Raw genomic sequence first — 41,861 nt, 5'->3', positions numbered from 1 at the left:
ACATATCAGATTCGCAGAGCCGCCGATGCCGAACAAGGGACCAACGGCCCTTACCGGAAGGTACGTCGCAGGTCAGCGGGGACTCCGCGAGGGCGATCGCGTCGAGGTTTTCCTCGATCCGGTCAGCGATCTTATTGAGGATGATGGCGCGCTCGGCAACCGAGGTCCTACCCCACGCGGGTGCGGCGGCGTGCGCGGCATCGAGGGCGAGTTCGATGTCCTCGGCGGTGCCGCGGGCGACCTCGCAGAACGTTTGACCCGTTATCGGAGTGGGGTTTTCGAAGTACTGCCCCTTGACGGGCGCGACCCATTCGCCGCCGATCCAGTTGTCGTAGCGGGCCTGGAACGACATGGCGGCGTCGGGTGTTCCCGGGCGGGCGAATACGGTCATCGAATCCTCCTCGATCTGCTGATTCAAGTGTGATCCGGAACACTATGAGTGTCCATGTTGCACCACGGTTGCAACAAACTGGTCAGATGCCCAATTTGCGATCGAGCAGTCGCAGCTGTGCCTCTACCTGGGCATACATCGAGGATCGGCGGTCGAGCGAGCAGAGATAGGCGGTCCACGCGGCAATGTCGTCGCGGCCGTCGACCGAACCGGTCCAGCGGGCGAGCAGGCGGCGATCGCCCGCCGTCAACAGGGCCGCGCGCAGCCGGCCGCGCAACTCGACACGCAGTTCATCGATGCCGGGTGCGAGTGAGCGGGGCAGGATCGGACCCGGATAGGCGCGCAATGCGGCCGAGGTGTCGCCGCGGGCGAGTGCGCGTCGAACCTCGGCGACATCGGTATCGAGATCCAGCAGCAGCCGATAGGGACGGGAGCCGAGACCGTTGGCGCCCAGCATCTTTCGCACCCGCGACATTTCCGCCCGCACCGTCACCGGATCCAGCTCCGATTCGTCGAGCAGCATGGCGAGGTGGTCGGCACTGAGGCCCTCGGGATACTCGGCCAGCAGCAATAGGATTTCGGCATGCCGCTGCGACAGGCGGATCGGCTCGCCACCGCGGGTCAGGGTCGGCCGGTTCGAGCCGAGCACCCGCAGCTGTGCTGCCGGGAGAGCGAGCGGTCGCGGCGAATCGAGCATGAGCAGCCGCAATTCGGATTCCGCGGCCAGCACCGTTGCCCGGATCAGCGACAACATCTCCGGCGCCGCGACTCGCGGGCCGCCGGTGATATCGATGGCGCCGATGATCTGGCCGCCGCGCGGATCGTGCACGGGCGCGGCCGAACAACTCCATTCGTGCACCACCCGGCTGAAATGTTCGGCCCCGAAAATCTGCACATGATGGTCGAGGGCGAGTGCGGTGCCCGGCGCATTGGTGCCGACCCGTTCCTCACTCCAGTCGGCGCCCTCCACGAAATTCATTGCCAGCGCCCGATCTTTGACCTTCGAATCGCCCTCGACCCAGAGCAATCGGCCCCCGGCATCGCTGATCGCGACCAGCAGTCCGGCCTCGGCGGCATCTTCGACCAGCAACTTCCGCACTATCGGCCGGATCAGCGCGGTGGGATGGATGGCCCGATAGCGCTGCAATTCCAGATCGTCGATGCCCACCACATCGCCGATGCCGTCCGGGTCCACGCCGCAATTGCGGCTGCGCCGCCAGGAATCCAGGACCACCGGACGCACCGAATCACCGTCGGGGCGCACGGTCGGCAGCCGGTCGACGCCGTCGAGGAAGGAGCGGTGCGCCGACGACATCCGCAGTGCCAACTGCGTGAGGTCGTCATCCGGTCGAACGGCCACCCAGGGGTTGCCGTGCGCTGCTGTGCTCAATCGGTTTCCTTCGTGTCTGCCCATAACCACTGTAATGCCGGTCACATATGGCATGGCCAGGGATGGTGACTGCGACGGGCGACGCAGTGGAGGTTCCACGTACGCTGACTGTTGCTCTGGGCGGGCCGCATCGATGCACGCCGCTCACCGTCTCTGCTCATCGACTGGAGTTACGTCACTTGACCACGCCAGATTCGGCAACGCACACCCGTTCCTACCCGGTCGCACACGGTTCACCGATCGATACCGACGATCCCCGAATCGCGCTGTACTCAGAGGAATTCGCCGCGGATCCGCATGCCGCGTACCGCGATATGCGCAGTAGATATGGATCTCTGGTGCCGGTGGAATTGTCGCCGGGCGTGCCGGCCACCCTGGTGATCGGTTACTACACGGCGCTACGCATCCTCAATGATCCCGATCATTTTCCGGCCGATTCCCGGACCTGGCAGAAGAGCGTGCCCGAAGACTGCCCGATTCGACCGATGCTCGAATGGCGTCCGGCCGCGATTCGCAGCGACGGTCTCGAGCACACCCGCTACCGTGAGGCCACCGTTGCCGCACTCGTCGAAATCGACCTGTTCGCTTTGCATTCCACGGTGGAGCAGATCGCCATCCCGCTGATCAACTCCTTCTGCGAGGTCGGCACGGCGGATCTGATCAGCCAGTACGCCTTCCCGCTATCCTTCGCGGTGATCAATGCGATGCTCGGCTGCCCACCGGAAATCGGCCAGCGTGCCGCCGCCGGTATGGCCGCGCTGATCGAGGGCGTCGATGCCGCAGCGGGCAATAAGATGGTCGGCGATGCCATGTTCGACCTGGTCTGTCTCAAACGTGCAGAGCCGGGCGACGATATCGTCTCGCGGCTGCTGGCCCATCCAGCGCAGCTCGATGACGCTGAGATGATCCACCAGGTGCTCAGCTTCTATGGCGCGGGCATCGAACCGACCCAGAATCTGATCATCAATACGCTGCGGTTGATGCTGACCGATACCCGATTCGCGGGCGGCATTCTCGGCGGGAGCCTGCCCACCCGCGATGCGTTGGACGAGGTGCTGTTCACCGACCCGCCCCTGTCGAACTACTGTGTCACCTTCCCGAGGCAGCCGATCCTGATCGATGGCGCCTGGCTGCCCGCACAGCAGCCGGTTGTCATCAGCATGACCGGCTGCAATAACGATCCCGCGATCAATACCGGGGTGTACACCGACAATCGCTCACATCTGGCATGGAGTGCCGGTCCGCATGCCTGTCCGGCCCGGTCGCTCGCATCACTGATCGTCCAGGACGCCATCGATCAACTACTCGACGCCCTCCCGGAAATGCGCCTCGCCGTCCCCGTCGAGGATCTGAGCTGGCGCCCAGGCCCATTCCAGCGCGCGTTGGTCGCCCTCCCCGTCAACTTCTCCAAATCCCCTCCGCTGCAAATCCTCTGAATCGGCAATCCGGCGCAGCGGCTTCGGCCGCTGCACCGGGCTAGTGCGCGGGCGACCACCGCTGACAGACTGCAAGCCTCGCTCGACCGGCTCGCCGAGCTCGCCGAGAACTAAGCCCTGGGGCGGACGATCATTCGCGAGCCGCGCGGGGTCGCAGCGTCAAATCAGCTCGGCCAAGGTGGCTCGGGATCCTTTGGTGTGCAGTGAACTCAGGGCCGCGGTATAGGCATCGACGAAGCGTGGCTCATCGATCAGATCGCCGAATATCGAGCGATCGGTGAGGAATGCGGTGGGATCGTCGCGCTGGCGACGGGCCAGCGGTACCAGGCGCTCGCGCAGCGCGTCGACCACCTCGATCGGTGCGCCGTCTTCGTCGATCCCCTCGGCATAACGCGCCCAGCCCGCGACTACCGTTGCGGCACAGGTGATCTCGCCGCCCGTGGCGAGTTGCCGACGGACCACCGGGAGCAGCCACTTGGGGATCCGGTCCGAGGATTCGGCGCACAGCCTGGCGATGGTATCGCCGATCGCGGGGTTGGCGAAGCGCTCGATCAGGGTGTGCTTGTATCGATCCAGGTCGACCCCGGGCACCGGGTGCAGGGTCGGGGTCGCTTCGCGGTCCATGTAGCGCATCAGGAATCGCCGGAAGACCGGATCCTGCGCTGCCTCATCGACCAGCCGGTAGCCGCTCAGATATCCGAGATAGCCGAGTGCCTGGTGGCTCGCGTTCAGCAGACGCAGTTTCATCAGCTCATAGGGCGCGACGTCGCTGACGAATTGCACGCCGACCTCGTCGAGTGCCGGTCGGCCCAGCGAGAACGAATCCTCGATGACCCATTGGGTGAACGGCTCGGTTACCACCGGCCAGCGATCGGTCACGCCGTAGCGCCGCGCGAGCTCCGCCGATGTCCCCGGTGGGGTGACCGGGGTGATGCGGTCCACCATCGAATTCGGGAATTGCACCGCGCGCTCGACCCAGTCGCCCAGTTCGGGATCGCGCAGCCGTGCGAAGGCGCCGAATGTGCGGCGCGCGACGTGGCCATTGCCCTCGATATTGTCACAGGACAGCACGGTGAACGGTGTGATGCCGCGCGCGCGACGCCGCCTCAGCCCCTCGGTGATCAGCCCGAATACCGTGGCGGGCAAGGCATTCGGGATGAGATCGGCGCGGATCTCCGGATTGTCGGCGATGAATTCGCCGGTGGTGGCGGCGAAGTTGTAGCCGCCCTCGGTAATGGTGAGCGAGACGATCCGGGTCGCCGGGGCGGCCAGTTTCTCGATGACGGCCTCGGGGTCGTCCGGGGCAAAGAGATATTCGATGATCGAGCCGACCACGCGGGTCGTCCGGGCGCCGTCGGGTGCGACGACCGACAGTGTGTACAAGCCGTCCTGTGCCGCGAGCACATCGCGCATGCGCCGATCTTCCTGGCGCACCCCGACCCCGCAGATTCCCCAGTCGCGCGCTCCACCACGCCGCAGCAACTCGTCGAGATAGCTCGCCTGATGCGCCCGATGGAACCCGCCGACGCCGAAATGCACTATGCCGCTGGTGATTCGGGAGCGGTCGTAGTTCGGTACCGGCAGGTCGGCAGGTAGGTCGCCGACGGTCGCGGCACGCAATGTGATGGATGTGGCCTCGCTCATGACACCCCTTCGACTGTTGTGTACGTCACATTCCAATGGTAACCTCTGTGAGCAATAGATCACATGCTGAGCAGATGATCAGAGTCGATGAGGAGCTCGCGTGGCCACCGAACCATCCCGGCCCGGCACGGCGGACGATGTCCGGCTGGCATTGCGGGCCGCGCAGCTCTACCACCTGGAGGGTGCGACGCAGGCCGAAATTGCGGCCAAGCTGGGTGTTTCGCGGCCGACCGCCGGGCGGCTCATCGCCCGTGCGCGAGCGCAGGGACTGGTGCGCATCGAAATCAGCGTCCCCGACGACCTGCGCTCGTCCGTGCACACGGATATCGAAAGCGAGATCGAGGCGGCATTCGGGCTCACCGAGGCGGTGGTGCTCGGAGATATTCCGGATGGCTCGCCATCGGGCCTGCAGCCCCTGGCCCGCGCTGCGGTCGGCGTGCTGACCCGGCGGCTGCAGCCGACGCATACGCTCGGATTCACTTGGGGCCCGGAGACGATCGCCGTCGCGCACGAACTGCGCACCAAATCCGCGCACTGCGCGCGCGTCGTCCAACTCGACGGGTCGATGACCTCATTCGACTACCAGACCGGCGTGGACTACACGCTGGGTCGATGTGCGATGCAACTGCAGGCGACGCCGGTTCGCCTGCACGCCCCGCTGTACGCCGATCCGGCGACGGTTATCGCGCTGGAACAGGATTCGGTGCTCGGGCGTGCGATTGCGTTCGGCCGCACCGCCGATGTGATGATGTTCGGCGTCGGTCCGGTCTCCACCGCCACCACCCTGTTCGAGGGCAGCTATCTGGACACGGCGATCCTCGACGAACTGCGCGGGCTCGGGGCGGTCGGCGAGATCGGCGGCCGGTTCTTCCACGCCGACGGCAGCGATATCGCGGGATCGCTTGCGCAGCGGACGGTTTCGGTCGGGCTCGATGCGATCCGGCGGTGCCCCGCCACGGTGCTGATCTCCGGCGGACCGGTGAAGCATGAAGCCGTTCTCGGTGCGTTGCGCGGGGGACTGGCCAAGATCCTCGTCACCGACATCGAGTGCGCGCGGTGGCTGTTGGAAAGGAAGGAGGGCCTGTCCGATGCCTAGACCGAGCCCGATGAGCAGGCGGACCCGATTCGCAAAACCCGCAGTGGCGCTGGCTGTTACGGCCCTACTCGGGGTGTCCGGTTGTGCGGGGGCCGGTTCGTTCACCGCCGGCGGCCGGGACACCGTCACCATCGCCATGGTCTCCAATTCACAGATGCGCGACGCCATCGCGCTCTCCGGTGAGTTCGAGCGCGAAAATCCGGGCACCAAGCTGAAATTCGTATCCCTGTCGGAGAACGAGGCCCGCGCCAAGATCACCGCATCGGTCGCGACGGGCGGCGGCGAATTCGACGTCGTCATGATCAGCAATTACGAGACGCCGCAATGGGCCGCGAACGGGTGGCTGGTCGATCTGTCGAGCTATGCGCGCCGGACCCCGGGCTATGACGAACAGGATTTCATTCCGTCGTTGCAAAAGTCGCTGTCCTACAACGGCGATATGTACTCGGTGCCGTTCTATGGCGAATCGTCGTTCCTGATGTACCGCAAGGATCTGTTCGAGCAGGCCGGGCTGACCATGCCCGCCGAACCGACCTGGGATCAGATCGCGCAGGCCGCGGCGAAGCTCGACGATCCGGCCAGCGGGCGCTCCGGCATCTGCCTGCGCGGCAAACCGGGCTGGGGTGAATCACTCGCCCCGCTGAATACGGTCATCAATACCTTCGGCGGCCGCTGGTTCGACGAGAACTGGCACGCCCAGCTCACCAGCCCGGAGGTGGTCGCGGCCGTCGAGTTCTATATCGGCCTGGTCCGCGCGCACGGCGAACCCGGTGCGGCCACCAGTGGATTCGGTGAATGCGCGACACAGCTGTCCCAGGGCAATACCGCGATGTGGTACGACGCGACCTCGGCCGTCGGTGTGCTCGAGGATCCGGCATCGAGCAAGGTGGTCGGCAAGATAGGCTATGTGCTCGCGCCGACGGTGCGCAAACCCAATTCCGGCTGGCTCTATACCTGGTCGCTCGGCATTCCGAAATCCAGCGACAAACCCGATGCCGCATGGAAATTCATCTCCTGGATGACCGGCAAGCCCTATATCCAGATGGTCGGTCAGCGGCTCGGCTGGTCACATGTGCCGCCCGGCAGCCGCCGGTCCACCTACGAGATCCCCGAGTACAAGGAGGCTTCGAGGGCCTATGGGCCGCTGACCCTGGCGGCGATGTCGGGTGTCGATCCGGAACATCCCACCGTGCAACCGGTTCCGTACACCGGTATCCAGTTCATCACTATTCCGGAGTTCCAGGATCTGGGAACCCGGGTGAGCCAGCAGATCAGCGCCGCGGTCGCGGGCCGGATCAGCGTGCGGGCCGCACTCGACCAAGCACAGCAGTATGCCGAGACCGTCGGCAGGTCGTATCGAGGGAACCAGTAGTCATGTCCGAAACAATCACTGCCCCTGCGGTATCGTCGTCCGCCGGATCTCCGCCCGTGGCCGAGCTATCGCATCGGATCTCACGCGCCGAGGCCTGGCGACGCCGCGGGCCGCTACTGCCCGCGCTGATCTTCATGATCGTCGTCACCCAGGTGCCGTTCGTCTTCACGCTGTACTACTCGACGCAGTCCTGGAATCTGGTCCGGCCCGGATCCCGGCACTTCACCGGATTGCAGAACTACGCGGATGTGTTCCGCGACAGTCAGTTCCGCCAGGTCGCGTTCAACACCGTGATCCTGATCGTCGGCACCGTCATCATCTCGGTGGTGCTGGGGTTGTTGCTGGCCTTGCTGCTGGATCGGGCCTTCTTCGGCCGCGGCGTGGTGCGCACCCTGCTGATCACCCCGTTCCTCGTGACACCCGTTGCGGCGGCGCTGATCTGGAAGACGACGATGCTCGATCCGGTCTTCGGGCTGGTCAATTTCGTATTGAAACCGTTCGGCGTCGGTCAGACCGACTGGGTGAGCAAATATCCGCTGCCCGCGGTGATGGCGGATCTGGTCTGGCAGTGGACGCCGTTCATGATGCTGCTGATCCTGGCGGGGCTGCAATCGATGCCCCGCGACATCGTGGAGGCCGCCAGGGTGGACGGCGCGAATGCCTTCGCGGTCTTCCGAGAACTCACGCTGCCGCATCTACGCCGGTTCATCGAACTCGGTGCGGTACTCGGTGCGATCTATCTGGTCAACACCTTCGACGCGGTGTACATGATGACCTCGGGCGGACCCGGCATCGCCAGTTCCAATCTGCCCTTCTACATCTACCAGCGCGCATTCCTCGGCTTCGATATCGGCCAGGCCGCCGCGATGGGTGTGGTCACCGTCATCGCCACCACCGTGGTCGCCACCTTCGCGCTGCGACTGCTGTTCAAGACATTCACCGGGAAGGAGGCGGCGGCATGAACGCGCGCAAACGGTCCGGCCTGATCTGGAGCGTCCTCGCCTGGGTAGTCGGTATCGGCATGTTCTTCCCGGTGCTGTGGATGGTGCTGACGGCGTTCAAACAGGAGGGCGACGCCTATACCGACCCGCCGAAGCTGTTGTTCACCCCGACGCTGGACCAGTTCTCCGCCGTACTCGACAGCGGCATCGGCACCAGCCTGTTGAACTCCACCTTCGCGACCGTGGTGTCGACGGCGCTGGTACTGGCGCTGGGCATTCCGGCCGCCTTCGCACTGTCGCTGCGACCGGTGCGCAAGACCCGCGACGCGCTGTTCTTCTTCATCGGCACCAAGATGCTGCCGGTGGTCGCGGCGATCGTGCCACTGTATGTGATCGTCGGCGATATCGGACTGCTCGACAATATCTGGGCGCTCGTCATCCTTTACACGGCCATGAATCTGCCGATCGCGGTGTGGATGATGCGCTCGTTCTTCCTGGAGGTGCCCGGCGAACTGCTCGAGGCCGCGAGCATGGACGGCGCCAGCCTGGTGACATCGGCGCGCGAGGTGATCTTGCCGCTGGTCTCACCCGGTATTGCGGCCACCGCGCTGATCTGCGTCATCTTCTCCTGGAACGAATTCTTCTTCGCCGTGAATCTCACCGCGGTGCAGGCCCAGACCATGCCGGTGTTCCTGGTCGGATTCATCACCGGTGAGGGCCTGTACTGGGCGCGGTTGTCCGCGGCCGCCGTACTCGCCGCGCTGCCGGTCGTACTCGCCGGTTGGCTCGCGCAGAACAAGCTGGTGCGCGGGCTGTCCTTCGGCGCCATCAAGTAAGGAAAAGTCAATGGCCACAATCCGTTACGACTCGGCATCCTGCGTCTACCCGGGCGCCGACACGCTCGCGGTCGATGCGCTGGATCTGGATATCGCCGACGGCGAATTCATTGTCCTGGTCGGACCTTCGGGCTCGGGCAAGTCGACCGCCCTGCGCATGCTCGCCGGGCTGGAGGAGATCGACGCCGGATCGATCCGGATCGACGGCGCCGATATGGTCGGTGTGCCGTCCAAGGACCGCGATATCGCCATGGTGTTCCAGAACTACGCGCTCTACCCGAACAAGACCGTCGGGGAGAATATGGGTTTCGCGCTGAAGATGATGAAGGTGCCGTTGGCCGAACGCAAGAAGCGCGTCGTCGATGCCGCCGAATTGCTGGGCCTGACACCATATCTCGATCGCAAGCCCGCCAAACTGTCCGGCGGACAGCGTCAGCGGGTCGCGATGGGCCGCGCCATCGTGCGCGAGCCACGCGTGTTCTGCATGGACGAGCCGCTGAGCAACCTCGACGCCAAGTTGCGCGTACAGACCCGCACCCAGATCGCCGCACTGCAGCGCCGCCTCGGCACCACCACCGTCTATGTCACCCACGACCAAGTCGAGGCGATGACCATGGGTGATCGCGTCGCCGTACTGCGCGATGGCAAGCTGCAGCAGTTCAGCACCCCGGCCGAACTCTACGATCGGCCCGCCAACGCCTTCGTCGCCGGATTCATCGGCTCGCCATCGATGAATCTGTGCACGGTGCCCGTCGTGGCAGACGGTGTCCGGGTCGCCGACACCACCGTCGAACTGCCGCGCACCCGACTGGCCCGCCTCGCCGAGGCCGGACTCGACACCGTGACCATCGGCATCCGGCCCGAGCAGCTCGAACTGCGCCGCGACGGAACCGGTTTCGGCGTCACCGTCGAGCTGATCGAGGAGTTGGGCAGCGAATCCTATGTCTACGCCCGCGTCCCCGACTCCCCGCTCACCGGTCTCGACGGTGAACAGCTCACCTTCGTGGCTCGCTCCGCCGACCGGGCGCCCGCCGCGCTGGGTGAATCGGTGACGATGCGCGTGCGTGACACCGCCTCGGTGCACCTGTTCCACCCCGTGCACGGAACCCGGATCCCGGGCTGAGAGGTTGCGGGAGTGCTCACCTGCCGGTCGGCTACCACCAGGAGTGTGCCGGATGGGCTCACTCCCAGAACTGATTAGGTTGCTCGCCGACGAATAGCCCCGATCGCCGCGGCCGAATGTTTCGGCGCAATGACATTCGGCGCTCCGGATCGCGTGCACCACAGGGAGTTGCATCACCATCTCGGGCGAGCTCGCGCACAATCGTGGCGACGGGAATATCCTCGAAGTAACTGGTTGATTGTTGTATCGAGGTCGTCGTGGCGCACATCGATCCGCTTTCCACGCAACGCGACCTGACCTCAGGGTTCGCGGCGGAATTGGACGCTGCCGGGTTCACCGACGCCGTCGAGATCGGACGCGGCGGTTTCGGGGTGGTGTATCGCTGCGCCCAGCCCGCACTCGATCGCACGGTGGCCATCAAGGTGCTCACCGCCGATCTGGAGTCGGAGAATCTCGAACGATTCGTCCGCGAACAACTCGCCATGGGCAAACTTTCCGGACATCCGAATATCGTCAGCGTCTTCGAAGTCGGCTCCACCGCGACCGGACGGCCTTACATCGTGATGCCCTATCACTCGCACGGTTCACTGGACGCCCGCATCCAGCAACACGGTCCGGTCGGCTGGCAGGAGGCGCTGCATATCGGGGTGAAGATCGCCGGTGCCCTGGAAACCGCGCACCGGCGCGGCATGCTGCACCGCGATGTGAAACCCGGCAATATCCTGCTGACCGAATACCGTGAGCCGCAGTTGGCCGATTTCGGCATTGCCCGGCTGGTCGGTGGCTTCGAGACAACAGCAGGCACCATCACCGGCTCACCCGCCTTCACCGCACCCGAGGTGCTGCAGGGACACGTCCCGGATGTGACCGCCGACATCTACAGCCTGGCCTCGACCCTGTTCTGCGCGAGCACCGGCCACGCGGTCTTCGAACGACGCAGCGGCGAACAATTGGTCGCACAGTTCCTCCGCATCACCAGGCATCCGATTCCGGACCTCGGCGACGCGGGTCTGCCCGCCGATGTGACCGCCGCGATCGAAGGCGCGATGTCCCGCGAGCGCGACGAACGGCCGTCCAGCGCAGCCGATTTCGGTGAACAGCTGCGCGAGATCCAGGAACGGCACGGTCTGCCGCCCGACGAGATGCGGATCCCGCTGCCCGCCGCCGAACCCGTCGGACAACGCCCGACACCCACACCGCCCGCGACCGGTCGCCGCCGCACTTCTGGAATGCGCTCGACCATCACTCCGCCCGTGCCGGCCACGCGATTGCGGCCGCCGGTGGCCAACCGCCCGCTGGTCGACCGGCAGCGGCTCATCGCACTGCTGCAACAGGGACGCAACCGCAGACTCGCGATCATCCACGGCCCCACCGGATTCGGCAAGACCACCCTCGCCGCGCAATGGTGCCAGGCGCTGAGCGCGGACGACGTGGCGGTGGCCTGGCTGACCGTCGACAATGACGACAACAACGTGGTCTGGTTCCTCTCCCACCTGATCGAAGCCATTCGCGCCGAACGGCCGTCGCTGGCGCGCGAACTCGGCGAACTGCTCGAAGAGCACGGCGACGAATGCGAACGCTATGTGCTGACCTCGCTGATCAACGATATCGACCGGCGCGGTGAACAACTCGTCGTTGTCATCGACGACTGGCACCGCGCCACCGATCCCGCGACCACCCGCGCGCTGCGGTATCTGATCGAAGGCTGTAGTCCGACACTGCATGTGGTGATCGCCAGCCGCAGTCGGACCGGGCTGCCGATGAGTTCGATGCGAGCCCGCGACGAGCTGGTCGAAATCGGCCCTGACGCACTGCGTTTCGATGTCGAGGAGGCGTACCTATTCCTGGTGGAGCTGGGCGGGCTGGAGCTGGATCGCGGTGATGTCGAGGATCTCACCGAATCCACCGAGGGCTGGGTCGCGGCACTGCAACTGGCGGCACTGTCGCTGCGCGGCAGCGATGATCCCGGCGAGCTGATCAGCCATCTGACCGGACGCCACCACGCCATCAGCGAATTCCTGGTCGAGAACGTCCTGGACACCCTGGAACCCGGCATGCTCGACTTCATGGTGGCGACCTCGATCACGCCGCGGATCTGCGGTGAACTCGCCTCGGCGCTCACCGGCGTAGTGGATGGGCAGGCCATGCTGGAGCAGATCGAACTCCAGGATCTGTTCCTGCGCAAACTCGATGACGGCAACTGGTTCCGATACCACCACCTCTTCCAGGATTTCCTGCAGCAGCGGCTGGAACGTGATCGGCCCGAACGGATCACCGAACTGCACCGGGCGGCGTCGCGGTGGTTGGCCGAGCATCGGCATGTCAGCGAGGCGGTCGATCACGCCCTGCTCGCCGAGGATGAGCAGCGGGCCATCGAGATCGTCGAACGCGACGGTATGTCACTGCTCGAGTACGGGCAGTTCGCCACCCTCATCGGTCTGGTCAACAAACTGCCCGCCAGCATTATCGAAACCCATCCTCGGCTGCAATTGAATCTGGCGTGGGCGAATATCCTGCTGCACCGTGCCGGACCGGCCGCGCGGGCACTCCGGCTGGCCGAATCGAATGTGGACAGCGGTGAATTCGATGGGGAAACAACGGCGCGACTGCGTGCCGAGGCCGGTGTGGTGCATGCGGTGGTGCAGGTGCGCGCGGATGTGCTCGCCGGTGTCGGCGATATGCTGGCTGCCTGCTTCTTCCGGGCCGAAGAACTGTCACCGTATGTGGTCGCGATCGGGGCGAATGTCGCGACCTTCGCCGCCGGCTATCGCTACGACTTCGACGAGGCGTTGCGCATTCAGGAGTGGTCCGCGCCGTATATGCGGCAGAACAAGGGTTTCTACAACAACGTCAACGGTTTGTGCTTTCTCGGACTCGCCGCGAGCCTGCAGCTCGATATCACCGGGGCCGAGCAGTACTTCCGCAGGGCGATGAAGGTGGCCAAACAATCCGGCGGAAGTCACTCCTACGGCGCGCGCCTGGCCGGATCCCTGTTGGGCGAATTGCTGTACGAACGTGGGGAAGTCGCGGAGGCGGAACGGTTGCTCGATGAGGGGTACAAACTGGGCCCCGAGGCGGGCGTTGTCGATTTCAAGTTGGCGCGCTACGTCGTCGGGGCCCGCATCAAAGCGTTGCGCGGAGATCGCGCGGCCGCCATTCGCAGGTTGAACGAGGGTGCCCGCGTTGCCCGTTCGATGTCATTGCCGCGATTGGGCGCGGAGGTGGAGAACGAGCGGCTGCGGCTCGGTCTACCGCCGCATCCGGAATTCGGCCCGCTGCCCGTCGTCGACTATGGGAATCGCCGCAAGCCGGTAGACCCGATCGACGAATTCACCATACTGTACGAGGAATTCACCGCGATCCGGCTGCTGCTCACCGCGGGATCGCCGGAAAAGACCGAACTCGCCTGCACCTGGGCGCGGGAGTGGGTCGACCTGCTCGAATCGGTCGAGCGTCCGAGGGAACTGCTGAAGGCGCGCCGATTGCTGATCGCCTGCCTGGCCGCCGCGGGCCGCACCGATGCGGCCAAGACCCTGCTGGTAACGGTGGCCGCCCAGTGTGCCGAACTCGGGTCGGTCCGCTATCTGCTCGACGGGGGACCATATGTCGTGGCCACGATCGCCGCGGTGCGCGAAGATCAGCTCGCGGACCGCTGGCATCCCGAATGGCCGGACGTACCCGCCGAATTCCTGCTCGCATTGGTCAATGCCCATGCAGCCCAAACGATCTGACGCAAATATCGTCGACCCGATCACTCGCCCGCGGGGACACTGGTCGCGGCGAGCAGATCGGTGACCTGATGGGCGGGCATCGGGCGGTGGAACAGCCAACCCTGTGCGGTATCGCAGCCGAGTGCGGCGAGCCGGTCGGCCTGATACCGCGTTTCGACGCATTCGGCGGTCAGGGTGTAGCCGAGGGCGTGGGTGAGTTCGACGATCGATTCGAGTACGAGCAGATCGGTGGCGCCGGGGGATTCCGGGGTGCGGATGCAGCGGATGAACGGGCCGGCGAGTTTGACGACATCGAGTGGGAGTTGGCCGAGGTAGGCGAGATTGGAATAGCCGGTGCCGAAATCGTCTATGGCGATACGGATTCCGGCTTCGGCGAGGGTGCGCAGTGCCTGCAGCGGCCGACCGGTAGTGTGCATGAACGCCCGCTCGGTCAGTTCGAGTTGTAGCCGATCCGGCGCTATTCCGGTCTCGGCGATGACCCGCTGCACCCGGTCCAACCAGGTCGGATCGGCCACTTCGGCGGCGGACACATTGACGCTGACGATCGGCGTGTGCTCGCGAAACCGGCTGTGCCAGTCGCTGCTGTCGCGGCACGCGCGCTCGAGTACCTGCGCACCCAATGCGCCGATATGGCCGTTGTCCTCGGCGAGGTCGACGAATTGCGCCGGGGCGAGCACGCCCAGTTCGGGATGCCGCCAGCGCACCAGGGCCTCGACGGCCACCATCCGCTGGTCGGCCAGGGCGACGATGGGCTGGTAGTCGAGGAAGAGTTCATCGCGCACCAGGGCGGCGGGCATGGCGGCCGAGAGTTCGGCGCGGGTGTGCTCGCGGCGGCCGCGGTCGGCGTCGAAGACCGCGTACCGGCCGCGGCCCGCGGCCTTGGCCCAGTACATCGTGGTGTCGGCGGCCTGCAGGAGTTCATCGGCGCTGCGGTGGTCGGCACGTCCGGCCAGTACCCCGACGCTCGCGCTGACGTTCAGGTGGTGGCCCTGGATATCGAATGGGTCGGCGAAGGCGTCGAGCATGGTCTGCGCGACCTCGGCCGTCCGGTCGCATGTGTTGACCTGGGGGACCAGGATGACGAATTCATCGCCGCCCATGCGGGCGACGAGCTGGCCGGGACGGGCTCGGACGCGCAGGCGGGCCGCGGCCTGAATGAGCAGTTCGTCGCCGACCGCGTGCCCGAAGGTGTCGTTGACGAGTTTGAAGTGGTCGAGGTCGATATAGCAGAGGCCGAATGTGGCGCTGGGATCGGCGAAGGCGGCGGTGAGCGCGTCGATGAACTTCGTTCGGTTCGGCAGCCCGGTCAGCTGGTCGTGGTGGGCGCGGTAGTGCAGGCGTTCGCGCAGTGCGTGCCATTCGGAGATGTCCTCCACCAGCACGAGCGTGTACTGGGGCCGACCGTATTCGTCGCGGATGAGCGAGACATTGAGATTGGTCCATACAGTGCTGCCGTCGCGATGCCGGTAAGCCTTCTCGACCTGCACGTTATCGTGTTCGCCGCGCAGCAGAGCCAGATAGAGGTCCCACATATTTGGATCGTCTTCTGGATGCGTCAGATCGGTGACCTCGAGTTCGTACATCTGCTCGGGTTGGTAACCGAGCATGCTGGCGAACGCGGTATTGACTTCGAGGATCCGGCCGCTCATATCCGAGAGCCCGGTGCCGATTCCCGCCTGGGTGAATACCGCCCGCAGCCGCGCGTCACTGGCACGCAGCTGTTCGGTGACGGCGCGCCGAGCGGCGATCTCGGCGGCGCGCACGCTATCCTGTTCGGCCAGCAGCCAGGCCCGGAATGCTCGGACATACCCGTTCGCGAAGGCCCCGAGCAACTGTGCCAATCGTTCGGCAGCGACGGTGCCCGCCGCGGTGAAATGGGCGCTCAGCACGGCGAGGCTGCGGCCGAGCACCTCGTCGCCGACGAAGTGCGACCGGGCCAGCTCGGCCCCGAGTTCGGCGACCCGATCGGTCGGTTCGCCGGGGTCGGCGGCCTTCTCGAACCCCCGGGCCAGCCGGGTCAACAACATACGCGCCTCGGCCGCACTCATCGGCACCACATGATCGCGGGCCCCAGCACTGAGCGCGGCCGTCCAGCGGGCGGTCAGATCGGCGCTCGGGCCGTCTCCTGAACCGTGCCCGGCTTCCCAACCCATGGAGCCCGATCTTACCGGCCGGGGAGCACGCGTGAAGCCCGGCGGTGCGCCTATGGCCGGTATACGATGGCGGCGAATCGCTGGTGCGGGGCGACCGAAATGTGGGCGGTACGAGAGGTTTTCATGACCAGACCGAGTTGGGCTCCCGAGGGTATCGATCTGGATCGGCCGAGCGCGTCGCGGGTCTACGACTACTTCGTCGGCGGTATGCACAATTTCGAGATCGATCGCCAGTTGGCACTCCAGATCGAGGCGTTCACGCCGAATGTCGCCGAGACCATGCGGGCGAATCGGGATCTGCTGCGCCGGTGCGTGCGCTTCCTCGTTGACGCCGGGATCAACCAGTTCCTCGATATCGGATCCGGGATTCCGACGGTCGGCAATGTGCACGAGGTCGCGCAGGGGCGTGACCCGTCGGCGCGGGTGGTCTATGTCGATATCGACCCGGTCGCCGTCGCGCACAGTCGCGCCATTCTCGACGGCGATCCGCGCACCGCGGTCATCCAGGCCGATGTCCGCCAGCCCGATGTCATCCTGGCCGATCCGCAGGTGCGCAAGCTGATCGACTTCGACGAGCCGGTCGCGGTGCTGCTGCTCGGTGTGCTGCACTTCGTCGGCAACGATGCCGATCCGCGCGGTTGTGTGGCCGCGCTGCGGGATGCGGTCGCATCCGGCAGCTACCTGGCGATCACCCACGCCACCTTCGACGGACAACCCACCGAGGTCCTGGAGGCGCAGAAACTCTCCGGCCGCACCTCGACCGAAATCGTGCTGCGCGCCAAGGACGAGATCGCGGCGTACTTCGACGGCTGGTCGTTGATGGAACCCGGTCTGGTGCATCTGCCGCTGTGGCGGCCGGACAATCCAGACGATATCTATTCCGCGCCCGAACAATCCGGCGCCTACGCTGGTGTCGCCCGCAAGAACTCAGTCGAGGCAGCGCCGTAGCGCAGCAACCACGAAAGGCCATGCGGCGGAGGCGGGATCGATGAGTTCGAAGTGTCCGGTATCCGGCAGCTCGACGAGTTCCGCACCGGATTTCGCGCAGTATTCTCGGGCCATCTCGATCGGCAGGCGCTGGTCCTTATCACCGTGTACGACGACGACCGGGATGTCAGCGCTGCCGAGCAGCGCGGGATCGGTCGCGGCGTAACGCTCGGGCAATTCGTCGGGGCCGCCACCGAGCAATTCGGCCACCGCGCCTTCGCCATTGGAGCGGTGATAGGCGTCGACCAGGTTCGCCGCCGGGGCCAAGGCGACGACACCGGCGACTCGCGGTGCGGTCTCGGTGCGCCAGCTCGCGCCGGTCGGCAGGTAATGGCGCAATGCCGCCCAGAGGGCCAGGTGGCCGCCTGCCGAATGTCCGACGTACGCAATGCGGTCCTGGTCGATTCGGCCCGGACGGGCGTCTTCGATCAACGTGGGCAGTACATCGAGCGCCTGCGCCGCATCGTCGAATGTGCCCGGCCATCCGCCGCCGTTGCCGACCCGCCGGTACTCGATACTCGCGACCACGTATCCGAGCGCGGCGAACGCCTGTGCCTCCGGGCGGGCATGCGTGCGGTCGATCGCCGCGCGCCAGAATCCGCCGTGCAGGACGAATACCAGGGGTGCCGGATCGTTCATTGCGGGCAGGTACAGGTCGGCCACCTGGTCGCGGTGGGAGCCGTAGGCGATGGTGGTGTCGATGGTCATCAGTCCATCAAACGCCTCGGCGGCCGGTGCTACAGGCTGAAGGCGATGGCGCGCAGGACGAGCACGACAATGAAGACCACGGTGAAGGCCAGGTCGATCGACAGCCCGCCCATCCGGATCGGCCGCAGATACCGGCGGACCGGCCCGATCACCGGTTCGGTCCAGGTATGGGTCAGGTCGCGGGCACGGTTCACCCAGCTGGGGTGGTTCCCATCGGCCAGCACCCCGATCCAATCGAATACCAGCCGGGCAAGTAGCAGCAGGATGAATAGCGTCAGCGCGAACCCGAGCAAAGTTCCGATAAGGTGCATGTCGAACTCCTTCGTGGGTGGCCAACTACCAGTATCAACGTGCGAGACCGACTGGGAAGTGTCCCATTCGTCGGGTTCTCAGCCGACTATCAGGTCGGTTAGCCTGTCTCGATGCGCCGACCGCTCCGATATCTGCCGATAGCCGTCCTGTTGACCATGAGCTGGCTGCTCGCCACCGGGCCCATCGCGACGGCGCAGGAGGTGTCCCGGTTGTTCACCGTGCAGCAGTCGGGTGTGTTGCGGGTGTGCACAACCGGCGACTACCCGCCCTACACCCTGCGCGAAGAGGACGGCACCTACCGCGGCGTCGACATCGCACTCGCGACCGACCTCGCCGCCACCCTTCATGTTGTCCCACAATGGATTTCGACGACCTGGTCCACCCTGACCGACGATTTCCTCGCGCAGTGCGATATCGCCGTCGGCGGCATCTCCGATACCGCGGCCCGCCGCCGCGTCGCCGACTTCTCCATCGCCACATCCATCGACGGCAAGACCCCGGTCACCCGGCGCGCCGATGCCGATTCCTACGCGACCATCGAGCAGATCAACCGTCCCGAGGTTCGGGTGATCGTCAATCGCGGCGGCACCAACGAAGCCTTCGCCCGCGCCAATTTTCCCGCGGCCCAACTCGCCATCTGGCCGGATAACCTCACCATTTACGACCAGATCGAACAGCGCAACGCCGATGTATTCGTCACCGATTCGGTCGAGGGCCGTTATCGCCAACGTACCCACCCCGCCCTCCAAGTCCTGCACCCGGACGCCCCCTTCGACTCGGCCCCGAAGGCGTACCTCCTGCCGAAGGGCGACACCCTCTTCAACGCCGTCGTCAACACCTGGCTCGAGTCCGAAATCCGCAGTGGCAGAAGCAATCAGCTGCTGACCGACTGGATCGGCTGATACCGGGCTAGGCGTGCGCCGGCAGCACCGGCCCGTTGGCACGCACCCGCAGCTTCTCACCCTGCGGTCCGAAGAGATGCAGGATCTCGACCGTTCGGTCATCGGCGGGACCGAACCAGTGCGGCTCGTTGGTGTCGAACTCGGCGACCTCACCCGGGCGCAGCACAATGTCGCTGTCGCCGAGGATCAGCCGTAGCTCGCCCGCGAGCACATAGAGCCATTCGTATCCGGCATGGGTGACGAGCTTCGGTGGTCGCGGTGCAATGACCTGTTTGAAAACCTGCAGGCGGCCGGGATATTGGGTCAGCGGCACGACAATGCTGCCGCTGCGGCGATGTCGGCGCGGCACTAGATGGACGCGCGGATCGCCGGTGGCCGGTGCGGCGATGAGCTGGTCGAGTGCGACGCGGTGTGCCTTGGCGAGTGGCAGCAGTAGCTCGAGGGTTGGGCGTCGCTTGCCGGATTCGAGGCGGGACAGCGCGGTCACCGAAATGCCGGTCACGGCGGACAGGGCCTCGAGAGTCATGCCGCGATCCCGGCGCAGCGTGCGCAGCCGCGGGCCAATGGCGTCGAGTAGCTGAGCCAGGTCATCGTCCATTCGACCATTTTGCGGTTTTCGCAAATTAACTGCCAGTTCGACGATTGCTGCCGCGATCATCGGGTGCCCGATTCCGAATCGTCGACCGGAGATGACCATGCCTGTGAACGCCCCACGCCCGCCCATCAGTGCACGCAGGCGCTGGACCGTGCTGGCCGTATGCTGCCTGAGCCTGTTCCTGGTCGGGCTCGATACGACGATCGTCAATATCGCGCTGCCCTCGATCGGATCCGGATTACGGGTGGGGACACGCGATCTGGAGTGGACGGTGGACGCCTACACCCTCGTGCTGGCGGGTCTGCTGATCTCGTCGGGGGCGATCGCCGATCGTTTCGGACGACGACGAGTGTTCCAATGCGGACTGGTCGTCTTCGGCGTGGCCTCGGTTGCGTGCGCGGTGGCACCGTCGATTGGTCTGCTCATCGCGGCCCGTGTTGTCCAGGGCATCGGTGGTTCGATGCTCAGCCCGGTGGCGCTGGCGATCGTGATCAATGCGATCACCGAACCCAAGGAACGGGCGCGGGCGATCGGGGTGTGGGCGGCGATCTTCGGCCTGAGCATGGCCGTCGGGCCCACGCTGGGTGGTGCGCTCATCGCGGCTCTCGGTTGGCGATCCGTATTCTGGATCAATGTGCCGGTCGTCCTGGTGGCCCTGGTGCTGACCACGGTATTCGTGCCGGAATCTCGTGCGGTGCAAGCGCGTCGGCTCGACGGTCCCGGCCAGGTGCTGCTGATCACCGTTGTCGGCGGGTCGGTGGCGGTGCTGATCGAAGGGCCGCGGCTCGGGTGGGGGTCCGGTGCGGCGTTGGTTGGATACAGCTGCGTGGTGGCGGCGACGGTCGGTTTCGTGTGGTTCGAGTCGCGGCGGGACGAGCCGCTGATGGATCTGCACCTGTTTCAGCGGGTTCAGTTCACTGCGGCTGTCGTCGGCGCGGTGGTGCTGTTCGTCGCATTCAGCGCGACGTTGCTGCTGAATACCCTCTATCTGCAGCATGCGCGAGGCATGAGCGCGGTCGCGGCCGGTGTGGTCACCTTGCCACTGGCAGTGGCCGCCACCGTCTGCGCGCCGTTGTCGGGAGTTCTCGTCGGGCGGGTCGGTCCGCGGCTGCCGCTGCTGTTGGCGGGCGGCTTCATCACCGTCGGTGGTCTCTGCCTGGTACGCCTCGATGACCACACAAGTCTTGCCTTGCTACTGCTGGCCTACTTCCTGATCGGTGTCGGCTTCGGCTTCGCGAACGCGCCGATCACCAACACCGCGGTGAGCGGTCTGCCCGCCGACCGGGCCGGTGTGGCGGGTGGGATCACCTCCTCCGCAAGGCAATTCGGTGCGGCACTCGGTATCGCCATCGCGGGCGGCATTGTCACCGGCGCGGCGGATAGCGCGCTTGCGCACGCGTCTCGACCGGGGTGGATTGTTGTCGCGGTGTGTGGGCTGCTCGTCGTTGGTGTCGGGAGAGTGTCTGCTCAGCGCGCCGCTGTGCGAACGCCGCGGCAGGTCTCGGTCGCCGGGACACCCGATTGACAGCACCAGGTCGAGCTGCCAACGTATCGAAGGACATCGGGGTCCTGATTCGGCTTGGTGCCTCGGTATCGGCGAATCGGAGAGTGCTTCATGGGGTTTTTCCAACCCGACCTGCCCGTGGTCGATATGGCGGAGTGGAGCAAGGGCACTCGCAGCGAGCGGATCCGCCCGATGGCCCGGCACTGGGCCGAGGTGGGGTTCGGGACGCCTGTCGTGCTGCACCTGTTCTACGTCGGCAAGATCTGTCTCTACATCCTCGGTGGCTGGCTGATCGCCCTGTGCACCAAGGGGATCGATGGATTCACCGGTGTCGGTGACTGGTGGTCCGAGCCGATCGTCTTCGAAAAGGTGGTGCTGTACACGCTGCTGTTCGAGGTGGTCGGGCTCGGTTGCGGCTTCGGTCCGCTGAACAATAGGTACTCTCCGCCGCTGGGATCGATACTGTATTGGTTGCGGCCCAGGACCATTCGGCTTCCGCCGTGGCCGTCGGTGGTTCCGTTGACCAAAGGGACCGGCCGCACTCCGGTGGACATCGTGCTGTATGCGGCATTGCTGGTGATGACCGCGGTCGCATTGTTCTCCGACGGCACCGGTCCGGTACCGGAGTTGGATACGGCCGTCGGACTGCTGCCGGTGTGGCAGATCGCGGCGATTCTCGGTCTGTTGGCAGTGATCGGGCTGCGCGATAAGGTGATTTTCCTGGCGGCGCGGGGCGAGGTCTATGCGACGCTGGCGGTCACCTTTCTCTTCGCCGCCGATATGGTCGTCGCGGCGAAGTTGGTCTTCGTGGTGATCTGGATGGGTGCGGCGACCTCGAAGCTGAACAAGCACTTTCCGTTCGTGGTCTCGACAATGATGTCGAACAGTCCGGTATTCCGGCGAAAGTCGCTCAAGCGCAAGTTCTTCGAGAATTTTCCCGATGATCTGCGGCCCGGACGGTTGTCGCGCATCTTCGCCCACGGCGGCACGGCCGTCGAGATGGGCATTCCGTTGGTGCTGTTCTTCTCCCATGGTGGCTGGTTGACCGCGGTCGCCGCAATCGTGATGGTGTGCTTCCACCTGACGATCCTGACGGCGATTCCGATGGGTGTGCCGCTGGAGTGGAATGTCTTCATGATCTTCGGCGTGCTGGTGTTATTCGTCGCGCACGCCGATCTCGGTCTCGGCAGTCTGCAGCACCCGGTGCCGGTGCTGCTGCTGTTCCTCGTAATCGCTGGCATCGTGGTCGCCGGAAACCTTTTCCCACACCAGATTTCGTTCCTGCCCGGTATGCGGTACTACGCGGGCAACTGGGATACCACGATGTGGTGCATCAAACCCTCGGCCGCCGAGAAGATCAACAAGGGCATTGTCGCGATCGCCAGCATGCCGCAGGCCCAATTGGAACGGTTCTACGGCAAGGACCGAGCGGCGATCCCGATATTCATGGGCTACGCCTTCCGCGCCATGAACACCCACGGCCGAGCCCTGTTCACCCTGGTCCACCGCGCTATGCCAGCGGGCCGCGAGGACGAATACACCATCACCGACGGCGAACGCATCTGCAGCACCGCGGTCGGCTGGAACTTCGGTGACGGCCATATGCACAACGAACAACTCATCGCCGCCATGCACGAACGCTGCCACTTCGCCCCCGGCGAAGTCCGCGTTGTCCTCCTCGACGCCCAACCCATCCACAAACAAACCCAGTCCTACCGCCTCGTCGACGCCGCCACCGGCGAATTCGAGCGCGGCACAGTGCATGTCGCCGATATGGTGACCCGCCAACCTTGGGCCGACGACGTCCCCGTCCACGTCCTGGAGGGCTCCGATGAGCCGTGAGCCGCTGGTTCTGTTGCACGGGGTGACGATGTCCGGGCAGGTGTGGGATCCGTTGCTACCGGCGCTGTCCGAGCGGTATCGAGTGGCCGCGCCGACGGCACGGCACAGCCGGGCACCTTCGATGGGTGGCGTCGGTGCGTCGCGCTCGCACATCCGCGACTGGGCGGTGACACGATTGGCGCCCGTCCGTGGCATTGTGGGCGGCGCATATATGTTCGCAGGTGCCGGTCGACGAGAGAGGGCGAGGTGCGATGCACTGGGATCAGATGAGTGCCACGCCCGATGATCTGCTCGAGCGGGCGACGCGGGGGCGGCGCAGTGTCGGGCAGCTCGGGGTGCTCGCATCGATTATCGAGGCGGCGGACGGTCCGTGGCTCGGTGCGCTGGATGCCGATGGGCGGGGTGCGGCGGAGCTGCGGATGCATCTGGCTGGGCGCTATCGGCTCACGGCGGTGGTGACCAGTGCCGGGAAGTTCGACCTCGTGCAGCTGAACTCCACGCAGGGCGGGGAGCGGGTGCTTTCGTCGAAGCCTTCGGTCCGCCGCGGTTGGGATTCCGATGAGCCCATGCCGAAGCAGCCCGAGTGGCTCGATTATGTCGTGGAATGGGTCGGGATCGCGAGTTCGGAGGTCGACCGTCACGCGGTCGTGGAGTGGCGGCTGCAGGGTGCCGACCGGAAGTTGGCGGCGATGCACGATACGGTCGAGAATCTGCGCGCCAGCCTGCGGGAACGCGAACAGCTGCGCGATGAACTGGCCGCCGAGGTCGCGGCATTGCGCACCGAGCTGGAAGCTCTCACCAGGGGTGGATGAGCGTCATTTCTTCCTGGCGCGATAGGCGGCGACGGCATTGCGGTTGCCGCATGCGGTGCTGCAGTAGCGACGGGATCGGTTGCGGGACAGGTCCAACACGATGCCGTCGCAGTCGTCATCGGCGCAGCGGGACAGGCGGCTGAGCTCGTCGGAGCGGATCACATCGATCATGGCCGTCGCGGTCTCGACGGCAATGCGGACCGGCAGCGCGGCCTCCAGGGGCACCGCGTGGATGTGGTAGTCGACATCGCCGTGCCGGACCAGCTGCGGCAGGGCTCGATGCTGCGCCAGGGTCTCGTTGATCAGCCGCACTGTCGTATCGCGATCGCTGGTCAGCATCCGGCGTAGGGGCGCGCGGATGGCGCGTACCGCAGCCAGCTCCGTGGCATCGCGGGAGTGCACGCCGGCGTAGGCGTGTTTGACGAAAAACTCGGTGAGCTGGTCGATTTCGGTCAGCGTATCCGGTGCCTCCGCCGAATTCACCAGCTCGACCGCGGCGACCAGCGACGCTTCGGTGTCATGAGCAAAGACCATATTGACATATTACGCGACCGATCTTAGCGTCATTAGCCATGGCGACGATGACTCATGACAGAGCCGGGCGGCGGCTGAGATCCGGACTGATTCTCGCGGTGCTGTCCGCATCCTCGTTCGGGCTGTCCGGACCGCTGGCCCGGGGCTTGATGAACGCGGGCTGGAGTTCGGCGGCGGTGGTGGCGGTGCGGGTGCTGGTCGCCGCCGCGGTACTGTTGCCGTTCGCGGTGTTGCGGCTGCGCGGTGACTGGGAGCTGTTGCGCCGCAACGCATCCCTGATCATCGCGTATGGCATGCTCGCCGTGGCCGGTACCCAGCTGGCCTATTTCAATGCCGTGGCGCGTATGCAGGTCGGGGTGGCACTGCTCATCGAATACACCGCGCCGGTTGCCGTGGTGGGTTGGCTGTGGCTGCGTCATCGCCAACGTCCCGGTACCACAACGGTTTTCGGCGCACTGCTGGGGATGGCCGGCTTGGTGCTCGTCATCGATCTGCGCTCGGGTCTGAGTGCCAGTGGGGTGGGTGTGGTGTGGGCGCTGGCCGCGATGGTCGGGGCCGCTGCCTATTTCGTGCTCTCCGCCCATGGCGATGGCACGCTACCGGGCACGGTGCTCGCGGCCGGTGGTCTGCTCGTCGGCGGACTCGCCCTGCTGGCAGCGGGCGCGGTCGGCATCGTCCCCCTGCACGCCAGCACCGATCCCGTTGTCTTCCAAGACTTCACCGTCTCATGGTGGCTGCCGGTGCTGGCGCTGGGCACGGTATGCGCAGCCATCGCCTATGTCACCGGAATCGCCGCCACCCGCCTGCTCGGCTCCCGCCTGGCCTCGTTCGTCGCCCTGTTCGAAGTCCTTGCCGCGCTGGCCTTCGCCTGGACCCTGCTCGGCGAGGCTCCTCGTCCCGTCCAGTTGCTGGGCGGTGCGCTCATCCTCATCGGAGTCGTCATCGTCCGCCAGGGGGAGGCCGATCCCGATACCGCGGTAATCGATAGGTGAACGCCCCCGGCGGGCATCCGCCGAGGGCGATACGGAACTACTGAGCGGCGCTCTGGCGCTTCGGCAGCTTCCAACCCGCCCGCGGGAAGTGGCAGGTGTAGCCGTCCGGGTAGCGCTCCAGGTAATCCTGGTGCTCGGGCTCGGCCTCCCAGAACGCACTTGCCGGGGTTACCTCGGTGACCACCGGGCCCGGCCACAGCCCCGATACGTCGACATCGGCAATGGTGTCCAGCGCGATCCGCTTCTGCTCGTCATCGAGGTAGAAGATCGCCGAACGGTAGCTGGTACCGATATCGTTGCCCTGGCGGTCCTTCGTCGTCGGATCGTGGATCTGGAAGAAGAACTCCAGCAGCGCCCGGTAGTCGGTCAGTGCCGGGTCGTAGACGATTTCGATGGCCTCGGCATGCCCCGGGTGATTGCGATAGGTCGGGCGATCGTTGCGCCCGCCGGTGTAGCCGACGCGCGTGGACAGCACTCCCGGCTGCCTACGAATCAGATCCTGCATGCCCCAGAAGCATCCGCCCGCGAGAATCGCCTTCCGCGTGTCGCTCACGCGTCCTCCTTCGTGAAAAGAGTTCGGTACTGCCCATAACCTTCCGCCTCGAGATCGTCGAGGTGGATGAACCGCAGCGCCGCCGAATTGATGCAGTAGCGCAGCCCGCCCGCCGCACGTGGCCCATCGGTGAACACATGCCCGAGATGGCTGTCACCGTGCGCCGAACGCACCTCGGTGCGGATCATCAGATGACTGAGGTCCCGCTTCTCGACCACATTCTCGGTATCGATCGGCTTGGTGAAACTCGGCCACCCGCTGCCACTGTCGAACTTGTCGACCGAGGCGAACAACGGCTCACCGGACACCACATCCACGTAGATACCCGGCTCGTGATTGTCCCAGTATTCGCCGGTGAATGCCCGCTCGGTCCCGTTCGCCTGCGTGACCTGGTACTGCTCAGGCGACAGCGCGGCGATCGCCGCAGGATTCCGGTTGTATTCCCGTGCCACATGACCTCCTCATATCGGCCCCACGTACAACCGGCGTCGAGGCTCGGAAAGTCCTCGCCCGGCCGCGCGTCACACTTTGGTCATAAATCCGGCCGTGAGCGGTTCGAACTGCCATTTTCCGCGGTGGACACAGTCAACACCGATCCCGCCCGGCTTTCTGCCACGGTTCGCGACGATGCGGCGCAGGACGTCGTCGTCATGAAGTCACCTGTGATCCAGCACGGTCTGCGTATGGCCGATGCCCGACGTCGCGGTCAGCGCGAATTGGTTCGCGGCTCAGGGACCACGACGGCAGTCCACCAGGCCAGTTCCCGCGAGGCGGCTCACCCGCTCATCGCGAACGCGGCAAGGTTCGAGCTGTCCTCGTAATACCGCAGCATCACGCTGCGAGCCTGCACTCGATCGGCGCAGCTGAGCTGACGAGCTCATTCAGTTCGTCGGGTTCCAATCGCTTTCGGCATGTATCCGCGCGGACCGATTTGTCCGCACGCGCTTTGGCCAAGCGAAGGAGCTTGTAGCACGCACAAGCGATATCGACTTCGGTCTAGGTCGCCTCGGTGTCCTCGATCGCAACCTGGACGACGACGGTGAGCGCGTGTGCATGGCAGGGGCTGATTCAGTAGGGCCCCCTTCCCGCAAGGAGTTTCGCCGCTGGGGAGAGGTTCTTGTGCGGGATGGCATCAGAACTGCCGGAATTGGTGGCTCGGTGCGAACGATCCAAGGCTGTATCCGGCACTGTTTCGGTGGTGAGACCTCTTCAGGCTGAGAGCGTGTTTGTGAGCGGTGGGGTTACTCGCAGTCTCTGGCGAGACGGCGGGTCATGGTGAAGATCATCGCGAGCAGGACCATGGCTTCGTGGTGGTCGGGTCTGGTCTCGTAGTCGAGGACGCAGCGGCGGTGTTTGGTGATCCAGGCGTAGGTACGTTCGACGACCCAGCGACGCGGCAGGACGGTGAACCCGCTGGCATCGTCGCACCGCTTCACGATCTGAACAGTCAGTGCCAGAACATGTTTCGCCCACACGACCAGACGTCCGGTGTAGCCGCCGTCGGCCCAGACGAAGGTGATCGTGGAGAATTTCGCCCGCATCACAGCCAGCAGACGCACCGCGCTGTCGCGGTCCTGGATCGAGGCCACGGTGACCACGACGGTCAGCAGCAGCCCCAGGCTGTCCACCGCGATGTGACGTTTGCGGCCGTTGGTCTTCTTCCCCGCGTCGTAGCCCCGACTGTACGCGGGCACGGTGTCGCTGCCCTGAATCGACTGGGAGTCGATGATCGCCGCGGTCGGCTGCGGTGCACGTCCAGCGCGGACCCGGACCCGGTCACGCAGGGCATCGTGCACGACCTGCCACGCTCCGATAGCCGACCAGCGCCGGAAGATGGTGTACACGGTCATCGCGGGCGGGAAGTCCCGGGGCAGCTGCCGCCACGCGATACCACCTCGGACCACATAGAAGATCGCATCGACAATCACACGGCGGCAATACTTTTCGTGCCTGCCGCCCTTGCCTGCCCGGTTGCCGGGCGGCGGCAACAGGTCCACCACGATCGCCCACTCGGCGTCGGTCAACGACGAGGACGGGTACACCCTGCACCGATGGGCCGGGCTGTCACCGTGGGTCGGGCACGACGGGCACACGGCGATAGGCGATGATGACAAGCGAACTCCTGGTGCAGCAATCGATCTCAGCAATCACTGCTCTACCAGGAGTTCACCTATCTCCCAGCCGTCACACGCTGGACGCGGCGGATTGCCGCACGATACGTCGACAGCGTGATGTCGTCTCGCGGAGTGTTCCCGGGCAAATGAGGTGACAGCGCCGCTGTTGCCCGGTGAAATGATCGGATGATGAACGCACCCGACGCCCGCGGGATACTCGAACTGCTGCGCGCGCACTCCGTCAGGGCGTGGGTACAAGGCGGTTGGGGGATCGATGCCCTTCTCGGACAGCAGACTCGAACGCACAAGGATCTCGACCTCCTGCTCGTCGACACCGAGTTGGACATCGCCCTCGACATGCTCGCCGAACGCGGCTTTCTCCTTGCTTACGAATGGGAGGAGAACCTCACCCTGGACGACGGCCGCCCCACTGCGTTCGTCCTGCGTGACGACGACGGTCGCGAGATCGATATCCACGTCGCCCGCATCAACGACGACGGCTCGGGGACCCCACTCTGGGACGGGGACCAACAGTTGACCCCGGAAGCGCTGTCGGGGTCAGGAACGATCGACGGCCTCGACGTCCAATGTTATTCACCGCACATGCAGCTAACGGCGCACTCAAGCTACCAACTGCCGACACACCAGATCGCCGATATCCAGGCCATCCGAAACACCTTCGACCTCTGAACACTCGCAACCAGACCTACACCAGCCCGCTCACAAACACGCTCTGAGAGTTATTCGCTGCCAGAAGGTTCGAATCCGCCTCGTCTCGGCTTCGTCATCCGGCAGTCTCGCCTGCCTCCTTGGCCAGCGCGATGCCGAGAGCTCGGATCTGCTGCTGCACCCTGGGGCCTGCCTCTTCGTACGCCTTGGCCGCCGCGAGCCGTTCCTCCTCGCTGTTGTACATCCAGCCGGAGATGACAGCTGTACCGCCATCGCAGTATGCCGACCTACCCAAGACATGTCGAACCCTCTCGCGCACTACCTCATTGGGCGTTCCGCGGACTTCCAGGTCCGGATCCAGTAGCGGCGAAATATTCCTGAGCAACCTCCACAGCACCCCATTTGGTGCGACCAGAAATGCACCGAGATTGAGATTGATCATCTAATACCTCCTCTGTTGAATGGCGCAGCTATCTAGATATCAGTGCCATTCGCAGTCGCGACATGTAGCGTGACGTACGGCTGGTATACATACCGATAGCGAGTACCAAATGGGCCGTGCACGAGAAGAGGATCAGCACCCAGGGTGTATCGCTCAATACTATGTCGGGGTGGACTATCCACGGAAAAGCATTTGGTTCACGCAAATTGAACGTGTGGATCTTAGCACCACCTTGAACCAATGCGGCATACGCCACGACCGCAATCGAATTGGCGACGGCCCAGGCGATCATTGCGGCGGTGATCAGCGAAGATCGCGCCGCGTTGCCGCCGACGAACCGAGACACGACCCACGCCGAGATGATGGCCGGTGTGCCAAAGATAATAACCGACCAGGGGTTGGGGCCAGTAATCTTGCTGAGGACTGTGTCGTGAATTCTGCTGATCGCCCAGGCCATGCCCGCGATGTAAAGAGATAGCAGCGTAACAATTGCGATGTTACCTGGTGGACGTTCTCGAAACTCCAACTTCGCTACTGGGACGATGAACCCATAGCGGACGGTGTCATACCGGAGTGTGAGCGAGCTGATTTGACGAGCGTAGACATGGACAAAATTCGATCCAAGACCATTTGATATCAGCATCGGGGACGCGCCTTTACTGGTAACTCCCAGCCTGACGCTGCCATTGACGTCGTTCGAAATAATGGCGAGGGCAATGCAGCAGCGCTCGATTCCGCGCTTCCATCCGCCGGTGCTGCCGCGGTGTCGGTCACGCTTTTCGAGGGCAACTAATGTTTCCCGATAGGTGCGACGTTTGCCATTGCGCGCGACCTTCATTTTATCTTTGATGTCCGCCGAGTTGACGAGCGCCAACTTGACGTTGTACAAGTACATTCCGGGTGGGGCCGACAGGTCCAAGTGGTAGCTCTGTGCCTCCAGCGCGAGCGGCATTACCAAGATGAGGTTGCGATGTTGCAGGCCGAGCCGTGTCCGCAGCCGCTCGTACACATTGGAAGTGCGGTCGTGGGCGATAATTCTGTGCTCGACCACGAGATGCTGCCATTCCGATCCGCTGTCGTCGGGTGCGATAACCCAAATGACCCAGTCCTCGCAGAGCTCTTCCACCAGGCGAATGAATTGGTCAATTTCCTGAGAGGTCGCTTTCTTGCTTTGCGTCATCTGTTCTTGCAGTGCGTCGAGATAGTGGTGCAGTCGGAACTGGGACCCGCGGTCCGAGTCGCTGCTCCTATACTTCGGATATTCCGAGATCACCGCACTGAGAATACTGAGCCAAACCGTATCATTCGTATCGATGGTATTGCCGACCAGTGCGGTCAACTTCCGGGTGAGCGCATAGGCGACCAGACCCTGCCCGCTGTCGAATGGAAGGGCGGACGTCCGCTTGTCTCCGAACTTGAAAACCAGATCGTTGACCGGTGCCCCCTTGCGTAATCTCACCGCCGGGATGATTCGCTCGTTGCCTTTCAAGGTCGATGGCAACTCGACGCGCTTCAGAATCTTGTGTCTGTAGTAGTCGCCGTTCTCCATCTCGATGGCATGACCGACGCGGCGGTTGAAAGAATGTGGCGATACGAGGTGATCGATTGCGGAGGAAAGCGCTTTGTCGGGTAGTTTGGCGGCAGTCGTAAGGTAGGTGTGGATTTTTCGCTTACCCTGGCACTCTGTTGGCAGCATGATGCCCCACTGGCCGAAGAAGCGAGCTTCGCGGCCATAGAATTTCCGTGCCCACCGTCGAACCGAACGCTCATCGGCAAGAATACGAATGATCGCTCCGACCAATGCTGCGGCAGTCAGCGTCCAAACATATCTGGCATAGGAAGAGTGTGCTTCGAAAAGTGCGGGGAAGAGGAGTAGATAAATGAATATCTGCGGAACAGTAACCGCGAGTATCACCAGGCTCGCCTGTTCGAGCAGATGAGTAATGCGGCGCGGCCAGATGCCGGCCGATACGCCGCCGACGGGATCGGTACCCAATCGAGGCTCACGTGGCCTATCGAATGACTCGAATGGCAGAGCGCTGCCGACGGGTGGCGTTGCTGCAGTTGGAATCGCTGTTGTTCTATTGTTCATGCATAACCCGGCTGGGACACCACGTGATCGCTGTGCCGACAAAGTCGCCCGTAGCGGGCATATCGCGATGCCACCACGGCGATGCCGCAACCGGGCCTCCTCCCATATGCCGTTCACGTTGCGCCGTCCCGATCCGGCGGGCCTTGACTTTGCTGCCGCTCGACAGGACCTTCACTGTACTTGGATCCATGGCGACACGCGCAGCGCACGATGAAGAATCTATATATCGTTAACGTATAAGAATTCCGACTAGTAGGTAATGTCTTACTTCGCAAATTCGGGATATCCGATACTTTCTATAACTAACCTGTGAAAATTACGCGCCTCGGCGATCTCCGTCTCGATCCGATACACGGCCGCGATTCCCTGTTCCAGCGTATGCGGCCCGGTGCGAAGCGATCACCCTCGGCCGTACGCGCGAAGCCGCCTTGATCGAAGAACGCCCAGTTGACCAGTCGTCTGCAGCCGAACAGGTTCCCGGCATAGGGTTCACTCATGACGAGCAACCCGTTCTTCGAGCGCAGTGCGCTGCCGTATGAACTGCCGACGTTCGCCGAGATCGGTGAGCAGCACTATCTGCCCGCGTTCGAACGGGGGATGGCGGAGCAATTGGCCGAGGTGGCCGCCGTCACCTCGGTCGATGCGGCGCCGACATTCGCAAATACGATTGTGGCACTGGAACGTTCGGGGGCAGTGCTGACTCGGGTGTCCAATGTGTTCTTCAATATCGTCGGCTCCGATTCCACGGCAGGGACCGATGCGATCGAGGCCGAGGTGTCGCCGCGCTTGGCGGCGCATTGGGATGCGATCTATCTCGACCCCGCGCTGTTCGGGCGCGTCGATGACCTCTATCAACGCAAGGACGAGCTGGAACTGGATCCCGAACAGGCGCGACTGTTGGAGCGATACCACATTCGGTTCGTGCGGGCGGGGGCCCGCCTGGATGCGGCGGGACAGGCGCGGCTGCGTGAGCTGAATGCGGAACTTGCCACGGCGGCAACGGAATTCGGTCAGAACGTGCTTTCGGCCACCAATGATGCGACGGTGCTGGTCGAGCGCGCCGAGGAGCTGGCGGGGCTGGGACCGGCGGCGGTCGCGGCGGCCGCCGAAAATGCGCGGTCGCTGGGGCAGGGCGGAGTGTGGGCGCTGCGTCTGCAGAACGTTTCCAATCAACCCGTTTTGGCCGAGTTGGCCGATCGGGAGGTGCGGCGGCGGGTGATGGCGGCTTCGCTGGGGCGTGGGCTGGACGACAACGGCCCGCTCGCGGTGCGGATGGCAGCGCTGCGGGCCGAGCGGGCGGCATTGCTCGGGTATTCCGATCACGCGGCGTATGTGGTGGCGGATCAGACCGCGAAAACCGCTGCGGCGGTGGAGGAGATGCTGGGGCGTTTGGTGTCGCCCGCGGTGGCCAATGCCGAGCGGGAGGCGGCCGAACTCGCGGAGACGATGCGGGCCAGCGGCGACGATGGTGAGCTCGAATCTTGGGATTGGCAGTTCTGGTCGGAAAAGGTTCGGGCCGAGCGGTTTTCGGTGGACGGGGAGGCATTGCGTCCCTATTTCGAGCTCGAGCGGGTCTTGCGCGATGGCGTATTCTTCGCCGCCGAGCAGGTGTACGGGATCACCTTGCGTGAGCGTGCGGATCTGGTCGGGTACCACCCGGAGGTCCGGATCTTCGAGGTGTTCGATGCGGACGGCACCGCGCTCGGGCTGTTCCTCGCCGACTTCTTCGCCCGCCCGTCCAAGCGCGGTGGGGCATGGATGAACGAATTGGTCAGTCAGTCAAGGCTTTTGGGGACGCAGCCGGTGGTGGTCAACAACCTCAATATCGTCAAGCCACCCGCGGGTGAACCCGCGCTGCTCACCTGGGACAACGTCCGGACACTCTTCCATGAGTTCGGGCATGCGCTGCACGGTCTGTTCTCGAATGTGGGATACCCGTTCTTCGCCGGAACCGCAGTGCCGCGAGATTTCGTCGAATTCCCCTCGCAGGTGAACGAGATGTGGATGTCGCGATCGGAGGTGCTGGCCAACTACGCCAGGCATATCGAAACCGGCGATCCGATGCCCGCCGAACTCGTCGAACGCTTGGAGGCCGCGGAGCGATTCGGCAAAGGCTTCAAAACCGTCGAATACCTCGGCGCGACGCTGCTGGACTGGGCCTGGCACCGCATACCCGCACCCGAGGCACTGGCCGGAACCGATGCCGAGACCTTCGAGGAGCAGGCACTGCGCAAGGTAGGGCTGGCCATCGATGCGATCCCACCGCGATACCGCACCGGATTCTTCCAGCACATCTTCTCCGGCGGCTACGCCGCGGGCTACTACTCCTATATCTGGAGCGAGGTCCTCGACGCCGACACCGTCGAATGGTTCAACGAAGGCGATGCATCGATCCGCGAGAAGGGCGAACTGTTCCGCCGTGAACTGCTCTCCCGTGGTGGCTCGGTGGACCCCATCGAGGCCTTCGAATCCTTCCGCGGCCGCGCCCCGGAAATCGCCCCTCTCCTCATCCGCCGCGGCCTGGTCAACTGACGCCACCAGGCGAATATCAACGCGGCGTGCGGAATCCTGGCGCTGGAACCGGCTGTGCTGCAGTCGGTTCCAGCACCAGTCGGCTATCCGAACAAGCCGCCGAGGACACCGCCGCTCTGACCGGCCTCCTGGCCGCCGCCGGTGCCGCCGATGAGACCGCCTGGGGGCAGTTCGGAGGGCTGGACGATGACGAAGCCGCGACCGGAGAAGGACAGGGTCAGGCCCTCGCCGGTGCTGCGGCCGATGAGGCGGCCGAGGCCGAAGGAGTCGTTGCGTTTGATGCCGGTGGACAGGCTCGACGACCAGGCGACGGCGGCTTGCGGGTCGGCGTAGGTGGGCTGGTCGACATTGAGGACGACCGGCGAGCCGTGGGTGGTGATGGCGATGCGCCCGCGCCCGGTGAAGACGCAGTTGAAGAAGCCCGCGTTGCTGGCGAAACCGGCTGCGCCCTGGACCCTTTGGATGTTGTAGGACAGCGATGTATCGAAGGCGAGCACATTCGCGCCATTGATGGTCAGACCGTCGGTGCCGTCGAGGTCGACGGTGTGCACATCGGCGGCGGCATTGGCGAGGAACAGATCGCCGCGGCCGGAGACCTGCATCAGCGGGACACCCTCGCCGCTGAGGCGCTGTTGGATGGCGCGGCCGATGCCGCCCGAGCCGAGCGCCTTGAAGTGCAGATCCCCCTGGTAGGCGACCATAGACCCGGCCCGCGCCATGGTCTCCCCATTGACGGCGACCTTGATCATCTTGCCGCCCTGCTTCTGGATGCCGATGCCGTTCACTTCGGCGTGGGTCGGATTGAACAGTTCGCTCTGCATCGGCAGCGCTCCTTGCTGGGGTGAAGACATCGGTGGGGGCGGCGGCACCGCGGCGGGCGGGGAATAGGCGGGCGGCGCGGAATACCCGGCCACGGGCTGAGCCGGAGCAGGGGGCGGCATTGTGGGAGCGGGCGACGTCTCGGGTTCATCGTCGATATTCACACCGAACGCCGTCGCGATCCCGGCCAGCCCATTGTCATAGCCCTGCCCGACCGCGCGCACCTTCCAGGCACCGCCGCGCCGGTAGATCTCCACGCAAACCACGGCGGTCTCGGTGCTGAGCCCGGTCATCGGAAAGGTCAGTGTCCCAGTAGCGGATCCGATCGTTGCGGTCAGCGAACTCGCGCCCGCGAAGGTCGGCGGGCCACTACCGTCGAGGCTGGCCGTGACCACGACCTTGTCGACATTTGCGGGCAGCGCGGAGGTCACCACATCCACCATGTCGCCCGCGCCGCGCCCGTGTCGGTAGGTGACACCGGGTCCGACCGGCTGATTGAAGAAGACGAAGTCGGCATCGGAGCGGACCCGCCCGTCGGCCCCGAGCAGCAGCGCCGACACATCGACCGGTGCGGCACAGGTGACGGTCACGGTCATCCGATCGCCGGGCGCGGGTCGATTCTCCCCGCGAGCGAGTGCGGTCACGGCGGACCGCCCAGGTCGATATGTCCGAGTGGCATGCGATTCACGGGATCAAGTGTGTCCCGAGTCCGGTCCGCGCGCCACTATCCCGGGCGCGTTCGGCGATGTCGTGATCACCGCCGCTGCGGTCGGTAGCCCTTCAGGTCCGGCCATGGCGGCCTGCGCAGCACCGCGAGTGTGGCGATGACCGCGGTCAGCAGGCCGATCAGCGCGATTCGCGTCGCATCGACCGCGGGCGTCCACACGACCTGCCCGTCATGAACGACGAATACGCCGACCGGGTACGTGCCGCGCAGTAAACTGCCGGTCCGGGCGACGATGATGACGGTTGCGCCATCGGAAGTCTCGTATGGCTGGCCGAAGACAAGCGCATCATCCTCGACCGCCGGATGTCGACTCAGCGGGTTTCGAAGCATCTATATCCACTCCTCTGCTCTGGAATCGGCTGCTGCACAACCCCTTGGAGTATCGACGTGACGGCGAGACGTGGCAAGCCGCGGCACGACATATGTCCAGCTGTGGGGCTAAGTGTGAGTTCGGATGTGGTACCAAGTTGCGAGATCGAGGGTGAGCGGCGAATGGGTTCGGTGGCGAGGCTTATGCGGTGGTTGGTGCTGGTAGCGGTCGGGGCCGCGCTGATCATCGTGCCGGGGGCGCAGGTCGACCCGGCCCTGCGGTTCGCGCACCAGCGGCTGCACTGGAAGCCTTGCGGTATCGAGGAATTGGACAAAGCGGGGGCCGAATGCGCCGATGTGCTCGTACCGCTGGACTATCTCCGGCCCTACGATCGCACGCTGACGGTGGCGATCTCCCGGGTCAGGGCCACCGATCCGGGCCAGCGCCAAGGGATCCTGCTCGCCAATCCGGGCGGTCCGGGCGCATCGGGTTTGGACAGTGTGGATCTGCTGGGTGACGTGCTTTCACCGCAGGTGCGGGCGCGTTTCGATCTGATCGGCATGGATCCGCGCGGCGTCGGCGAGTCCGGGCGAACTCCGCGCTGCGGGTGGCCCGTCGGCGAAATGATCCATTCGGCGGGTCTGGATCCTGCGGGCTTCGCACGCGAAACCACGCTGGCGGCGAATATGGCCGCCAGCTGTGTTGCCGATGATCCGGTGAAAGTACGCCAGCTCACCACCCGCAATACCGCCCGCGATATGGATATCATCCGAGCCGCCCTGGGCGAACCGAAGATCAGCTACTTCGGCGTCTCCTATGGCACCTATCTCGGCGCGGTCTTCACCCAGATGTTCCCGGAGCGCAGCGACCGGATCGTGCTGGACAGCGCGATCGATCCGGACCGGTATTGGGAAGGCCTCGTTCAGGATTGGGGTGCCTCGGATGAGCGGGCGTTCGATGACTGGTCGAATTGGGTTGCGGGACAGGATGATACGTATCATTTCGGCCCGACCCCGACCGAGGTACGTGCCACCGTGTCGGAGCTCTTGGCCGCGGCGGCACGTCAGCCGATCGTGATCGACGATTTCCCGATCGACGATCATTGGCTGCCATTTCTATTGCACAACATGGTGACCGACTTCCGACGCAACCAAGCACTGGCCGAGACGATTCGGGAGGTCGCGGACGCGGTGGGCGGTCCGCCCGTGGCGGCGCGAGCGCCGCGGCTGCACATCATGCTGCAGGCATTGCGATCCGAGGAGAACTCGGCGCTGGCCCAGATCGCCTGCGGCGATGCCGCGGCGCCAACCGATCCGGCCTGGTACTCGAGAAATATCGAAGCCAGCCGCGCCAGCCAACCGATCTTCGGGGCGTTCGCCAACAATATTCAGCCGTGCGCATACTGGCCGAGACCCGTCGAAGCCGCCACCACCGTTCGGAATTCGGTCCCCGTGCTCATCCTGCAGGCGACCGGAGACGCCAGGACACCGTACGCCCACGGTGTTCGGCTACATCAGGACCTGTCCGGATCTCGCCTGGTCACCCTGCAAGATGTCCGCATCCACATGACATTCCGGCCCGAACTGGGTGCCTGCGTGAACAACGCGATCAATAACTACTACGACACGGGTGTCCTGCCACCCGCCGATATCACCTGCCACGCCGATCGACCAGCCGAATAGGATTCAACCGGGCACCACCGCCCACGAGTGATACGTCGATGCCGCATTCCACAGGAAGAAGCTATTGGTTCCGGCGGCGGCCGCGGCATCGATCTGCGCCTTGACCTCGCCATCGCCGTAATTCACCCCGAGGCTGAAATCCTGCAGCCACGGAACGACCTTGGCCCCGGTGCCTTTGGTCTGCTCGAAGAAGTCGGCTAATGACCGGAACACGATGTCATACGGCTGCGAGTTGGGATTCCCGACACCGTACTCACCCGGATTCCAGTGTGAGGGATAGAGCATCGGCGCCACATAGTCCACGTACCGAGCGATCGACGGAATGTCCTGTGCGATCTCATCCGGCCGGGTCGCGGCGATACCGAATACCGCGGCGCTGAGGTTGGCGCCTCTGTCACGCACCGGATCCCGGCTCTCGTGCAGGAACTCCGCGATCGATGCGCTCGGAGTCTCGGTCAACCCGGGGAACTGCATCTGCGACAGCGGACCGTCCGGTCGCCGGACATAGTCGTACATAATGCCGTCGAATCCGAGCCCGGCCGCCTCGCTCGCGAGATCGATATTGTATTTGCGGATTTCCGGATCGGCGAAGTTGGTGAACGCGATCGCACCGTACTTACTGGCATACGGCTGGCCGGACGGATTCTGGATGACCCAGTCCGGATGTCCTTCGCGCCAAGCCCATCCGGCCATGGTCGGGTCACGGAATGCGACGATCCGGCCGACCACGCGCAGATTCATATCGTGCAGTTGCCGCAGTGCGGCGCGCACATCGTAGATCCCGGCGGCGGCACCGGCTTGCCGCGCCAGCGGCACCTGAGAGTCGTAGCCGATTATGCCGTCCTCGTCCTTGATATCGAGCTGAACGGTGTCGATGCGTCCCTCCCGCGCCATATCCAGCACGGGTTCGCGCAAGCCCGCATAGGCCCATCCGTAGGCGGTCACATGCACGGCTTTGACCCGGGGTGCGTCGACCGAGGTCGTAATGGCCTGCGTCGCCTTATTTCCCGCTGCGTCGACAGCGATCACCTCGCCGCCGACCGGCGCGCGTGGCAGTGTGATCTCGAACGAACCGTCCGCGGCCGGCGTCACCGACTGGGTGCCGACCGACACCCGAATGGCACCGGATTCCTTGCCGCGCAACGTGATCGGCTGACGATAGGATGCGACGTTGCCCGGCTGGGTCAGTTCGAGCTTCGGCGCTTCGGCATCCACGGTGAAGGTCGCGGTGGCCCCCGGACCGGTGCTCAACAGGCCGAGTATGCCTCCGCGCGGGATCTCGGCGGTGAACCTGTGGTCGCCGTCGGTGAGGTGTCCCGGCCGGAATACCACGGTGTCACCGTCAACGGTGCCGGTCACCGCTTTGCCGTCGAGTTCGAGTCGCATGGCGTGGGGGTCGTGGCCGTGCGCGTCCACCCGCAACGCCAGACCGGCCAGTGCGTTCGCGTTCACCACCCCATCCGGTAGTCCGGACAGTGCCAGACCCGTGGGTTCGGCCCGATTGGCGCCGATGATCACGGAGGCGATGAGAATTGATAGAGCCGCGATAATCGCTACTGCGGCCAGCCGCCATCGTCCGGTAATTCGGACCAATTTGTCCAACGCGCACACCAACTTTCATCTATTGCTATCGCCTAACTATCTACCTCGGACAGCGCTGATGGGCGGGCATATTCCGATTCGCAACCGAGATTCCCTGCCGCCGCGTACCGTTCGAACCGTGGTGCGACGCGCGGCTATCGGAGCTCGGGTCGTCCTGTCCGCCTTGATGTTCGCGACCGTCACCGCATGTGGTTCGGTGGCCGACCCCGTCCCCGCAGCGGTCGAAATCGTGTCCGCTCCGGCGACGACACCGATGCCGGACCCGGCTTCGGTCGGTGCCAATGAGCTCGGGCTCGTGCCCATCCTCATGTACCACCAGGTGACACCGGCACCGGCTGGCGAATACGACCAGACGCCGGAGAAGTTCCGCGCCGAACTCGAACGGCTGTATCGCGAGAACTATCGTCCGGTGACCGTCGCCGACTACATCGCCGGTCGCATCAATATCCCCGCGGGCACCCACCCGGTGGTGCTGACCTTCGACGACTCCACCGTCACGCAGCTCCGCTTCGCCGAGGACGGCAAGGTGGCCCCCGATACCGCGATCGGAATTCTCGAGGAGCTCCGCGCGCGCCATCCGGACTTCGCACCCACCGCGACCCTCTATGTCAACAACGACCCGTTCGCCGATGACGGGCGCGCACTGCCCTGGCTGGCCGCGCACGGCTACGAGATCGGCGCCCACACCGCGAACCACGCGAACCTCGCCAGCCTGGACAGCACCAGCGTCCAACGGGAACTGGCCGCGAACGTGCGCGCGATCGAATCCGCGGTGCCCGGCTATCGGGTGCGCACCATGGCATTACCGCTCGGCATCTTCCCGCGCGAGCGCGGACTCGCCACCGCGGGCAGTTGGGACGGCGAGCCCTACACCTTCGATGCGGTGCTGCTGGTCGGCGCCGAGCCTGCGCCGTCCCCATTCGGCCGGGTCGATCCCGCCGGTATCCCGCGCATCCGATCCGGTAGGAATGAGGTCGACTTCGCCGCGGCCTACTGGCTCGATCGGCTCGACCAGCATCCGGACCAGCGTTTCACCTCCGACGGCAACCCGAACAAGATCTCGGTCCCCGAACAGCTTGCCGAGGAACTGAATCCACGCTGGCGCGATCAGCTCAATCCGTATTGACAAACATCGACTAGCCGATTTGGTGCTGGCCGGGCGTCGGTCGTCCGGCAACCGATCACCAGCCCGTCTCGAGCTGCGCGGCCATATGTATATTAGCCACCGCAACGAGTTACAGGGGATCAGCGAGTGGGGGCAGATCGCTTGTGGCGCAGTATGCCATCGCTCGACCGGCTCGACTCAGGTTTCGAGAGAACTTCCACCATGGATAGCCGATCAGAACTAGGGCTCAAAATATGACGAATGCGACCACCCAGGCACCGGCAACGCCGCCGGACCTGGATGCCGGTGAGGGTACGTCACTGTCGCACCGGCAGATCCTGACCATCCTGTCCGGTCTGTTGCTCGGCATGTTCCTCGCCGCGCTGGATCAGAACATTGTGAGCGTCGCCATTGTGCGGATCGCCAACAGCCTGGACGGATTCGATGAACAGGCCTGGGCGACCACGGCGTATCTGATCACCGCGACGATCACCACGCCGCTCTACGGCAAACTGGCCGATATCTACGGCCGAAAGCCGTTCTACCTCACCGCGATCGGACTGTTCGTCATCGGCTCGGTGGCCTGCACCTTCGCCACCTCGATGTATGAACTCGCCGGATTCCGCGCCTTCCAGGGACTCGGCGCCGGCGGGCTGATGTCGCTGGCCTTCACCATCATCGGCGATATCGTGCCCGCCCGGGAGCGGGTGCGCTACCAGGGCTATTTCATGATGGTCTTCGGTACCGCCACCGTGCTCGGGCCGGTGCTCGGCGGCTTCTTCTCCAACTACGACCAGCTCTGGGGTGTCGAGGGCTGGCGCTGGGTCTTCCTGGTCAACGTGCCGATCGGTGTGCTCGCGCTCGGTGTGGTCGCCAAGGTGCTCAATGTGCCGCATCAGCGTCAGCAGCACCGCATCGACTGGTTCGGCGCGGTCGCGTTGACGACCTGCGTGGTGCCGCTGCTGATCGTCGCAGAACAGGGCCGGGACTGGGGATGGGGTTCGCAGCGCGCGCTGATCTGCTACGGGATCGGTGCTGCCGGGTTGCTGCTGTTCCTGCTCGTCGAATTCCTGATGAAGGATGCGGCGCTGATTCCGTTGCGGCTGTTCAAGAATTCGACCTTCAGCGTGACCATTGCGGGCGGGTTCATCGTCGGTGTCGCGATGTTCGGCGCGATTGTCATGGTGCCGCAGTACTTCCAGGTGGTGCGCGGGTATTCACCGACCAAATCGGGTCTGCTGATGCTGCCGCTCGTGCTCGGCATCATGTTCGGCTCGCAGCTCGCCGGGCTGATCACCAAGTTGACCGGGCGTTACAAGGTGCTGCCGGTGATCGGAACCTTCGTCATCGCGGTCGGGTCGGCCCTGTACGGACAGGTGCACTACGACAGCCCGCTGTGGCAGCCGCTGGTCTACGGCGGTGTCATCGGCTTCGGCCTCGGTGGCTGCATGCAGACGCTGATCATCGCGGCGCAGAATGCGGGCCCGCGCTCGGATATGGGTGTTTCGACCGCGTCGGCGACCTTCTTCCGGCAGATGGGCGGCACCCTTGGCGTCGCGGTATTCCTGACCATCCTGTTCAATCTGTTGCCGCACCGGATCATCGATGCGTTCGGCGGAGCGCTGCCCGCCGGATTCGACGGTGCGCAACTGAGCACCATGCAGAGCAATACCAGTGGGATCGCGGCGCTGCCGGACGAACTGAGGGTGCCCATCCTGATCGGGTTCACCGATGCCATGCACGGCGTTTTCTATGTCGCCTCGGGGGTGGCACTGCTGGCCTGTCTGGTGCTGATGTTCATGAAAGAGATTCCGCTGCAGGACAATCCGGTGCCCGCACCGGAGCCGGTCACCTTGGATGCCGAACCGAGCTGGGACGAGGCGCAGGTCTGGGAGGGGGCCGCGGAGGTGATC

34 protein-coding genes (1 of these 34 cut by a window edge) are annotated in these 41,861 nt (G+C 64.7%); 18 read left to right on the top strand and 16 right to left on the bottom strand.

Features of this window, described 5'->3' with window-relative positions; genetic code table 11:
• Both ABZW16_RS02310 and ABZW16_RS02305 read right to left on the bottom strand, forming a co-directional pair.
• A partial coding sequence (locus ABZW16_RS02310; protein WP_354951292.1) for an aldehyde dehydrogenase family protein occupies positions 1-391 on the bottom strand: 391 nt, incomplete at its 3' end.
• Positions 392-473: 82 nt separating this feature from the next.
• Entirely contained in the window at positions 474-1,706 is a 1,233-nt protein-coding gene (locus ABZW16_RS02305; protein ID WP_354951302.1) for a transcriptional regulator, read from the bottom strand.
• A gap of 254 nt (positions 1,707-1,960) precedes the next feature.
• Between ABZW16_RS02305 and ABZW16_RS02300 the strand changes: the two genes are divergently transcribed.
• Positions 1,961-3,217: a cytochrome P450 gene (locus ABZW16_RS02300; protein WP_354951290.1), complete on the top strand. Its 1,257-nt coding sequence runs from the start codon at positions 1,961-1,963 to the stop codon at positions 3,215-3,217.
• A gap of 159 nt (positions 3,218-3,376) precedes the next feature.
• Here the strand turns inward: ABZW16_RS02300 and ABZW16_RS02295 are convergent, their stop codons facing one another.
• A complete protein-coding gene (locus tag ABZW16_RS02295; protein ID WP_354951288.1) occupies positions 3,377-4,861 on the bottom strand; it encodes a mannitol dehydrogenase family protein in 1,485 nt (494 codons plus the stop codon).
• 100 nt (positions 4,862-4,961) lie between these two features.
• Here ABZW16_RS02295 and ABZW16_RS02290 point away from each other — a divergent pair, with 100 nt between their 5' ends.
• The 6 genes from ABZW16_RS02290 (at position 4,962) to ABZW16_RS02265 (ending at position 13,960) form a co-directional block, all read left to right on the top strand.
• Positions 4,962-5,957 (top strand): sugar-binding domain-containing protein, encoded by a 996-nt coding sequence (locus ABZW16_RS02290; RefSeq protein WP_354951286.1) that lies wholly within the window; start codon positions 4,962-4,964, stop codon positions 5,955-5,957.
• A gap of 10 nt (positions 5,958-5,967) precedes the next feature.
• A complete protein-coding gene (locus ABZW16_RS02285) occupies positions 5,968-7,329 on the top strand; it encodes a sugar ABC transporter substrate-binding protein (RefSeq protein WP_354951284.1) in 1,362 nt (453 codons plus the stop codon).
• A 2-nt stretch (positions 7,330-7,331) separates the two neighbouring features.
• A complete protein-coding gene (locus ABZW16_RS02280) occupies positions 7,332-8,291 on the top strand; it encodes a sugar ABC transporter permease (protein WP_354951282.1) in 960 nt (319 codons plus the stop codon).
• Positions 8,288-9,106 (top strand): carbohydrate ABC transporter permease, encoded by an 819-nt coding sequence (locus ABZW16_RS02275; RefSeq protein WP_354951280.1) that lies wholly within the window; start codon positions 8,288-8,290, stop codon positions 9,104-9,106. The genes ABZW16_RS02280 and ABZW16_RS02275 overlap by 4 nt, the downstream gene beginning before the upstream one ends.
• Before the next feature lie 10 nt (positions 9,107-9,116).
• Positions 9,117-10,229 (top strand): ABC transporter ATP-binding protein, encoded by a 1,113-nt coding sequence (locus ABZW16_RS02270; RefSeq protein ID WP_354951279.1) that lies wholly within the window; start codon positions 9,117-9,119, stop codon positions 10,227-10,229.
• A 257-nt stretch (positions 10,230-10,486) separates the two neighbouring features.
• Complete coding sequence (locus ABZW16_RS02265; protein ID WP_354951277.1) at positions 10,487-13,960, top strand: protein kinase; 3,474 nt, start codon at positions 10,487-10,489, stop codon at positions 13,958-13,960.
• Between the two features lie 20 nt (positions 13,961-13,980).
• On the opposite strand, the gene ABZW16_RS02260 is transcribed toward ABZW16_RS02265, so the two are convergent.
• Positions 13,981-16,113, bottom strand: coding sequence for an EAL domain-containing protein (locus tag ABZW16_RS02260; RefSeq protein ID WP_354951275.1), 2,133 nt, complete (start codon positions 16,111-16,113; stop codon positions 13,981-13,983).
• Between the two features lie 123 nt (positions 16,114-16,236).
• Here ABZW16_RS02260 and ABZW16_RS02255 point away from each other — a divergent pair, with 123 nt between their 5' ends.
• The gene (locus tag ABZW16_RS02255; RefSeq protein ID WP_354951273.1) at positions 16,237-17,061 is read left to right on the top strand and encodes an SAM-dependent methyltransferase; all 825 of its coding nucleotides are present in this window, start codon (positions 16,237-16,239) and stop codon (positions 17,059-17,061) included.
• On the opposite strand, the gene ABZW16_RS02250 is transcribed toward ABZW16_RS02255, so the two are convergent.
• Together ABZW16_RS02250 and ABZW16_RS02245 are read right to left on the bottom strand one after the other, a co-directional pair.
• On the bottom strand, positions 17,041-17,808 hold the full coding sequence (locus tag ABZW16_RS02250; protein WP_354951271.1) for an alpha/beta hydrolase: 768 nt from the start codon (positions 17,806-17,808) through the stop codon (positions 17,041-17,043). The genes ABZW16_RS02255 and ABZW16_RS02250 overlap by 21 nt on opposite strands.
• Before the next feature lie 29 nt (positions 17,809-17,837).
• Positions 17,838-18,119, bottom strand: a complete 282-nt coding sequence (locus ABZW16_RS02245) for a YggT family protein (protein ID WP_354951269.1) — start codon at positions 18,117-18,119, stop codon at positions 17,838-17,840.
• A 111-nt stretch (positions 18,120-18,230) separates the two neighbouring features.
• On the opposite strand from ABZW16_RS02245, the gene ABZW16_RS02240 reads away from it, so the two are divergent.
• Positions 18,231-19,022: a transporter substrate-binding domain-containing protein gene (locus tag ABZW16_RS02240; RefSeq protein ID WP_354951267.1), complete on the top strand. Its 792-nt coding sequence runs from the start codon at positions 18,231-18,233 to the stop codon at positions 19,020-19,022.
• Positions 19,023-19,029: 7 nt separating this feature from the next.
• Here ABZW16_RS02240 and ABZW16_RS02235 read toward each other — a convergent pair whose 3' ends face one another.
• Positions 19,030-19,620, bottom strand: a complete 591-nt coding sequence (locus tag ABZW16_RS02235; protein WP_354951265.1) for a helix-turn-helix transcriptional regulator — start codon at positions 19,618-19,620, stop codon at positions 19,030-19,032.
• Between the two features lie 97 nt (positions 19,621-19,717).
• Between ABZW16_RS02235 and ABZW16_RS02230 the strand changes: the two genes are divergently transcribed.
• The 3 genes from ABZW16_RS02230 to ABZW16_RS02220 all read left to right on the top strand — a co-directional run bounded on the left by ABZW16_RS02230 (position 19,718) and on the right by ABZW16_RS02220 (position 23,775).
• Entirely contained in the window at positions 19,718-21,142 is a 1,425-nt protein-coding gene (locus ABZW16_RS02230) for an MFS transporter (protein WP_354951263.1), read from the top strand.
• A 90-nt stretch (positions 21,143-21,232) separates the two neighbouring features.
• Positions 21,233-22,963 (top strand): DUF3556 domain-containing protein, encoded by a 1,731-nt coding sequence (locus tag ABZW16_RS02225; RefSeq protein ID WP_354951261.1) that lies wholly within the window; start codon positions 21,233-21,235, stop codon positions 22,961-22,963.
• Between the two features lie 266 nt (positions 22,964-23,229).
• A complete protein-coding gene (locus ABZW16_RS02220) occupies positions 23,230-23,775 on the top strand; it encodes a hypothetical protein (protein WP_354951259.1) in 546 nt (181 codons plus the stop codon).
• Between the two features lie 3 nt (positions 23,776-23,778).
• Here the strand turns inward: ABZW16_RS02220 and ABZW16_RS02215 are convergent, their stop codons facing one another.
• The gene (locus ABZW16_RS02215) at positions 23,779-24,309 is read right to left on the bottom strand and encodes a CGNR zinc finger domain-containing protein (RefSeq protein ID WP_354951257.1); all 531 of its coding nucleotides are present in this window, start codon (positions 24,307-24,309) and stop codon (positions 23,779-23,781) included.
• Positions 24,310-24,347: 38 nt separating this feature from the next.
• Between ABZW16_RS02215 and ABZW16_RS02210 the strand changes: the two genes are divergently transcribed.
• A complete protein-coding gene (locus ABZW16_RS02210; RefSeq protein ID WP_354951255.1) occupies positions 24,348-25,301 on the top strand; it encodes a DMT family transporter in 954 nt (317 codons plus the stop codon).
• A gap of 37 nt (positions 25,302-25,338) precedes the next feature.
• Here ABZW16_RS02210 and msrA read toward each other — a convergent pair whose 3' ends face one another.
• The 3 genes from msrA to ABZW16_RS02195 all read right to left on the bottom strand — a co-directional run bounded on the left by msrA (position 25,339) and on the right by ABZW16_RS02195 (position 27,878).
• A complete protein-coding gene (gene msrA / locus ABZW16_RS02205) occupies positions 25,339-25,854 on the bottom strand; it encodes a peptide-methionine (S)-S-oxide reductase MsrA (RefSeq protein WP_354951254.1) in 516 nt (171 codons plus the stop codon).
• Positions 25,851-26,306 (bottom strand): peptide-methionine (R)-S-oxide reductase MsrB, encoded by a 456-nt coding sequence (msrB, locus tag ABZW16_RS02200; RefSeq protein WP_354951252.1) that lies wholly within the window; start codon positions 26,304-26,306, stop codon positions 25,851-25,853. Before msrB ends, msrA begins: the two co-directional genes overlap by 4 nt.
• A gap of 789 nt (positions 26,307-27,095) precedes the next feature.
• Positions 27,096-27,878, bottom strand: a complete 783-nt coding sequence (locus ABZW16_RS02195; protein WP_354951250.1) for an IS5 family transposase — start codon at positions 27,876-27,878, stop codon at positions 27,096-27,098.
• A 279-nt stretch (positions 27,879-28,157) separates the two neighbouring features.
• Between ABZW16_RS02195 and ABZW16_RS02190 the strand changes: the two genes are divergently transcribed.
• On the top strand, positions 28,158-28,658 hold the full coding sequence (locus tag ABZW16_RS02190; RefSeq protein WP_354951248.1) for a hypothetical protein: 501 nt from the start codon (positions 28,158-28,160) through the stop codon (positions 28,656-28,658).
• Positions 28,659-28,752: 94 nt separating this feature from the next.
• Here the strand turns inward: ABZW16_RS02190 and ABZW16_RS02185 are convergent, their stop codons facing one another.
• Together ABZW16_RS02185 and ABZW16_RS02180 are read right to left on the bottom strand one after the other, a co-directional pair.
• Positions 28,753-29,079 (bottom strand): hypothetical protein, encoded by a 327-nt coding sequence (locus ABZW16_RS02185; protein WP_354951247.1) that lies wholly within the window; start codon positions 29,077-29,079, stop codon positions 28,753-28,755.
• Positions 29,080-29,107: 28 nt separating this feature from the next.
• Positions 29,108-31,075 (bottom strand): hypothetical protein, encoded by a 1,968-nt coding sequence (locus ABZW16_RS02180; RefSeq protein ID WP_354951245.1) that lies wholly within the window; start codon positions 31,073-31,075, stop codon positions 29,108-29,110.
• 591 nt (positions 31,076-31,666) lie between these two features.
• On the opposite strand from ABZW16_RS02180, the gene ABZW16_RS02175 reads away from it, so the two are divergent.
• The gene (locus tag ABZW16_RS02175; protein ID WP_354951243.1) at positions 31,667-33,703 is read left to right on the top strand and encodes a M3 family metallopeptidase; all 2,037 of its coding nucleotides are present in this window, start codon (positions 31,667-31,669) and stop codon (positions 33,701-33,703) included.
• Between the two features lie 83 nt (positions 33,704-33,786).
• Here ABZW16_RS02175 and ABZW16_RS02170 read toward each other — a convergent pair whose 3' ends face one another.
• A complete protein-coding gene (locus ABZW16_RS02170; RefSeq protein WP_354951241.1) occupies positions 33,787-35,166 on the bottom strand; it encodes an AIM24 family protein in 1,380 nt (459 codons plus the stop codon).
• A 110-nt stretch (positions 35,167-35,276) separates the two neighbouring features.
• Entirely contained in the window at positions 35,277-35,579 is a 303-nt protein-coding gene (locus ABZW16_RS02165) for a hypothetical protein (RefSeq protein WP_354951239.1), read from the bottom strand.
• A 183-nt stretch (positions 35,580-35,762) separates the two neighbouring features.
• Between ABZW16_RS02165 and ABZW16_RS02160 the strand changes: the two genes are divergently transcribed.
• Complete coding sequence (locus tag ABZW16_RS02160) at positions 35,763-37,241, top strand: alpha/beta fold hydrolase (RefSeq protein ID WP_354951237.1); 1,479 nt, start codon at positions 35,763-35,765, stop codon at positions 37,239-37,241.
• Positions 37,242-37,244: 3 nt separating this feature from the next.
• Here the strand turns inward: ABZW16_RS02160 and ABZW16_RS02155 are convergent, their stop codons facing one another.
• Positions 37,245-38,843, bottom strand: coding sequence for a putative glycoside hydrolase (locus ABZW16_RS02155; RefSeq protein ID WP_354951235.1), 1,599 nt, complete (start codon positions 38,841-38,843; stop codon positions 37,245-37,247).
• A 118-nt stretch (positions 38,844-38,961) separates the two neighbouring features.
• On the opposite strand from ABZW16_RS02155, the gene ABZW16_RS02150 reads away from it, so the two are divergent.
• Positions 38,962-39,969 carry a polysaccharide deacetylase family protein gene (locus ABZW16_RS02150; RefSeq protein WP_354951233.1) on the top strand — a complete coding sequence of 336 codons (1,008 nt, stop codon included), beginning with the start codon at positions 38,962-38,964 and terminating at the stop codon, positions 39,967-39,969.
• 233 nt (positions 39,970-40,202) lie between these two features.
• A protein-coding gene (locus ABZW16_RS02145; protein WP_354951231.1) for an MFS transporter crosses the window boundary here: on the top strand, positions 40,203-41,861 show its 5' portion. It continues 894 nt past the right edge of the window; the window shows 1,659 of its 2,553 coding nt (coding positions 1-1,659); the start codon lies at positions 40,203-40,205; the stop codon falls past the right edge of the window.

It is taken from the genome of Nocardia sp. NPDC004604, assembly GCF_040609795.1.
Taxonomy (GTDB): Bacteria; Actinomycetota; Actinomycetes; order Mycobacteriales; family Mycobacteriaceae; genus Nocardia.
This window is presented reverse-complemented; position numbering and strand designations above follow the sequence as displayed.

What these genes read in the sequence shown, in the direction of transcription:
- ABZW16_RS02305 (WP_354951302.1), bottom strand. Translation starts at nt 1,706, where the DNA reads ATGTCGTCGGCGCACCGCTCCTTCCTCGACGGCGTCGACCGGCTGCCG.
- ABZW16_RS02295 (WP_354951288.1), bottom strand. Translation starts at nt 4,861, where the DNA reads ATGAGCGAGGCCACATCCATCACATTGCGTGCCGCGACCGTCGGCGAC.
- ABZW16_RS02285 (WP_354951284.1), top strand. Translation starts at nt 5,968, where the DNA reads ATGAGCAGGCGGACCCGATTCGCAAAACCCGCAGTGGCGCTGGCTGTT.
- ABZW16_RS02280 (WP_354951282.1), top strand. Translation starts at nt 7,332, where the DNA reads ATGTCCGAAACAATCACTGCCCCTGCGGTATCGTCGTCCGCCGGATCT.
- ABZW16_RS02275 (WP_354951280.1), top strand. Translation starts at nt 8,288, where the DNA reads ATGAACGCGCGCAAACGGTCCGGCCTGATCTGGAGCGTCCTCGCCTGG.
- ABZW16_RS02270 (WP_354951279.1), top strand. Translation starts at nt 9,117, where the DNA reads ATGGCCACAATCCGTTACGACTCGGCATCCTGCGTCTACCCGGGCGCC.
- ABZW16_RS02260 (WP_354951275.1), bottom strand. Translation starts at nt 16,113, where the DNA reads ATGGGTTGGGAAGCCGGGCACGGTTCAGGAGACGGCCCGAGCGCCGAT.
- ABZW16_RS02255 (WP_354951273.1), top strand. Translation starts at nt 16,237, where the DNA reads ATGACCAGACCGAGTTGGGCTCCCGAGGGTATCGATCTGGATCGGCCG.
- ABZW16_RS02250 (WP_354951271.1), bottom strand. Translation starts at nt 17,808, where the DNA reads ATGACCATCGACACCACCATCGCCTACGGCTCCCACCGCGACCAGGTG.
- ABZW16_RS02245 (WP_354951269.1), bottom strand. Translation starts at nt 18,119, where the DNA reads ATGCACCTTATCGGAACTTTGCTCGGGTTCGCGCTGACGCTATTCATC.
- ABZW16_RS02240 (WP_354951267.1), top strand. Translation starts at nt 18,231, where the DNA reads ATGCGCCGACCGCTCCGATATCTGCCGATAGCCGTCCTGTTGACCATG.
- ABZW16_RS02235 (WP_354951265.1), bottom strand. Translation starts at nt 19,620, where the DNA reads ATGGACGATGACCTGGCTCAGCTACTCGACGCCATTGGCCCGCGGCTG.
- ABZW16_RS02230 (WP_354951263.1), top strand. Translation starts at nt 19,718, where the DNA reads ATGCCTGTGAACGCCCCACGCCCGCCCATCAGTGCACGCAGGCGCTGG.
- ABZW16_RS02225 (WP_354951261.1), top strand. Translation starts at nt 21,233, where the DNA reads ATGGGGTTTTTCCAACCCGACCTGCCCGTGGTCGATATGGCGGAGTGG.
- ABZW16_RS02220 (WP_354951259.1), top strand. Translation starts at nt 23,230, where the DNA reads ATGAGTGCCACGCCCGATGATCTGCTCGAGCGGGCGACGCGGGGGCGG.
- ABZW16_RS02215 (WP_354951257.1), bottom strand. Translation starts at nt 24,309, where the DNA reads ATGGTCTTTGCTCATGACACCGAAGCGTCGCTGGTCGCCGCGGTCGAG.
- ABZW16_RS02210 (WP_354951255.1), top strand. Translation starts at nt 24,348, where the DNA reads ATGGCGACGATGACTCATGACAGAGCCGGGCGGCGGCTGAGATCCGGA.
- ABZW16_RS02190 (WP_354951248.1), top strand. Translation starts at nt 28,158, where the DNA reads ATGAACGCACCCGACGCCCGCGGGATACTCGAACTGCTGCGCGCGCAC.
- ABZW16_RS02185 (WP_354951247.1), bottom strand. Translation starts at nt 29,079, where the DNA reads ATGATCAATCTCAATCTCGGTGCATTTCTGGTCGCACCAAATGGGGTG.
- ABZW16_RS02175 (WP_354951243.1), top strand. Translation starts at nt 31,667, where the DNA reads ATGACGAGCAACCCGTTCTTCGAGCGCAGTGCGCTGCCGTATGAACTG.
- ABZW16_RS02165 (WP_354951239.1), bottom strand. Translation starts at nt 35,579, where the DNA reads ATGCTTCGAAACCCGCTGAGTCGACATCCGGCGGTCGAGGATGATGCG.
- ABZW16_RS02160 (WP_354951237.1), top strand. Translation starts at nt 35,763, where the DNA reads ATGCGGTGGTTGGTGCTGGTAGCGGTCGGGGCCGCGCTGATCATCGTG.